This window comes from Mongoliimonas terrestris (assembly GCF_001927285.1).
GTDB lineage: Bacteria > Pseudomonadota > Alphaproteobacteria > Rhizobiales > Pleomorphomonadaceae > Chthonobacter > Chthonobacter terrestris.
On the sequence record NZ_MSIG01000021.1, the window covers coordinates 1 to 47,780 of the forward strand.

39 protein-coding genes and 1 other RNA gene are annotated in these 47,780 nt (G+C 68.9%); 19 read left to right on the forward strand and 21 right to left on the reverse strand.

Features of this window, described 5'->3' with window-relative positions; translation table 11 throughout:
- Positions 1-800: 800 nt before the first annotated feature.
- From rsmA to BUQ68_RS20305, 6 genes are all read right to left on the reverse strand, one after another.
- Positions 801-1,676 (reverse strand): 16S rRNA (adenine(1518)-N(6)/adenine(1519)-N(6))-dimethyltransferase RsmA, encoded by an 876-nt coding sequence (rsmA, locus tag BUQ68_RS20280; RefSeq protein ID WP_075217852.1) that lies wholly within the window; start codon positions 1,674-1,676, stop codon positions 801-803.
- Positions 1,673-2,755, reverse strand: coding sequence for a 4-hydroxythreonine-4-phosphate dehydrogenase PdxA (gene pdxA / locus BUQ68_RS20285; protein ID WP_075217853.1), 1,083 nt, complete (start codon positions 2,753-2,755; stop codon positions 1,673-1,675). The genes rsmA and pdxA overlap by 4 nt, the downstream gene beginning before the upstream one ends.
- Positions 2,756-2,773: 18 nt before the next feature.
- Positions 2,774-3,733 carry a SurA N-terminal domain-containing protein gene (locus tag BUQ68_RS20290; protein WP_175577869.1) on the reverse strand — a complete coding sequence of 320 codons (960 nt, stop codon included), beginning with the start codon at positions 3,731-3,733 and terminating at the stop codon, positions 2,774-2,776.
- 166 nt (positions 3,734-3,899) lie between these two features.
- Positions 3,900-6,275: an LPS-assembly protein LptD gene (locus BUQ68_RS20295; protein WP_175577870.1), complete on the reverse strand. Its 2,376-nt coding sequence runs from the start codon at positions 6,273-6,275 to the stop codon at positions 3,900-3,902.
- 1 nt (position 6,276) lies between these two features.
- A complete protein-coding gene (lptG, locus tag BUQ68_RS20300; protein WP_075217855.1) occupies positions 6,277-7,362 on the reverse strand; it encodes an LPS export ABC transporter permease LptG in 1,086 nt (361 codons plus the stop codon).
- Positions 7,359-8,540 (reverse strand): LptF/LptG family permease, encoded by a 1,182-nt coding sequence (locus tag BUQ68_RS20305; RefSeq protein WP_075217856.1) that lies wholly within the window; start codon positions 8,538-8,540, stop codon positions 7,359-7,361. Before BUQ68_RS20305 ends, lptG begins: the two co-directional genes overlap by 4 nt.
- 312 nt (positions 8,541-8,852) lie before the next feature.
- Between BUQ68_RS20305 and BUQ68_RS20310 the strand changes: the two genes are divergently transcribed.
- The 8 genes from BUQ68_RS20310 (at position 8,853) to BUQ68_RS20340 (ending at position 16,514) form a co-directional block, all read left to right on the forward strand.
- A complete protein-coding gene (locus BUQ68_RS20310) occupies positions 8,853-10,349 on the forward strand; it encodes a leucyl aminopeptidase (protein WP_075217857.1) in 1,497 nt (498 codons plus the stop codon).
- Positions 10,350-10,577: 228 nt separating this feature from the next.
- Entirely contained in the window at positions 10,578-10,745 is a 168-nt protein-coding gene (locus BUQ68_RS23910) for a hypothetical protein (protein ID WP_175577871.1), read from the forward strand.
- Between the two features lie 10 nt (positions 10,746-10,755).
- Positions 10,756-11,208: a DNA polymerase III subunit chi gene (locus BUQ68_RS20315; RefSeq protein ID WP_075217858.1), complete on the forward strand. Its 453-nt coding sequence runs from the start codon at positions 10,756-10,758 to the stop codon at positions 11,206-11,208.
- 54 nt (positions 11,209-11,262) lie between these two features.
- Complete coding sequence (locus BUQ68_RS20320) at positions 11,263-11,664, forward strand: rhodanese-like domain-containing protein (RefSeq protein WP_075217859.1); 402 nt, start codon at positions 11,263-11,265, stop codon at positions 11,662-11,664.
- A gap of 7 nt (positions 11,665-11,671) precedes the next feature.
- Positions 11,672-12,319, forward strand: a complete 648-nt coding sequence (locus BUQ68_RS20325) for a glutathione S-transferase family protein (RefSeq protein ID WP_075217860.1) — start codon at positions 11,672-11,674, stop codon at positions 12,317-12,319.
- Positions 12,320-12,980: 661 nt separating this feature from the next.
- On the forward strand, positions 12,981-13,724 hold the full coding sequence (locus BUQ68_RS20330; RefSeq protein WP_075217861.1) for a methyltransferase domain-containing protein: 744 nt from the start codon (positions 12,981-12,983) through the stop codon (positions 13,722-13,724).
- Positions 13,725-14,563: 839 nt separating this feature from the next.
- Positions 14,564-15,634 carry a Ppx/GppA phosphatase family protein gene (locus tag BUQ68_RS20335; RefSeq protein WP_425349559.1) on the forward strand — a complete coding sequence of 357 codons (1,071 nt, stop codon included), beginning with the start codon at positions 14,564-14,566 and terminating at the stop codon, positions 15,632-15,634.
- 196 nt (positions 15,635-15,830) lie between these two features.
- The gene (locus BUQ68_RS20340; RefSeq protein WP_075217886.1) at positions 15,831-16,514 is read left to right on the forward strand and encodes an RlmE family RNA methyltransferase; all 684 of its coding nucleotides are present in this window, start codon (positions 15,831-15,833) and stop codon (positions 16,512-16,514) included.
- Between the two features lie 777 nt (positions 16,515-17,291).
- Here BUQ68_RS20340 and BUQ68_RS20345 read toward each other — a convergent pair.
- The 3 genes from BUQ68_RS20345 to BUQ68_RS20355 all read right to left on the reverse strand — a co-directional run bounded on the left by BUQ68_RS20345 (position 17,292) and on the right by BUQ68_RS20355 (position 20,223).
- Positions 17,292-17,900, reverse strand: a complete 609-nt coding sequence (locus BUQ68_RS20345; RefSeq protein ID WP_075217862.1) for a cytochrome b — start codon at positions 17,898-17,900, stop codon at positions 17,292-17,294.
- A 233-nt stretch (positions 17,901-18,133) separates the two neighbouring features.
- Positions 18,134-18,781: a response regulator gene (locus BUQ68_RS20350; RefSeq protein ID WP_075217863.1), complete on the reverse strand. Its 648-nt coding sequence runs from the start codon at positions 18,779-18,781 to the stop codon at positions 18,134-18,136.
- Positions 18,778-20,223, reverse strand: a complete 1,446-nt coding sequence (locus tag BUQ68_RS20355; protein ID WP_083656762.1) for a sensor histidine kinase — start codon at positions 20,221-20,223, stop codon at positions 18,778-18,780. Before BUQ68_RS20355 ends, BUQ68_RS20350 begins: the two co-directional genes overlap by 4 nt.
- Before the next feature lie 218 nt (positions 20,224-20,441).
- Between BUQ68_RS20355 and proS the strand changes: the two genes are divergently transcribed.
- The 6 genes from proS to hflX all read left to right on the forward strand — a co-directional run bounded on the left by proS (position 20,442) and on the right by hflX (position 26,904).
- Positions 20,442-21,764: a proline--tRNA ligase gene (proS, locus tag BUQ68_RS20360; protein ID WP_075217864.1), complete on the forward strand. Its 1,323-nt coding sequence runs from the start codon at positions 20,442-20,444 to the stop codon at positions 21,762-21,764.
- A gap of 103 nt (positions 21,765-21,867) precedes the next feature.
- Positions 21,868-23,136, forward strand: a complete 1,269-nt coding sequence (locus BUQ68_RS20365; RefSeq protein ID WP_075217865.1) for a lipoprotein-releasing ABC transporter permease subunit — start codon at positions 21,868-21,870, stop codon at positions 23,134-23,136.
- A complete protein-coding gene (locus BUQ68_RS20370) occupies positions 23,133-23,855 on the forward strand; it encodes an ABC transporter ATP-binding protein (protein ID WP_075217866.1) in 723 nt (240 codons plus the stop codon). Before BUQ68_RS20365 ends, BUQ68_RS20370 begins: the two co-directional genes overlap by 4 nt.
- Before the next feature lie 63 nt (positions 23,856-23,918).
- Positions 23,919-24,803: a D-amino-acid transaminase gene (locus BUQ68_RS20375; protein ID WP_075217867.1), complete on the forward strand. Its 885-nt coding sequence runs from the start codon at positions 23,919-23,921 to the stop codon at positions 24,801-24,803.
- Between the two features lie 172 nt (positions 24,804-24,975).
- A complete protein-coding gene (gene hfq / locus BUQ68_RS20380) occupies positions 24,976-25,221 on the forward strand; it encodes an RNA chaperone Hfq (RefSeq protein ID WP_075217868.1) in 246 nt (81 codons plus the stop codon).
- 291 nt (positions 25,222-25,512) lie between these two features.
- On the forward strand, positions 25,513-26,904 hold the full coding sequence (gene hflX, locus BUQ68_RS20385; RefSeq protein ID WP_425349560.1) for a GTPase HflX: 1,392 nt from the start codon (positions 25,513-25,515) through the stop codon (positions 26,902-26,904).
- Positions 26,905-26,991: 87 nt separating this feature from the next.
- Here the strand turns inward: hflX and BUQ68_RS20390 are convergent, their stop codons facing one another.
- The 3 genes from BUQ68_RS20390 to BUQ68_RS20400 form a co-directional block, all read right to left on the reverse strand.
- Positions 26,992-29,433, reverse strand: a complete 2,442-nt coding sequence (locus BUQ68_RS20390; RefSeq protein ID WP_075217869.1) for an ATP-dependent helicase — start codon at positions 29,431-29,433, stop codon at positions 26,992-26,994.
- A 63-nt stretch (positions 29,434-29,496) separates the two neighbouring features.
- A complete protein-coding gene (locus BUQ68_RS20395; protein ID WP_075217870.1) occupies positions 29,497-31,122 on the reverse strand; it encodes a chloride channel protein in 1,626 nt (541 codons plus the stop codon).
- Between the two features lie 260 nt (positions 31,123-31,382).
- Positions 31,383-32,297, reverse strand: coding sequence for a TraB/GumN family protein (locus tag BUQ68_RS20400; RefSeq protein ID WP_075217871.1), 915 nt, complete (start codon positions 32,295-32,297; stop codon positions 31,383-31,385).
- Positions 32,298-32,506: 209 nt separating this feature from the next.
- Here BUQ68_RS20400 and BUQ68_RS20405 point away from each other — a divergent pair, with 209 nt between their 5' ends.
- Together BUQ68_RS20405 and BUQ68_RS20410 are read left to right on the forward strand one after the other, a co-directional pair.
- Positions 32,507-33,910 carry an FAD-binding oxidoreductase gene (locus tag BUQ68_RS20405; RefSeq protein ID WP_075217872.1) on the forward strand — a complete coding sequence of 468 codons (1,404 nt, stop codon included), beginning with the start codon at positions 32,507-32,509 and terminating at the stop codon, positions 33,908-33,910.
- Positions 33,911-34,097: 187 nt separating this feature from the next.
- The gene (locus BUQ68_RS20410) at positions 34,098-37,802 is read left to right on the forward strand and encodes an AsmA family protein (RefSeq protein ID WP_075217873.1); all 3,705 of its coding nucleotides are present in this window, start codon (positions 34,098-34,100) and stop codon (positions 37,800-37,802) included.
- A gap of 227 nt (positions 37,803-38,029) precedes the next feature.
- Here BUQ68_RS20410 and BUQ68_RS20415 read toward each other — a convergent pair whose 3' ends face one another.
- The 9 genes from BUQ68_RS20415 to BUQ68_RS20455 form a co-directional block, all read right to left on the reverse strand.
- Positions 38,030-39,565 carry a Do family serine endopeptidase gene (locus BUQ68_RS20415; protein WP_075217874.1) on the reverse strand — a complete coding sequence of 512 codons (1,536 nt, stop codon included), beginning with the start codon at positions 39,563-39,565 and terminating at the stop codon, positions 38,030-38,032.
- A 255-nt stretch (positions 39,566-39,820) separates the two neighbouring features.
- Positions 39,821-40,006 (reverse strand): DUF2065 domain-containing protein, encoded by a 186-nt coding sequence (locus tag BUQ68_RS20420; protein WP_075217875.1) that lies wholly within the window; start codon positions 40,004-40,006, stop codon positions 39,821-39,823.
- A 10-nt stretch (positions 40,007-40,016) separates the two neighbouring features.
- Complete coding sequence (gene hflC / locus BUQ68_RS20425; RefSeq protein ID WP_075217876.1) at positions 40,017-41,054, reverse strand: protease modulator HflC; 1,038 nt, start codon at positions 41,052-41,054, stop codon at positions 40,017-40,019.
- Complete coding sequence (hflK, locus tag BUQ68_RS20430) at positions 41,054-42,184, reverse strand: FtsH protease activity modulator HflK (RefSeq protein ID WP_075217877.1); 1,131 nt, start codon at positions 42,182-42,184, stop codon at positions 41,054-41,056. The genes hflC and hflK overlap by 1 nt, the downstream gene beginning before the upstream one ends.
- Before the next feature lie 248 nt (positions 42,185-42,432).
- Complete coding sequence (locus BUQ68_RS20435; RefSeq protein ID WP_075217878.1) at positions 42,433-42,960, reverse strand: dihydrofolate reductase; 528 nt, start codon at positions 42,958-42,960, stop codon at positions 42,433-42,435.
- Positions 42,957-43,442 (reverse strand): GNAT family N-acetyltransferase, encoded by a 486-nt coding sequence (locus BUQ68_RS20440; RefSeq protein ID WP_075217879.1) that lies wholly within the window; start codon positions 43,440-43,442, stop codon positions 42,957-42,959. Before BUQ68_RS20440 ends, BUQ68_RS20435 begins: the two co-directional genes overlap by 4 nt.
- Positions 43,443-43,471: 29 nt before the next feature.
- On the reverse strand, positions 43,472-43,876 hold the full coding sequence (locus BUQ68_RS20445) for a hypothetical protein (RefSeq protein ID WP_075217880.1): 405 nt from the start codon (positions 43,874-43,876) through the stop codon (positions 43,472-43,474).
- A gap of 55 nt (positions 43,877-43,931) precedes the next feature.
- Positions 43,932-44,726 (reverse strand): thymidylate synthase, encoded by a 795-nt coding sequence (locus BUQ68_RS20450; protein ID WP_075217881.1) that lies wholly within the window; start codon positions 44,724-44,726, stop codon positions 43,932-43,934.
- 113 nt (positions 44,727-44,839) lie between these two features.
- Positions 44,840-45,295: a lysozyme inhibitor LprI family protein gene (locus tag BUQ68_RS20455; RefSeq protein ID WP_075217882.1), complete on the reverse strand. Its 456-nt coding sequence runs from the start codon at positions 45,293-45,295 to the stop codon at positions 44,840-44,842.
- A gap of 150 nt (positions 45,296-45,445) precedes the next feature.
- Between BUQ68_RS20455 and BUQ68_RS20460 the strand changes: the two genes are divergently transcribed.
- From BUQ68_RS20460 to BUQ68_RS20470, 3 genes are all read left to right on the forward strand, one after another.
- A complete protein-coding gene (locus BUQ68_RS20460) occupies positions 45,446-45,976 on the forward strand; it encodes a GNAT family N-acetyltransferase (protein WP_075217883.1) in 531 nt (176 codons plus the stop codon).
- A gap of 16 nt (positions 45,977-45,992) precedes the next feature.
- Positions 45,993-46,384: a transfer-messenger RNA gene (ssrA, locus tag BUQ68_RS20465) on the forward strand.
- Positions 46,385-46,745: 361 nt separating this feature from the next.
- Complete coding sequence (locus tag BUQ68_RS20470; RefSeq protein ID WP_075217889.1) at positions 46,746-47,330, forward strand: SspB family protein; 585 nt, start codon at positions 46,746-46,748, stop codon at positions 47,328-47,330.
- The last annotated feature ends 450 nt before the right edge of the window (positions 47,331-47,780 follow it).

Here is a 47,780-nt window from a genome sequence, read left to right on the forward strand (position 1 = left end):
GGTCCGGCAGAACCGGACCATGACGAGGATGAAGAAGTCCGCACCCGAAGAAGCCGGCAGTCACCCCGGCGAACGCCCGGGCCCAACCGTCCGGCGCATCATCCGCCCCGGCGAACCCGCCCACTCCGTCGGTTGGATCCCGACGTGCGTCGGGATGACGGTTGCGGGTGAGAAGACGGCGGCAGGACACGCGAACCACCGGCCACCCGCCACCCCCGCCCCGATCGTCATGGTCCGCGCAGGCGGACCACCCACGCATTTCGCGCGCGCACCGGGGGAAAGCGTGGCTGGTCCGGCAGAACCGGACCATGACGAGGAAGGAGAAGTCCGCACCCGAAGAAGCCGGCCGTCAACCCGGCGAAGGCTGGGGCCCAATCGTCCGGCGCATCATCCGCCCCGGCGTACCGGCCCACTCCGTCGGTTGGATCCCGACGTGCGTCGGGATGACGGGTGCGGGTGAGAAGACGGCGGCAGGACACGCGAACCACCGGCCACCCGCCACCCCCGCCCCGATCGTCATGGTCCGCGAAGGCGTACCACCCACGCATTTCGCGCGCGCACCAGGGAAATGCGTGGCTGGTCCGGCAGAACCGGACCATGACGATGAAAAGAGAGTTAGCACTCCGGCCGAACCCGCCCCCGGCGTCGCTCCCTCGCCCCTTCACCCCCACCCTCGATCGTCATGGTCCGCGCAGGCGGACCACCCATGCATTTTCGACTGACACCACGAAAAGGCATCCACGGGCCGGCAGAACCGGACCATGTCGGTGTTTGCGGCGATTTTCGGGGACGCCCCCCCATCACCCCCGCCCCATCACCCCATCCCACGCATTGGCGAGCGCCACGAACCCCGCCACGGGCACCGTTTCGGCCCGTTGCGTCGGGTCCAGCCCAGCCGCCTCGCAGAGCACCTGCGGATCCGCACCCAAGCTCTTCAAGCTTTGGCGGAGCATCTTCCGGCGCTGGCCGAAGGCCGCGAGCGTGACTGCTTCCAGGGCGCCCTGGCGACAGGGCAGGGGCGTCGGGCGGGGTTCGAAGTGCACCACTGTGGAGGTCACCTTCGGCGGCGGCACGAAGGCCTTCGGGGAGATGTCGAACATCTGGGTCGCCCGGGTGCGCCAGCCGGTCAGCACGCCGAGGCGCCCATAGGCATCGTCGCCTGCGTGGGCGGTGATGCGGTCCGCCACCTCTTTCTGGAACATCAGTGCCATGGAGGCCCAGCGCGGCGGCCAGGGCTCGCCGGAGAGCCAGCCGATCAGGAGCGGCGTCGCGATATTGTAGGGCAGGTTGGCGACAATGCGCAGCGGCCGGCCGGCTCCGCCCGCGCCATCCCCGGCGCCCAGCGCAACGGTGTCGAGCGTCAACGCGTCGCCCTCGATCACCGTCAGCCGGCCCGGATAGGCGGCCTCGATCTCGGCGAGCGCCGCCATGGCGCGGCGGTCGCGCTCGATCGCCACCACGTGCGCGGCGCCGTTGGCGAGCAGCGCCCGGGTCAGCCCGCCCGGGCCGGGGCCGATCTCCACCACCGTGTGGCCGTCGAGGGTTCCCGCCGAGCGGGCGATCCGGGAGGTCAGGTTGAGGTCGAGCAGGAAGTTCTGCCCCAGGCTCTTCATCGCCTGCAGGCCGTGCCGCTCGATCACGTCGCGAAGCGGCGGCAGGTCGTCGATCTGGGTCATGACGAGCGCGCCACCGGTCCCGGAGCAACACCCCCGCCGGCCTCCTTCGCCCGCGCCACCATGCGGCCGGCAAGCTGGATCGCCGCGATCAGGCTGTCCGGCAGGGCCACGTCCTTGCCGGCGATGTCGAGCGCCGTGCCGTGGTCGGGCGAGGTGCGCACGAAGGGCAGGCCCAGTGTCACGTTCACTGTCTCGTCGAACGCGATGGTCTTCACCGGGATCAAGGCCTGGTCGTGGTACATGGCCAGCACCACGTCATAGGCCTTGCGGGCGCGGGCATGGAACAGCGTGTCGGCCGGGTGCGGGCCGGTGGCGCGGATGCCGTCCGCCACGAGCCGGGCCACGGCCGGCGCGATCACGTCCCGGTCCTCCAGCCCCATGGTGCCGTCCTCGCCCGCGTGCGGGTTGAGCCCGGCGAGCGCGAGGCGCGGCGCATCGATCCCGAACCGGCGTTGAAGGTCCCGCGCCACGATCCGCCCGACGGTGACGATCCGCTCCGTCGTCAGCGCCCCCGGCACCGCGCTGAGCGGGATGTGCACCGTCACCGGCACGGTGGAAAGGTCGGGGCCGGCGAGCATCATCACCGGTTCGGCCGGCTCGCCCGGATAGTGGCGGGCGGCAAGGGCGCCGAGGAATTCCGTGTGGCCCGGATGGTCGAAGCCGGCCGCGTAAAGCGTCGCCTTCTGGATCGGCGCGGTCACGAGGCCGGCCGCGCGCCCCTCCGCCACGTGGCGGACGGCCGTCTCGATCGCCTCCACCACGGCCGGCGCGTCGGCCGGGTCGGGCCGGCCGGGCCGGTCGCCCATGCGGGCGGCGAGCGGCACCACGGGCAGCGCGGTCCGGAAGCAGGCGGTGGCGCCTTCCGGCGTGGTCGTCTCCACCCGCACGCCGATGCGCGCGCGGGCGAGCCGGGAGAACACGAAGTCCGGGTCGGCGAGGAGGTAGAAGGGCGGCAGCCCGGCGTCGTTACGGCGCTCGAAGGCCCGCGCCACGATCTCCGCGCCGATGCCGGCCGGCTCCCCGACGCTGATGGCGAGGGGGAGGGCGGGCCGGCCCGGTGCGGGACTGGAAGGATCCATGGACGGCGGCGATCCGGCTCAGCGGTAGATGATGTTGGACCGCTGGCGCAGTTCGCGGAGCATGCTCTCCGACACCGTCTTGCCCTGGGCGCTCATCTGTTCCGCGTCGAGGCTCGCCGACATGGCGCTCTCGCCGGTGACGGTGATCTTGTCGCACACGGCCAGCATCTCGACGCCCTGGTCGGTGACTTCCGGGCGGGTGAGCTGGCCCTTGCGGGTCTCCTTCACCTGCTCGCGCATCTGGGCCGGCACTTCGCTGGCGAGACGGCGGCCGATGTTGAGCACCGCCACCTCCTTCATCGCCCGCGCGGCCGGCAGGCCCTGCTCGCAGCCGTCGAAGCGGCCGCGCAGCGCCTCGGCCTCGCGGCGGCGGCGCTGGATGTCGCTGTCGGTGCGCTTGGCCGGCAGGGTGAACACCACCCGCTGCAGCACGTAGTCCTCCGCTGTCACCGTGTCGGCCGACTGCTCCTGGCGGCGCATCTGGGCGACGAGGTCGGTCTGCTCCTGGCGCACGTTCTGCTGCACGCGGGCGCGGATGATGCGGCCCCAGGCCATCTGGGCGCGGATTCGCTCGCGCAGCGACTTGATGTTGATGCCCGACTGGCCGAGCGCCTGGGCGAACTGCGACGGCGTCAGCTTGGAGCGCGCCGCGATCTCGGCGATCGCCTCGTTGACCTGCTCGTCCTTGATCGTCACGCCGCGCCGCTTGGCCTCGTTCAGCCGCAGCGAGTCGTCGATCAGCTCTTCCACGGCCGCCTTCTGCGCGGCGCCCGGCGACAGCCGGTTGGCGAGCTGCAGCAGCTTGGCGCGGCTGGAGATGTCCATGGAGGTGATGGCGTTGTCGTTGACGATCACCTTGATGGACGACTGGGCGAGGGCCGGCCCGGCGGGCGGCACCGCCACGGCGAGAAAGCCCGCCATAACGGCAGCGGCGAGGCCCTTCAGGAGGCGCGAGGTCGGAAGAGGAAGTCTCAGCATGGATGGCATCCGTCTCGAAGAGCCGTCGTCCGGCACATCGTCGTCGCGTGATCGGTGGTCGAAGCCGAACTAGTCTCGTCCGGGACGGACCTGTCAAGCCGGACAAGCGGTTATCGGGCACCCGTGGCGGTTTGAAGGCGCACCCCGCGGGATCGGGGCGGCCAGCCTACTGCATCACGTCGAACGAGCCGTTGATGTCGCCGAGGGTGCGGAAGCCGAGCCGCAGGTAGATGGTCCGGTCGGTCGCCTCGCCGGTGGTTCGGGTCTTGTCCTCCGAATAGGCGAGCGAGAAGGAGAAGGCCTCGTCGTCGTAGCCGACGCCGAAGGCGTGGCGGACGAAGTTGTCGTTGCCGATGTCGAACCGCGTCGCGCCGAACAGCCGCCAGTGGGTGTCGAGCCGCAGGCTCGCCGCCGCCTGAAGCTCCGACCGGTCCTCGTCGATGCCGAGCTCCGGCTGCTCGCGGAGGAACGCATAGGTCACCGCCGTCGTCAGCGGCCCGGCGAGCCCCACCACCTGGGCGGTCACCCGGTTCGGGTCGAAAGTCTCCTCGTCGAAACGGGTGCTGGCGCCGAAGAGGAGGCCGCGGCTCGTGTTGATGTTGAGCGAGGCCACATAGTCCGAGGCGTCCGACTCCAGCCCGCTGTCGGCGCCGGTGTCGTAGGCCGTGTCGGTCTGGAACGAGTTGGTGCCGGCGAGGTGGATCGACTGGCCGACCGTGCCGGTCAGCGAGAAGCCGTTGTTGAACTGCGTGGAGTAGCGGAAGCCCACGTTGAGACGGGTGCCGCCCTCGGCGCGGTCGTAGCCGGAGAACTTGTCGTAGTCGAACAGCGAGGTGGCGTCGAACACGAGGCTTTGCGCGTCCTCGTTCGGAATGTCGCCCGTCTCCGTCTCGTTCGGGCGCACGATCAACTGCGCCGTCGGCTCGATCACCGTGGAGCCGATCGCCGACTGGAACAGGATCGGGTAGCTGTACTCCAGCCCCACCGCCGGCATCGCCCGCACCGCCACGTCCCCGTCGCCGAGGCCGAGCGCGCTGCCGTCCTCCGGCGCGGTGAAGAACACGTCGCCGCGCACATAGGCGAACGGCGTGAACACCTGGCCGAGGCCGTCCACCAGCCGGCGTCGCCAGAGCGCGTCGACGGAGGCGCGGGTGAAGGTGCCCGCGGCCCCGCGCAGGCGCGTGTCCGGACCGGTCTCGAACTCGAAGATGTCGTCCTTGGCCCGCGTCAGGCTCGTTACGTTGCTGCGCACGGAGAACTCGCCGCCCGCCACCGGCTCGTCCGCGTAGATCTCGTGGTCGATCACCGGGTGCACGACCGGCTGCTTGGCCTGCAGCGACACGTCCTGCTCCGGGGCGCCCGCCTCGTTGCTGTCTTCCTGCTGGACGAAGAAGCCGTAGGCGTGCGCCTCGAACCGGTTCCGCCCGTCGACGCCCTCCAGGAACACGTCGTTGACCGCCACGTCGTCGTCCGCTTCCGGACGGTCGTAGTCGTCGAAGAAGGAGCGGTCCGTGGCGACCGCCAGGTCCCAGCCCCATGTCCACCGATCGTTGATGGTGAATTTTCCGGTCGAGGAGAAGGAGCCCCGGTAGAGCCGGTTGCCGGAGGTCTCCTCGAACGCGGTCGGGTCGCCCTGGCGCAGGCCCGCGACGCGGATCGAATAGGCGCCGTTCACCACCCGGTGGCGGAACTCCGCGTCGAGCAGCACGCCCTGGTTGGAGTAGAAGCCCGGCGAGAAGGTGACGTCCATGTTGGGCGCCAGCGCATAGAAGTAGGGCGCCACCACGCCGACGCCGCGGTCGCCGTCATAGCTCGGGCGCGGCGCCAGGAAGCCGGACTTGCGGCGCACGGTCGGGTCCGGCGCCGTGAAGGCCGGCACGTAGGCGATCGGCACGCCGAGGAATTCGAACGTGGTCTGGCGGAAGGTGATCGTCCGCTCGCCCTGGCGGTGGATGATGCGCTTGGCCTTGATCTGCCACACCGGCTTGCGCCCGGGCACGCCGTCGCAGTCCACGCACGGCAGGTAGATGCCGTTCTCAAGCTCCGTCACGTCGCCTTCGGTGCGGCGGGCGCGGTCGGCGTTGAAGGCGGTGTTCTGGGCGGTCACGATCTGCAGCGCGTCGATCACGCCTTCCCGGAGGTCGTCGGTGAGGTCCAGCGCCTCGGCCCGCACCACGGTGCCGGCGGCGTCGGTCAGCTCCACCCCGCCGGAGGCGCGGACCCGCTCGGTGCGGCTCTCCACGTCCACCCGGTCGGCCACCAGGGTATAGTCGCCGTAGTAGATGACCACGTTGCCGACGGCGGCGATCGTCTCGTCGTCGATGTCGTAGATGAGGGTGTCGGATTCCACCAGCATCCGGCCCTGCTCCTCGCCCGCCGGGACGGCGAGGCCGGAGAGGGACGGCGCGGCCGGCGCTTCCTGGGCGCGGACAGGGGCGGGCACCGGCGCCGCCATCAGGAGCACGAGCGCAGCCGGCGCCACGCCGGACAAGGTCCGGGCAAGCGTCGAGGCCGACAATCTCGTACGGACGCGATTCTGCAACTCAGCCATCCTCCCGGTGCAGCAGGACTGTCGACCCCATGAGGCTTGCCACCACTGCCGGAGCCCAGGCCGCCAGGGCTGCCGGAACCAGCCCTTCGCTGCCTAAATCGCGAGCGATTTCAGTGACGACATAAAGCACGAAGCCTGCGCTCACGCCACCGAGAATCATTCGCCCCACGCCACCCGACCGGGACAGGCCCAGCGACACCGTCGCGGCGATGAGAACCATCGAGGCGAGCAGCAGCGGTCTCGCCAGGAGGACATGAAATTGCAAATTAAATCTATATGGAGGTAATCCGGCAGCCGCCGCCTGGTCGATTGTTTCCGGCAGCCGCCAGAAGGAAACCGCCTCCGGGGCGGAAAGCCGGTCCCGGACCTGGTCCGCGGTCAGCGACGTCGGCAGGCGGAGTTCCGGCAGATTTTCCGGCTGGCCGGAAATATCTGTGGAAATGACCGCCGAGAGCAGCCACTCGTCGCCCTGCAGTTCACCCACCACCGCCTCCACGCGGCGCGTCAGCCGGCCCTCGGTGTCGAACAGCCAGAAGGTCGGCTCCAGGATCATCCGCCCCGCGTCGCCGATGCCGCCGACCCGCATCACCGCCTCGCCCTCCGCCGTGCGCTGGCGCAGCCACGTGTCGCTCGCCGTGTCGGCCAGGAAGGAGGCCACCGAGCCGAAGCCGGTCGCGATCCGGTCCGACTGCACCTTCATGGCGGTCGCCATCGGGTTGTAGACGACCGTCGCGAAGAGGCCGATGCCGAACGCCACCACCAGACCGGGGAAGGCGAACTGCCACACAGAAAGGCCCGCCGCCCGCGAGACGATCAACTCGGAGCGCCGCGACAGGCTGAGGAAGGCCCCGATGGCGCCGAGGAGCACCGCGAACGGCAGGATCTGCTCGGTCACGAGCGGGATGCGCAGCGCCGAAACCGCGAGCGCCCCCGGCAGGGTGAAGTTCTCGTTGTCGCTGTTGGAGCGGATCACCTCCAGCACGTCGATCAGGAAGGCCAGGAAGCCGGCCCCGAGGAAGAGGCCGAGAATCCACTTCAGGAAGAGCCGCCCGTAGTAGCGCTGGAGCGTTGTGATCATCCGCCGCTCCCCGCCTTCACGGTGCGGTCTGCGAGCACCCGCGCGCGTTCGGTCATCCGGTCCAGCGGGTCCGCGATGAAGGCCGGCAGCGCCGGCTGGCGCCCGGTCAGGATGGCGAATCCGAGCACGGCGAGGAGCCCCAACGGCACGGCCCACACCAGCGGGATGAAGGCCGCGTTGGAGGCCGCGAAGCCCGCCACCAGGAAGCCGGCGATCCGCACCAGCGTCGCCGTGAGCAGCGCGCCCGTGACGGCCGCCGCCCGGCCGCCGCGCGTCGTCCGCGGCAGGCCGAGAAAGAGCAGCACCGCCAGCACCATCACCACCGGATAGAGCCCGACGGTCAGCCGGTTGTGGATCTCCGCCTGGAACTGGTCCTCCCGCCGCGCCCGGAACGGGTCGTCCCTCGGCGTCGCCAGAAGCTGCAGGATGGTGCGCTCGTTCACCTGATAGGGCCGGTCGTTGCCCTCCGGCTGCAACTCGGACAGGTCGAACCCGTAGGAGCCGAACGCCACGAAGGTGGACGACTGGTCCGCCCGGCGGGTGCGCTCGATGGTGCCGTTCTCCATGACGACGAGGCTGCGGCCGAGCGCCTCCACCACCCGGCCGCGCTCGGCCGTGTAGGTGAACAGGAACTCCGGGTCGCGGCTGTCGTAGATGAAGAGCCCCTCCAGCGATCCGTCGCCGGCCCGGTTGCGGATGTGGAAGGTGAAGTTCTCGTCGATCTCCACGAAGCGGCCCGGCTGCAGCACGTTGGCCACCACGTCGGCGCGGATCTGGTTGGTCATGTCGCGCAGCGTCTGGAGCGACTGCGGCCCGGCGAACAGCGAGATGAAGGCGACCCAGATCCCGACGATCAGCCCGAGGCCCACGAACGGCCACGCCACCTGCCGGTGCGATCCGCCGGCGGCCGTCAGGGCGACGAGCTCGCTGTCGGAATGCATGCTGGAAAGCACCACCACCATGGCGATGACGAGCGCGAACGGCGCCACGACGGTCGTCAGGAAAGGCACCGCCAGGAAGGTCATGCCCAGATAGGTGACGATCGCCTGTCCCTTGGCGGTGACGAGATCGAACCGGCGAAGCGCCTGCGTAACCCAGACGATGCCCGTGAGGGTGGTCAGGACGGCCAAAAAGACCAGACCCGTCCGCAGGAACATATGCGTCGCCAGTTTATGCATCAGATAGACTGCATCCGTCGGGCGGCAGACCGCCGGGCCGCCGGGCGGGATCGCCGAGGCAGCCCTGCTCTTGTCTCTTGTCCGCCTTTGCCGGCGCAAGAGGGTTCTTGCCGTCGCCGACGAGACGCGCCACCTTGTGGCCCCACCGACACGCCGCTCCCTCCTTGAGGAAGCGGAGGGCAATGTATTTTTCGACGATCCCGAGGATCGGCCCGAGGACCGGCGCCGTATCAGGGTCTCCGACCAGACAAGAACCAGGACGGGCTCCGCCGCACGGCACATGCCCGCCACAGAAAGGCTGACGTCCCACCCATGGCATCGCAACCCACCTTCTCCTTCGCCAAGCCCGCCGTTCCGGAAACCGGCGTGGCCGTCCTCTTCGTGGACGGGGACAACAGCTTCGGGCCGATCGGCCGGCAGATGCTCGAGACGTCCGGCGGCACGCTCGGCCGCGCCCTCACGGCGGCGGCCTTCAAGGGCAAGGCGCAGTCCATGCTCGACGTGGTGGCGCCTGCCGGCCTTGCCGCCGACCGGGTGCTGGTGGTCGGCCTCGGCGGTCTCGACGCCTTCGACGCCGCCGCCGCCCTGAAGCTCGGCGGCGTCCTCATGGGCAAGGTCAAGGAGATGAAGGCCGCGGCCGTCACCGTGGTGCTGGAGCGCCCGGACGGTGCCGCCTTCGAACCGGCGCTCGCCGCCGAGATCGCCCTCGGCATGCGCCTCCGCTCCTACGACTGGGACAAGCACAAGACCAAGAAGAAGGACGACCCGGCCCCCGCCGCCGCCGTCACCTTCGCCATCGAGGAGAGCGGCAAGGCCAAGAAGCTCTGGGCCGGCCTCTCCGAAGTGGCGGCGGGCGTGGAGCTTGCCCGCGACCTCGTCAACGAGGCGCCGAACATCCTCGGCCCGGTGGAGTTCGCCGACGCCGCCAAGGCCCTGGAGGCCCAGGGGCTCGAGGTGGAGATCCTCACCGACAAGGACATGAAGAAGCTCGGCATGGGCGCTCTCCTCGGCGTCGCCCAGGGCTCCGAGCGGCCGGCGCGCCTCGCCATCATGAAGTGGAACGGCGGCAAGGCGAAGGACAAGCCGCTCGTCTTCGTCGGCAAGGGCGTGGTGTTCGACACCGGCGGCATCTCCATCAAGCCGGCGTCCGGCATGGAGGACATGAAGGGCGACATGGGCGGCGCCGCCGCCGTCATCGGCCTGATGCGCGCCCTCGGCGGCCGCAAGGCGGCGGTCAACGCCATCGGCATCCTCGGCCTCGTGGAGAACATGCCGGACGGCGCCGCCCAGCGGCCCGGCGACATCGTCACCTCCATGTCCGGCCAGACCATCGAGATCATCAACACCGACGCGGAAGGCCGCCTCGTCCTCGCCGATGCGCTCTGGTACGCCCAGGAGCGGTTCAAGCCGGTCTTCATGATCGACCTCGCCACCCTCACCGGCGCCTGCATGGTCGCCCTCGGCACCCAGCACGCGGGCCTCTTCTCCAACGACGACGCCTTGTCGGAGAAGCTCGCCAGCGCCGGCCTCGCCTCCGGCGAGAAGGTCTGGCGCCTGCCGCTCGGCCCCGAGTACGACAAGATGATCGACAGCCGCTTCGCCGACATGAAGAACACCGGCGGCCGCTACGGCGGGGCCATCACCGCCGCCCAGTTCCTGAAGCGCTTCGTCAACGACACCCCCTGGGCCCACCTCGACGTCGCCGGCACCGCCATGGCCTCCGCCGACACCGAGATCAACCGCTCCTGGGGCTCCGGCTTCGGCGTCCGCCTCCTCGACCGCCTCGTCCGCGACCACTACGAGGGCTGAGGGCAGACATCGAGGGGCTCTGCCTCGTCCTCCTCTGCAACCGCCAAATCCCTCCCCCTTGCGGGGAGGGTCCGGCCGAAGGCCGGGGGAGGGGTCCACACCACCATCCCACCACCGCCCGACGAACACATACAAATATCCGAAAATTTAACGCACCTCTGGCTCAATCCGGCGGACAGCGGCGGGGCAGGGCAGGCCTCGTCGTCATGGCAAGCGGGGGCTGCCGGCATGCGTCTCGTCCTGAAGATCCTCTTCATCGCGGTGGTGAGCTGGTTCATCGCCATCACCCTCGGCCGCGCCTTCACCGGCCGCCCGCCGACCCTCCTCTCCGCCGTCACCGGCGCCATCGCGGTCGCGGCCGTCATCGTCTTCCTGGACAGCCAGTTCGGGTGGTAGAACGCCCGCCATGACCGAGGTCCTCTTCTATCACCTGGACAGCCGCCCCCTGGAGGCGGTGCTGCCGCCGCTGCTCCAGAAGACCCTGGAGCGCGGCTGGACCGCCGTGGTGCAGGCGGGGTCCGCCGAGCGGGTCGAGGCGCTCGACACCCACCTGTGGACCTTCGCCGACGAGAGCTTCCTGCCGCACGGCACCGGGGCCGACGGCTACGCTCCCGAGCACCCGATCTTCCTCACCACCGACGACGCCAACCCGAACGGCGCCGCCGTCCGTTTCCTCGTCGACCGGGCGCCGCCGCCCACCGACGCGAGCGTCTATGAACGTCTCGTGCTCGTCTTCGACGGCAACGATCCGGACGCGCTCGCCGAGGCGCGCGTGGCGTGGAAGGCGCTGAAGGAAGCGGGCCATGCTGTCACATACTGGCAGCAGACGGCTCGTGGCGGCTGGGAGCGCAAGGCCTGAGACAACAGGAGCGCGACAAGGGGCTACAAGCACGCGACAAGGGAGGCTACATCCATGCCCCAGACCATACAGAAGGGCTACAAAGCACTACTGTCGGAGGCTGAATCGGCCATCGACCGGCTGACGCCCGAAGAGGCGATCGCCCTTCACGGGCGGGACGACGTGGTCTTCGTCGACGTGCGGGATATCCGCGAACTCGAACGAGACGGGCGGATTCCGGGCGCCGTCCACGCGCCCCGGGGCATGCTGGAATTCTGGGTCGATCCGGAATCTCCCTATCATCGCAAGGTCTTCGCCGAAGACAAACGGTTCGTGCTGTTCTGCGCAGCCGGCTGGCGCTCGGCGCTCGCGACCAAGACCCTGCAGGACATGGGCCTCAAGCCCGTCGCCGATGTGATCGGCGGCTTCGGTGCCTGGCGCGACGCCCACGGCCCTGTCGATCCGCCCAAGGAGTGATGTCTTCATGAAGATCGTGATCGCAAACAAGAACTATTCCACCTGGTCGCTCCGCGCCTGGCTCGTCCTGGAAGCGAGCGGACTGCCCTACGAGGAAGTCCTCATCGATCTCGATGCGCCGGATACCGCCGACAGGATCGCCGAATACTCGTCGGCCGGGCGCGTCCCGGTGCTGATCGACGGTGACCTGACGATCTGGGACTCGCTCGCCATCGCCGAATACCTTGCCGAAAAGGCGCCCGCCGCCGGCCTCTGGCCGTCTGATCCGAGCGCCCGGGCGGTCGCCCGCGCCATCACGGCGGAAATGCACGCCGGCTTCCAGGGCCTGCGCTCCCACTACCCCATGAACATCCGCCGCGCCCCCGCCGAGCGCGAGCCAACCCCTTCTGCCGCAAAGGATATTTCCCGCGTGCGGGAAATCTGGCGCACCACCCGCGCCCGCTTCGGCGGCACCGGCGACTTCCTCTTCGGCCCCTTCACCATAGCGGATGCCTTCTACGCCCCCGTGGTCAGCCGATTCGAAACCTACCGAATCCCGGTCGGCGAAATGGAAAGCGCCTATATGGACGCCGTCATGGCCTATCCCCCGATGAAGGCCTGGGCCGACGCCGGCCGCGCCGAGACCTGGGTGGTGCCCTCCGACGAAGTCGACTGATCCGCCGCGATCCATCCGATTCCCGTTCCGCGTCAAGGGGATGGCCCGTTCCGCCGTCAGCGCTTCCGGATGCCCTTGCAGTAACTCGGCCGGTTCGATCCATCGCCAACCCCCGGCAGTGTTCTGCACCTGTCGAAGATCGTCGAGGGGCGGGAGCGCTCGATCGGGACGGTCTCCGGACTTTCCACGCCGCTTTCGGGAATCGGTAGAGAATTAAGCGGTCTGGCGTCGCTTGGACGGTAAACCGGAACGTCCGCGCCCGAAGGCGGCGTGCGCAGTGGCAAAGTATCCGCAACAGCCGGACCCTCGGGGAACATACCAATGCACAGCACTGCCGCCAGCAGGCGAACCCTCTGGTGACGGGCTTTATATTCAGAGGTCATATAAAACCAACCTTTCATGATTGAGCCGGATAACGGAAGTCGGCGTGATTTCATCGGGTTTGACTATCAGTCCAGTGGCGAATTCTATTAGTGATTCTTCCAGTTCAGCCTTGCATTGACAGAGAATTTGCGGGAAAGATGCGACATATTCGACGGCATGGCGCGAACCTCACCGTTCTCACCAGCTGGCGAAACAACAAGAGAGACCTGGGCATCGTATCCAGGTCCTGGAAGGGAACGCCGATACCGGTCAAAGCGATCGGGGCGGAGGTCAACACATGAGTTCGGTGAACGCTCAGCGGCGAAATCTCGGGTCGCGTCTCCTGCGTCTCTTCGGCATCGTCGGACCTCTCTCGGTCTTTTCCGGGGCGAGAATCCAGGCGAACAGCCTCCAGGGCGGCGCTCTCAACACCGGCGCGCTCAACACGGGCGTCGTCGCACCGCGACTGGCGACAGGCCTCAAGGGCTTCGCTCCAGGGGAAACCTGCCGGGCCGAGACGCTGTTCCGCCGCCAGATGCGCCAGCACGGTCAGGTCCGCCGGGTTCTGGAGATCGGACACCGCGGCCATTCCCACGGCGGCTGGCTTGAGGATGGCGCCCGGCACGACCAGCGCGACATCGTGGTGGACGGCATGGCCATCGACGTGGTCTCCACCCTCGGCGATATTCCGAACGGCAGCTACGACGCGGTCTTCTCGGTCGACACGGTCGAGTACGTCAAGTCTCCCTGGCGCGTCGCCGAAGAGATCCAACGCATCTTAAAGCCCGGCGGGCTGACGTTTCACACCACGGTCTTCACCACACGCTATCAGCCGCGCCCGGAAGACTTCTTCCGGTTCACGCCGGACGGCCTCAAGTCTCTCTTCGAGGACATGGAGTGCCTGACCGCGGAGTTCGACGCGACCGAGCGTCGCCGCGACGACCGCCGCCGCCCCAGTCGGGACGCCGGCGACATCTTCGGCGGCTCCCGCGAAGGCTGGCGGGTCCACTTCTGCGGCCGCAAGCCCGTCCTGCCGCGCTGAAGCCCCAAGGCCCCGCGGGCGCGTCGGTGTTCAGGCGCGTCCTCGTGAGCCCCGAGTCCGGTCCTGATACGGCCGCACCCCGCTGCGGTCGACGCTTTTGCTTCTCTTTCCCCACCGAGATCAGCGCCTCTTGGCGTCCCCGGCCCACCGCCGGGCAACGCGCGGGCTCCCTTCGCCGACTCTGACCATTCGACCTCCCGTGTTTTGCTTTCCAGCCGCATGGCTGATACCTTCGTTCCGAACAGGACAGATGCGGACGGCGCTTGAGCCCCACAAAGGTTCGCGCAGCCCGCAGGAGACACACAGTGAACGACGCGGGCGAATCGAACGGCCGCGCAGAGTCCGCGATCCCGGGTGTCTCGGCTGGCGACCAGCCGAGCGGCCCCTCGGATGCCTTGTCCAAGCGGGCGGCGCGTCGGCGCCGCAAGCGCCGGAAGGCGTCCGCGACGGCCGAAGCGGATCGCAAGGACAGACCCTCTGCGCCTCAACAGCCGGAACGCGGACAGCGATCCGACGGGCCGAAGGCGGCTGCCGCCGATCCTGGCGCGGCCAAGGCCGCACACCGGCCGAAGCGCCGCAAACGCGCGGCAAGCGGATCGAAAAAACCCGATGCCGCCCTTCGCGGGTTGCGCCAGCACGCCCAGCCCGGCGAGCGCACCACCGACAGTCATGGCCGGGACCAGGACCGGCGGCGCTCCCAGCCTGGGCGCGACCGCCGCTCGGACGGCGACGCACGCCCGGACCGGCCCCCGACCGATCGGTTCGGCGCGGCCGACCGGATGGCGGGTGCGGATCGGTCGTCGCCCCGTGGCGGCCCCGGTGAGCGATCCACGGTCCGCGTGCCGGACGAAGGCCGGGCCGAAGGGCGACGCGGGTCGCGCGGCTCCCCGGTCTATGCGGCTCTCGACCTTGGCACCAACAATTGCCGCCTCCTGATCGCGGAACCGCAGGAGCGCGGCTTCCGCGTGGTGGACGCCTTTTCCCGTATCGTGCGGCTCGGCGAAGGGATCGGCCGGTCGGGCCGCCTGTCCGACGCCGCCATGGACCGGGCGGTGGATGCTCTGGCTGTCTGCCGGGAAAAGATGGGCGATTTCAATGTCCGCCGCATGCGCCTGATCGCCACCGAAGCGTGCCGGGCGGCCGAGAACGGGCCGATCTTCCTGGAGCGGGTGCGCCAGGAGACCGGCCTGCGGCTGGAGATCGTCAACCGCGAGACCGAAGCCCGCCTTGCGGTTGCCGGATGCGCCACACTGGTCGACCCGCGGGCGGAAGGCGTGCTCCTCTTCGACATCGGCGGTGGATCGTCGGAACTCGTGTGGCTGGACCTTCGCCGGCGCGGCGACGCCAAAGGGTTCGCGCTGACGCGCTTCATCAAGGCCTGGGCCTCGCTACCGGTCGGCGTCGTCACGCTCTCCGAGCGCCACGGCGGTGTCACGGTGAACGGCGACGTGTTCGAGGAGATGGTCCGGGAGGTCGCGGACATGATCGACGCCTTCCCGGATGCGGCCGAGATCGTCCCCATGATCGCAGCCGGACGCGTGCACCTGCTCGGCACCTCCGGCACGGTGACCACGCTCGCCGGAATGCACCTCGGCCTGAAGCGCTACGATCGCCGGCGGGTCGACGGGGTATGGCTCTCGGCCACCGACATCGACCAGATGATCGGGCAGCTGATGACCATGGAGTTCTCCGACCGGGTGGCCAACCCGTGCATCGGCGCGGACCGGGCCGACCTGGTGCTGGCCGGCTGCGCCATCCTGGAGGCGATTCGCCGGCGCTGGCCGTGCGAGCGGCTGCGCGTCGCCGATCGCGGTCTACGCGAAGGCATCCTGGTGGAACTCATGGCCCGCGACGGCGTCTGGCGCCGTCGGGCGCCTGCGGCAGTCACCGGCCTGCCTGCCAATCCCTGATCAGAAGACGAGAACGCCCGTGGCGGACAAGACCAAGACGACCGGCAGCAAGGGCTCCGGGACCCCTCCGTCCGGAGCGAAGCCGTCTGGGGCGAAGGCCGCCGGGGCGAAACCTGCGGGAGCAAAGACCGCGGGCGGCAAGGCCGAAAAGCCCGAGAAGGCCGGCAAGGGCCGCGCCGAATCCGGCGGCCTCAAGGTGCGGGTGAAGAGCGCCCGGGGCCGGACCGCCTCGTCCACCCGCTGGCTGGAGCGCCAGCTCAACGACCCCTACGTGGTGAAGGCCCGCAAGGAGGGCTGGCGCTCGCGCGCGGCCTTCAAGCTGATCGAGATCGACGAGAAATACGGCCTCATCAAGCGTGGGATGCGGGTGGTGGATCTTGGCGCCGCGCCGGGCGGCTGGTGTCAGGTGGCGGCGAAGAAGACCGGTTCGACGCCGACCAATCCGCTCGTCGTCGGGATCGACTATCTGGAGGTCGACAGCATCCCGGGCGTGGTCCTCCTCACCAAGGATTTCCTCGACGACGACGCGCCGGACCAACTGATGGCGGCCCTTGGCGGGCACGCGCCGGATCTGGTCCTTTCCGACATGGCGGCGCCGACCACCGGCCACCACAAGACGGACCATCTGCGCACCACCCACCTTTGCGAGGTGGCGGCCGCCTTCGCCGTGGATGTGCTGAAGCCGGGCGGCGCCTTCCTGGCAAAGGTGTTTCGCGGCGGGACCGAGACCGACCTGTTGACCATGCTGAAGCAGAATTTCGCGGTGGTCAGCCACATCAAGCCGCCGGCCAGCCGGCAGGAAAGCGTGGAGATGTATGTCTGTGCGCGTGGCTTCAAGGGGCGGGCGGCCACCGGCGACATTGCAACGGACGACGCCTGACCGGCAAGGCCGGGAAGGGACGGGGAGAGCGCAGGCCGCTGTCGTGGACCGTACCCGTTCACCCTGCGGCCGAGCGTCGATATGGCCACTTAAGAGACATGCCTATGTGTTAATCGGAAATGTCGATAATACATAAATCGATTAAGAAAAAACAAAAGAGCGGAGCCGAAGCCCCGCTCTGTTCTAGTTCCGCGTGTCGACCCCTTACGACTTTGACCGAATAGACCTCCCGACCGATCAAAGAAGAGGCAGCGATTTCCGCGCCAACGGGGTTTTTCCTCCCAAGACTCAGACCGCGATTTGATGGGAACACTTTGACTATAGTCAACAGACGGTCTCGTTTGTTGAGACGTTACATCCGCTGTCCGGTGTCTCCTTGTTTTTATGAGGGCACCATACACCCCGTTCTTTTAGTTGTCATCTCCCTGGGCACTGTCCGCTCAAAAAATTTGCCGCGCCTTTGGTCGTATTGCGCACGATCCGTTTCGCCGATCGATCTTTATGCGGAATGCATATCCATGCGCCGTGGTTCTGCCGGACGGAGCAAAGGGCGGTTGGACTGGAAACTCTCGAACGGTTGACGGTTCGACAACGGTCACCCGGCGCGCGACGTCGGACGGCCCCGACCTTCGCGCGCCAGATATGACTCCGGCCCCGGTCCCGCATCCTCTCCAAACCGGAGCAGGCCGCGGCGGCGGCGCAACCGGTCTCCAGCCGGCCCTAAGGAACGCCGCCCGAATGGATCGGGCGGCTTTTCTCACCTGCGGCGGCCGGGCCTCAGCGCATTGCCTTGATGCGCGTACCCGAGGAGCCATCCGCGACGGTGGGTGCCAGCATGGGCGCCATGTTCGCCAGCGTCGAATCGCGAAGGAGGAAGTGGTGCGCCAGCGCGGCGACGGCGTGGCCTCCGATCAGGACGTACAACGTGTCGCCGAAGAACGAATGCAGGTGTTCGATGATCTCGCCGCCCTCCGGGTCAGCCCCGATGAACGCGGGAACGGAAAGGCCGAACCCCAGGTTCACCTTGTCTCCGAGCATTTGAACGGACAGCAGGCCAAGGACGGGCGTGATCAGGAGCGCCGCGTAGAGCAGGGCCGCCATCACGTGTGCCGCCATCATCATCACGGTCGCGGGCATCGGTGTGATCGTCGGGCGTCCGCCGCTGCCCAGACGGTGGGTCAGCCGCGCCAGGGTGGTCAGCAGGATCAGCAGTCCGAGCACATAGTGCAGTTCCTTGGTCATGGTGCGGATTTCCGTGCCCCTCTCGAACAGAACGCGTCCTTCGATCGAGGCAAAAGCTGCCACCAGCAGGAAGAGCGTCGCCCAATGAAACACGATGGAAAGTCTATCGTAGCCAGAGCGCGTGGGTGACCTAAGGTTGGACATGCATGACTCCAGGTTCAGGCAGAAGGGCGATGGATCGATCCGGATAAACCGATGGCGGATCGGCCAGGCGAGGGCCCGTCGGGTCATCGCTCGCCGCAGTCATGAACCTTGGTGGTGGCGTTGGCATCCAATGAAGGTCGGGCCCTTTTTCCGACCAAGGTCGGGTCCACGGGCCGCCGCCGTCCTGGTCGACCGGGCGTTCTGCGAGGATCCGACCGCACCAGCCCGCCGGCTCAGACGCCTCGCTCGCGCGCGATGAGGGCCGCTTCGACGCGGTTGCGCACCTGCAATTTCTGCAGAATGTTCGTCATGTAGAACTTCACGGTCGCTTCTCGCAGGCCGAGGTCGTCGCCCACCTCGCGATTCGACGCCCCGCGCGCCACGAGCCTCAGGATCTGCAGTTCCCGTGCCGTCAGGTCGGACACCGGATCCGGCGTGCCGGCTGTCTTGACCTTCCCCGCCCCGATGGTCGTCAAGACGCGTCCGGCGAACTCGGGCGAGATGTAGCTGCCGCCCGACCGCACCATCCTGACGATCTCCGCCAACGCATCGGCCGTCACGCCCTTCAGCACATAGCCGCAGGCACCCGCCTGCAGGGCGCGCATCAGGTCGTCGTCCTGTTCGGATGCGGTCAACATGACGATCCGCACCGCCGGATAGTCGGTTGCGATCCGGGCGACGGCCGTCAGCCCGTCGCCGGGCATCGAAATGTCGATCAGCGCGACGTGGGGAAGATGGTCGCCGGCTGCGGAGACAGCCGAGTCCGCGTCGCCGCATTCCGCCACCACCTCGACGCCGCCTGCCTCCACGAGGGAATTGGCCACGGCGCCTCGAAAGAGCGGATGGTCATCTGCCACAAGGACGCGGATCGGGTCGTTCATGCGGTCTCCGAAGGTCCGTTGAGATGCAGCCGCATGATCAACCGGGTGCCACGGCCGGGCGCGGTATCCAGGTGGAAGGTTCCGCCGACGCTCTGCACGCGCTGGCGCAGCGCTTCCAGGCCGATCCGCTCCGACCCGTCGATGAGATGGGGATCGAAGCCGGGGCCGCTGTCGCTGACGGTCACGTCCAGGGTGCCGTCGCTCAACGACCATTCCACGCGCTGGCCCGCCCCTCCGGCATGCCGCCAGGCGTTCGAAAGGCCTTCCTGCACGAAGCGATAGAGGCAGATCAGCTGCGGCAGACCGGGGCGGGCGTCGCCGGGGCTGCGATCCAGCGTGACGTGTGTGCCGGTCCTGTCCGCATGCGCCTCGGCGACCCTGCGGATCGCCTCGGCAACGCTCTTGCCTTCAAGATCAGGCAGGATCAGGCCGCGGGAAAGATGCCGGATGTTGGCAAGGGCCTCCTCCAGCGCCGACAGGATCTGGCCGGACTCCTCCGGACCGCCCCGGTCGCGCCAGGCGCTGATCCGCAGATTGGCGAAGGCGAGCGCCTGCGCCGGGCCGTCGTGCAGTTCCGAGCCCAATCGCCGCAGGAATTGTTCGTTCAGCGAGGCGTTGCGCTCGGAAGCTTGCTGGATCCTGGCGCGCAAGGTCTCGTTCACCTTGGACACGTGAGAGATTTCCTGCACCCGCTGCACGAGCTGTTGCTTCTGGCCTTCGATCGTTCGATGGGCCGCCCGAACGATGCCCCAGAGCGCTGCGAAGGTGACGGCGGTGGAAAGCGCGACGACCGACCAGGACGTGAACCACGCGCGGGTCAGGTCGTTCTTCAATTCAGCCGCGTCTTGATAGAACTCCGCGACCGCGATGATCTCGCCGGTCCTGATGGAATGAATCGGATTGTAGACTTCGAGCAAGGGTATCCCGAGCGCCTGTTCAGCCAACGATTCCGTGCCGTCGAGATTGTCGAAGTTCGCGACGAGATCGCCCGCCCAGGCGTCTTGGAGTTCCCAGTTCACTTCAAACTGACGGCCGATCAGCCGCGGATCAGACGCATAGGCGATCGAGCCGTCCTCGCGCCAGATCTTGATGGAGATGATGCCATCGTTGATGCCCGGCTGATCCAGAATGCCATCAAGCCGCGCGCGGGCTGCCGGCGAAAGCGCCTCGCTGTGCTGAAGCTCCTGCGAGAGGGGCGCGATGAAGCTTTCCATGTAGATGGCGGCCGAGATGGCCGAGTTGCGAACCACGGCGCTTTCGATCCGGCTGCCGACGAAGGCCCCGATCACCAGCATCCCGACCAGACTGACCAAGCCACCCACGATCGCGAAGTGACGATCCAGGGGAACGTCGTTCAAGCCGGACCGCACGCGGCGATACCACGCGACCCCGCCGGTCCGCTGCTTTCCGGCCTCGATCGTTTGATCCGATGTCACCGACACAGGTGCCCCCCCCAAGTCACATGTGGCATCTTGCATGTCATGAATGACATTCCAAGCGCCGCGTGACCTTGTGCCTGGCCCGGTCGACCGCGCTCTCCGCCGCGGGGGATCGCGCTTGCTTGCCGATCACGTCGGTCCGCGGCGGCGGGCTTGAGTTTTGCCGGTCGATGCGCTTTGACTGTCGCGGCTCATCAAAGACCCGCCGACACGAGGATTCCATGCGTCTCAGCCGCTACTTCCTGCCGATCCTGAAAGAGACGCCGAAGGAAGCGGAGATCGTCTCTCACCGCCTCATGCTGCGCGCCGGCATGGTCCGCCAGCAGTCGGCGGGCATCTATGCGTGGCTGCCGCTGGGCTTCAAGGTGCTGCAGAAGGTGGAGCAGATCGTGCGCGAGGAGCAGGACCGCTCTGGCGCGGTCGAACTCCTGATGCCGACGATCCAGGCGGCGGACCTCTGGCGCGAGAGCGGGCGCTACGACGCCTATGGCAAGGAGATGCTGCGCATCACTGACCGGCACGAGCGCGAGATGCTGTTCGGTCCCACCAACGAGGAGATGATCACCGACATCTTCCGCTCGTCGGTGCGCTCCTACCGCGACCTGCCGCTCAACCTCTACCACATTCAGTGGAAGTTCCGGGACGAGGTGCGCCCGCGCTTCGGCATCATGCGCGGCCGCGAGTTCCTGATGAAGGACGCCTATTCGTTCGACCTGGATCAGGCCGGCGCGCGCATCGCCTACAACAAGATGTTCGTCGCCTACCTGCGCACCTTCGAGCGCCTGGGCCTCAAGGCGATCCCGATGCGGGCCGACACCGGCCCGATCGGCGGCGACCTCAGCCACGAGTTCATCATCTTGGCGGCAACGGGCGAGAGCGCCGTCTTCTGCGACAAGGCGCTGCTCGACACGCCGGTGCCGGGCGAGGACGTGGACTTCGACGCGGACCTGACGCCGATCGTGGAGAGCTTCACGGACAAGTACGCGGCCACCGAGGAGATGCACGACGCCGCCGCCTTCGGAGCGCTACCGGAGGAGCGTCAGGTTTCGGCGCGCGGCATCGAGGTCGGTCACATCTTCTACTTCGGCACCAAGTATTCCGACGCCATGGGCGCCAAGGTGGCGGGCCCGGACGGGGTGGAGAAGCCGGTGCACATGGGCTCCTACGGGGTCGGCGTGTCGCGCCTCCTCGGCGCCATCATCGAGGCGAGCCACGACGATGCCGGCATCATCTGGCCGGACTCCGTGGCGCCGTTCGGTGCGGCCATCCTCAACCTGAAGCCCGGCGATTTGGCTGTCGACACGGCATGCGAAAGCGCCTATGCGACGCTGAACGCGGCGGGCAAGGATCCGCTCCTGGACGACACCGAGCAGCGCCCCGGCGCCAAGTTCGCCACCGCCGACCTGATCGGCCTGCCTTGGCAGATCGTCATCGGTCCGAAGGGGCTGGCCGACGGGGTGGTTGAGCTGAAGCGGCGGGCGACCGGCGAGAAGCAGACGGTGTCGCTGGAGTCGGCGCTCGCCCGCGTCACAGAAAAGGCCTGATCGGATCGGCCAATCCGGCCAGCGGATCCGGATGGTCAGTTGCGGCGGATCGGGGCGGGCCGCCGGGGGCGGCCCCGGGGCGAGCGGTGATGAGGAGTTCCGGATGAGCGAGGCGAAAGCGGGGCGACCCTTCGCCCCCTTCGAGTGGATGCTGGCCGGGCGCTACCTGCGCTCCCGGCGGCGCGAGGCCTTCATCTCGGTGATCGCCGGCTTCTCGTTCACCGGCATCATGCTGGGCGTCGCCACGCTGATCATCGTCATGGCGGTGATGAACGGCTTCCGCGGCCAGCTTCTGGAAAAGATCCTCGGCATCAACGGCCACATGGTGGTGCAGGCGATCGATTCGCCGCTGACCGACTTCGATCCCGTGGCCGAGCGCATCGCCGGCGTGCCGGGCGTGATCTTCGCCATGCCCTTCGTGGAAGGGCAGGTGCTGGCATCCGGCCCGTCGAGCGCCACCGGCGCCCTGGTGCGCGGCGTGCGGGCCGCCGACCTCGGCAAACTTCGACTTGTGGCAGGCACGATCCGGCAGGGCTCGCTCGACACGTTCGACACCGCCGCCGGCGTCGCCATCGGCCTTCGCATGGCGGAGAACCTCGGCGTCGGTCTCGGCGACCGGGTCACCCTCGTCAGCCCCAAGGGCAACGTGACGGCGCTCGGCACCACGCCGCGGGTGAAGTCTTATCCGGTGACGGCCATCTTCGAGATCGGCATGTCGGAGTACGACAGCACCTTCGTGTTCCTGCCGCTCGCGGAAGCGCAGCGCTTCTTCGCGACGCCCGACCTCGTTACCGCCATCGACGTGTTCGTGGAGGATCCGGATCAGGTCGGCGTCATGCGAGACCGGGTGGTACTGGCGGCCGAGCGGCCGACCCTCGTCACCGACTGGCGCCAACGCAACGTCACCTTCTTCTCCGCCCTCGAAGTGGAGCGGAACGTGATGTTCATGATCCTGACGCTGATCGTGCTCGTCGCCGCCCTCAACATCATCTCCGGCATGACCATGCTGGTGAAGGACAAGGGCCGCGACATCGCCATCCTGCGCACCATGGGGGCGAGCCGGGGGTCGATCCTGCGGGTCTTCCTCATCACCGGCGCGGCCATCGGCGTCGCCGGCACCATCGCGGGCTTCATCCTGGGGCTGATCGTCTGCCTCAACGTGGAGGAGATCCGCCAGTTCGTGTCCTGGCTGACCACCACGGAGCTGTTCTCGCCGGAGCTCTACTATCTCAGCCGCCTGCCGGCCGACATCCAGGTGGACGAGACCGTCACGGTGGTCGGAATGGCGCTGCTCCTCTCCTTCCTGGCCACGGTCTATCCCGCATGGCGCGCCGCGCGCCTCGATCCGGTCGACGCCCTGAGGTACGAATGAGCACCGCCACGCCCTCCGGTTCGGTGATCACCGGCATCGAGGACCCGGTGCTGCGCCTCGCCGCCGTGGACAAGAGCTACCGCGAAGGGGAGGGCACGCTGCCGATCCTGCGCGGCGCCGCCATGGAGCTCTACGCCGGCGAGGTGGTGGCCCTGGTGGCACCGTCCGGGGCCGGCAAGTCCACGCTCCTCCACATCGCGGGGCTTCTGGAGCGGCCGGATTCTGGTGAGGTGGTGCTCGGCGGTAAGGCGTGCGGCAAGATGGACGACAAGGCGCGCACCGCCATGCGGCGGACCGCCATCGGCTTCGTCTACCAGTTCCACCACCTGCTGCCGGAGTTCACCGCGGCTGAGAACCTGGTGGTGCCCATGATGATCGCCGGCCTCGACCGCAAGGACGCTGGCGAGCGGGCCATGCAGCTTCTCGCCTACATGAAGCTCGATCACCGGGCGACGCACCTGCCGTCGGAGCTCTCCGGCGGCGAGCGCCAGCGGGTGGCCATCGCCCGCGCGGTGGCCAACGCCCCGAAGGTGCTGCTTGCGGACGAGCCCACCGGCAACCTGGACCCCAAGACGTCGCACTATGTGTTCGACGCCCTGCAGGCGCTCGTGCAGGCGACCGGCCTCTCGGCCATCATCGCCACCCACAACCACGACCTCGCCGCCCGCATGGACCGGCGCATCACCCTGGAGGACGGCCGGGTGGTGGACGTGACCTGACGTCCGCCCACCGGGACGCCAACCCGTTTCCGCCTGTCCCCGCTACCCTAGGAGCCCTCGGCGATGTTCCGCATGGCCTATGTGAATGGCCGCTACGTTCGGCATGGCGAGGCCGCCGTGCATGTGGAGGATCGCGGCTATCAGCTGGCCGACGGGGTCTACGAGGTGACGGAGGTGCGCGACGGCGCCTTCGTGGACCTCGACCGGCACCTGGACCGGCTCGACCGGTCCCTCGGCGAACTCGCCATTCCGGCGCCGATGGGCCGGTCCGCGCTGGTGGCGGTGCTTGGCGAGGTCGTGCGGCGGAACCGGATCCGCTCGGGCTATGTCTATCTGCAGGTCACCCGGGGCGTCGCGCCCCGCGATCATGCCTTCCCGAAGAAGCCCGTACGGCCGGCCCTGGTGGTGACCGCCCGGCCGGCCGACCGGGCGAAGGCCGACGCGCTGGCCGAGGCCGGCATCCGGACCGTGACGCAGCCGGACATCCGCTGGGGCCGCGTCGACATCAAGACGACCGGGCTGCTGCCGAACGTCCTTGCCAAGCAGGCGGCCCGTGCCGCCGGCGCCACCGAGGCCATCCTGGTGGACCGGGAGGGCTTCGTCACCGAGGGCGCATCCACCAACGTGTGGATCGTCACCGGCGACGGCCGGCTGGTGACCCGGCCGGCGGACCATGGCATCCTCCGCGGCATCACGCGGACCACGCTGATGGACGTGGCGGCCGCCGAGGGGTTGGCGGTGGAGGAACGTCGCTTCACGCTCGAGGAGGCTTTCGCAGCGCGGGAGGTGTTCGTCACCTCGGCCGGCAACGTGGTGATGCCCGTGGTCGCGATCGACGGCCGCCCGATCGCCAATGGCGCCCCCGGATCGGTCGCCTCGCGCCTGCGTCACGTTTTCCACGCTCATGCAGCACGCACTTCGTTGCAGAGCAGCAACAAGTGCACCTGATGCGCGTTTGACGCATGAACATTCTCGCTCGCGTCGATCGTGCGGGGGGTGACTTTCGACGGATTTCGCGGTGGAATACCATCAAGCCGGGATCATTTCCGGATCCTTGGCGCGCATTCGGACCAACGCCGGACCAACCGACTACAAACGCCGAAAAAAAGGCCAACAGACAATGGCGGACCGAGCTCAGAACCTGCAGGACACCTTCCTCAACCACGTGCGCAAGAACAAGACCTCGCTGACCATCTTCCTCGTCAATGGGGTGAAGCTTCAGGGTGTGGTGACCTGGTTCGACAACTTTTGTGTGTTGCTGCGACGCGATGGACACTCGCAGCTCGTCTACAAGCACGCGATCTCCACCATCATGCCGGCCCAACCCGTGCAGCTGTTCGAGCCGGGCGAGGACACCGCGACCTGAGGTCGTCGACAGCGGCCGGCCCGCGGACCAGCGGCGGTCCGCGGCGCCGGACCTGAGACCATGAACAGCCTGAGCGTCGCGGGTGACCTGGCCGGCTCGTGATGAGCCCGTGCCCGGTCCATCAGGCGCCTGCTGCCGGAGGTATGGCCGGAACAAGCCGGCCCTTGCAGCCGGGCCGACCGCACCCGACATGATGGCTTTGCGACCTCTGCCGTCCCGGTGGACCCTTCCGCCGTTTCGACGGTTCGGGCCTCAAGGGGCGTGAAGAAGAACAAACGAACGGGAGGACACGTGGATCATCGCGATCCCCGCGAGGACGACGGGCTCGGAACGCCGAAGCCCCGCACCATCTCGCGTCTGACGGAACGGACGAAGGCTGTGGTCGTCGTCCCCGAGATCGACAACCGGGCCCAGCGCGAGGCCGATCGGGAGAAGGGCCGGACCGCGGCCCGCTCGATGGAAGCCCGCGTCGAGGAGGCGGTGGGCCTAGCGCTCGCCATCGACCTCGACGTGACGGTCGCCATGACCGTGCGGCTCACCACCGTGCGGCCGGCGACCCTGGTGGGCACGGGCAAGCTGGAGGAGATCAAGCTCGCCGTCGCCACCAACGAGGCGGAGCTGGTGATCGTCGACCATGCGCTGACGCCCATCCAGCAGCGCAACCTGGAAAAGGGGCTCGGCGCCAAGGTGCTGGACCGCACGGGCCTGATCCTGGAGATCTTCGGCGCGCGGGCGAACACCCGCGAGGGTCGGCTGCAGGTGGACCTTGCCCATCTCAACTACCAGAAGTCCCGTCTAGTCCGATCCTGGACCCATCTGGAGCGCCAGCGCGGCGGCTTCGGTTTCATGGGCGGCCCGGGCGAGACCCAGATCGAGGCGGACCGCCGTCAGCTGCAGGACAAGATCAGCCGTCTGGAGGAGGAGCTGGAGCAGGTGCGCCGCACCCGCGACCTGCACCGCCGCCAGCGCCAGAAGGCGCCGCATCCGGTGATCGCGCTCGTCGGCTACACCAACGCCGGCAAGTCGACCCTCTTCAATCGGCTGACCAGCGCCGACGTGCTGGCCAAGGACCTCCTGTTCGCTACGCTGGATCCCACACTCCGCAAGATCCGGCTGCCGCACGGCACCGACGCCATCCTCTCCGACACGGTGGGCTTCATCTCCAACCTGCCGACCCATCTGGTGGCCGCCTTCCGGGCGACCCTGGAGGAGGTGGTGGAGGCGACTATCATCCTCCACGTGCGCGACATCTCGCATCCGGACACCGAGGCCCAGGCCGAGGACGTGGCTGAGGTGCTGCGCCAGTTGGACGTGGATCCGGAGGATCCCGCGCGCGTGATCGAGGTCTGGAACAAGATCGACGCGGTGGACGCGGTGCGCCGGGAGAGCCTGATCGAGCAGGCCCACGCGCCGGATGCCGGCGGCCAGGAGCGGTTCGCCGTCTCGGCGATCACCGGGGAAGGGCTGGCGCCATTGATCGCCAGCATCGAAGGCCGCCTGGTCGGCGACCGCCCCACCTTCGACGTGGTGGTGGACAAGGCCGACGGCGCCGGCCTCGCCTGGCTCTACAGCCACGGCGAGGTGCTGGAGCGGGACGACACGCCCGAGGACGGCCTGCACCTGACGGTGCGCATCGCCGAGAAGTGGCAGGACGCCTTCCTGGACCGCTATCGCGTGGGCTGAGAGATATTCGACGCAAGGGATTGTCGGACAACGCAAAAGGGCCGCAACTGCGGCCCTTTTTTCGTCCGGCTCAGGAAAGGGCGGCGCTCAGGCCTTCCGCTCCACGAAGCTGTCGACCACGCGCTTCTGGCCGGCCTTGTCGAAATCCACCGTCAGCTTGTTGCCGTCCACGCCGGAGACGCTGCCGTAGCCGAACTTCACGTGGAAGATGCGCTCGCCGACCTTGTACTTCGGCTCGCCGCCGATCACCGACTTGGCGATCAGTTCGCCCTCGATCACCCGGCCGTTGCCCGCCGTATAGGGCGAGCCCGGCGCCGCGAAGCCGCGCTGGGGGCCGGCGGCGGCGCGGTTCTTCTGGGCGCGCTGCCAGCCGGGCGTCTCGTAGGTGGAGGTGAAGCGCTCCACCTGGTCGAACCGCGACGCCCCATAGGGGTTGGCCCGCCCGCCGCCGCCGCCCATGCCGCCGCGCGCGGTGTAGCTGTTGTAGCCGCCGTAGTTGCTCTGGCTCTCGCTGACGTGGACGTGCGGCTCCGGCAGTTCGTCGAGGAAGCGCGAGGGCAGGCTCGACTGCCAGGAACCATGGATCCGCCGGTTGGCGGCGAACCAGATCAGGCAGTGCTTCTTCGCCCGCGTGATGCCCACATAGGCGAGCCGCCGCTCCTCTTCGAGGCCCGACCGGCCGCCTTCGTCGAGCGCGCGCTGGTGGGGGAAGAGGCCCTCTTCCCAGCCGGGCAGGAAGACGGTGTCGAACTCCAGGCCCTTGGCGGAATGGAGCGTCATGATCGAGACGGCCTCGTCGGCGGCGTTGTTGTCCCGGTCCATGACGAGGGAGATGTGCTCCAGGAAGCCCGCCATGGAGTCGAAATCCTCCATGGAGCGGATCAGCTCCTTCAGGTTCTCCAGCCGCCCCGGCGCTTCCGCCGAGCGGTCGTTCTGCCACATGGCCGTATAGCCGCTCTCCTCCAGGATGAGTTCGGCCAGATCCGTGTGCTTCAGGGCGTCGAGCTGGTTGCGCCAGCGGTCGACGCTCTCGATGAAGTCGCGCAGCGCCAGCCGGACCTTGCCCTTGAACTCCTCGGTGGCGATCAGCTGCCGCACGGCTTCCGACAGCGGCACCCGGTTGGCGCGCGCATAGTCGTGCAGCACCTTCACCGTGGCGTCGCCGAGGCCGCGGCGGGGGGTGTTGATGATGCGCTCGAAGGCGAGGTCGTCCGCCGGCTGGTTGACGAGGCGGAAGTAGGCGAGGGCGTCGCGGATCTCCAGGCGCTCGTAGAAGCGCGGTCCGCCGATCACCCGGTAGGACAGCCCCATGGTGATGAAGCGGTCCTCGAACTCGCGCATCTGGAACGAGGCGCGCACCAGGATGGCGATCTCGTTGAGGTTCACGCCCTTGCGCTGGAAGCGCTCGATCTCGTCGCCGATGGAGCGCGCCTCCTCCTCCGAATCCCAGGCGGAGGCGACGTTCACCTTGGCGTCGTCCGGGTCCTCTTCCGCGTCGGTGAAGAGCGTCTTGCCGAGCCGCGCCTCGTTGTGGGCGATGAGGTGGGAGGCGGCGGCGAGGATGTGGCTGGTGGAGCGGTAGTTGCGCTCCAGCCGGATCACCTTGGCGCCCGGAAAGTCGCGCTCGTAGCGCAGGATGTTGTCCACTTCGGCGCCGCGCCAGCCGTAGATGGACTGGTCGTCGTCGCCGACGCAGCAGATGTTGCGGGCGCCCTGGGCGAGCAGGCGCAGCCAGAGATACTGGACGACGTTGGTGTCCTGGTACTCGTCGACGAGGATGAACTTGTAGCGGCGGTGATACTCGGCGAGCACGTCCGGATGGTCGCGGAGGATGCAGAGCGTCTCCAGCAGCAGATCGCCGAAGTCGCAGGCGTTCAGCACCTTCAGCCGGGCCTGATAGGCGGCGTAGAGCTCGCGGCCCTTGCCGTTCACATAAGCGCGCGCCTCGCCTTCCGGAATGTCGGCCGGGCGTTGGCCCTTGTTCTTCCAGCCGTCGATGGCGGAGGCGAGCTGGCGGGCAGGCCAGCGTTTCTCGTCGATGCCCTCGGCGACGATCAGCTGCTTCATGAGGCGGAGCTGGTCGTCGGTGTCTAGAATGGTGAAGTCGGATCGGAGGCCGGCGAGTTCGGCATGCCGGCGCAGCATCTTCACCCCGATGGAGTGGAAGGTGCCGAGCCAGGGCATGCCCTCCACCGCGCCGCCGACGAAGCGGCCGATGCGCTCCTTCATCTCGCGGGCGGCCTTGTTGGTGAAGGTCACGGCGAGGATTTCCGAGGGATAAGCCCGGCGGGTGGCGAGGATGTGGGCGATGCGGGTGGTGAGCACGCGCGTCTTGCCGGTGCCGGCGCCGGCGAGCACCAGCACAGGCCCGTCGAGCGCCTCCACGGCCTCGCGCTGCTCCGGGTTGAGGCCCTGCAGGTATCCGCCGGCCTGCGGGGCCGCAGCCGCCATGGCCCGGGCGGCGATGCCGCCGGAACGGGGGGGTGTGTCCTGCACGGCGGGCTCGATTTGATTCTGCTTCGGATGCATGGCCGGAACAATAGAGCAACACGGTCGGGGTGGCGAGGCCGCTTCTTGCCATGGACCGTTCGGTCAGGCGTGGCGCTCGGCAAGGTCCGCCGCCATGGCGTCGTTCAGCGACCGGAGCGCGTTGACGTGGGAGGCCCAGCCGACGATCCGGTCCGGGTCGTGGGAATCCGCCACGGCAAGGTCGGCCCGGCCGGAAAAGTCGAACAGCTTCAAGGCGTGGGCGAGGCTGTCCGTGGGGGCGAGCAGGCAGTCGCTGGGGTAGTCCGCGGGCAGGCCGGTGCCGGAGATCTTCGCCGTCATGAAGCTCGCCACCTTGATCGTGCGCATCAGGTGGCGCTGGCCGCCGCTCTGCAGCATCAGGCCGCGCATCTCCAATTGCCAGTGGATGAGCGAGCGGCCGTGCAGGGCCTGGTTGGTGGCGCTCGCCATCGCGACCGTGAGGAGGAGCGCGATGGAGAGCTGGAAGCCGCCGGTGAGTTCGAACACCATCACGGCGGTGGAGACCGGCGCGCCGAGAACCGCCGCCGCGACGGCCGCCATGCCGAGGAGGGCGTAGACCGGCTGCGGCGAGGCGAGCGCCGGCACCACGGCGGCGGCCACCACCCCGAAGGCGCTGCCCGCAAGCGCCCCGAGATAGAGCGACGGAAAGACGATGCCGCCGCCGAAGCGCGACGCAAGGGTGATGGCGGTCGCCAGCATCTTGGCGACCAGGATGAGGAGGAGCGGCAGGAACACGCCCTCGGCCGCGAGCACCCGGTCCATGGCCTCCGCGCCGATGCCGAGCACCTCCGGCAGGAAGACGCCGATGCCGCCGACAAGGACGCCGCCCACCATCGGCCGCGACCAGAGCGGCAGCGGCAATTTGCGGGCCGCCACATCGGTGCCGACCAGCGTCCATTGGAACAGCACCGACACGACGCCCGCCACCACGCCGAGGAGCGCGAAGGCCGGAAACTCCGCGTAGGAGGCGATCGCCGGCGCGTCGATGTCGAAGATGATCGCCTCGCCGAAGAGGATGCGCGCCGGCACCACGGCGGTGGCGGCGGCGATCACGGTCGGCACGAAGGCGCTGAGGCCGTAGTGGCCGAGGATCACCTCGTGGGCGAACAGCACCCCGGCGATCGGCGTGTTGAACGAGCCCGCGATGGCGCTGGCCGCCCCCGCCGCCAGCAGCACCCGGCCGTTGGCAGCCCCGAGCCCGGTCCAGCGGCCGAGCGAGGTGGCGATCACCGCGCCCAGGTGGACGATCGGCCCCTCGCGGCCGGCGCTCGCCCCGGCGCCGAGGGAGACCACCGTGCCGAAGGCGCTGCCGACGCCCGGCCAGAAGGCGAGGACCGGCGCCCCGGAGGCGCGGGCCTCGACCACGTCGGCAAGGCCCGACGTGCGCTGGCCCGGATGGAATCGGTGCAGGTAGAGGCCGACCACCAGCCCGCCGAGGGTCGGCCCCGCGATCACCACCCACCAGGGCGCCGCGGCGGCCGTGTCCAGCATGCGATCGGACGAGGTGCCGAGCCAGAGCCACTGCACCCAGCCGATGCCGAAATGGAACAGGATGGTGGCGCCCGACACCGCCAGCCCCACCAGGAAGGCCAGCACCCAGACGAGCGGCTGCCGGGTGGCGAGGAAGGCGGTGAGATGCACGCCGACGGAGCGCCGGTAGAGATCGGTGGGAGAGGACGCGCGTTTCATGCGGGCGATCGCCGGAACGGAGGGCGCAAGGGAGGGGCCGTGCCCGTGCCTCTACGCGTTCGGAATGCCGAGTTCAATGGGAGGGGTGGGGGGCGGCCGCGGCCGGCCGGGGCTGAGAGGCGTCTTTTGGAGGGGCAATCTGGCGCACGACGCGGATGCACCTGTTGGGCGCCCTTCCGCGATCTCCGCCACCTTCCTTCGTCATGGTCCGCCTCAAGCGGACCATGACGATCGACGACGGTGGGCGGGCCGACTGGACGTTACGGCGCCAGTGGGCCGGCGGGGGTGTTCACGCGCTCGCTCTCGATTCCGGCGTCGGCGAGGAAACGCTGGATGCTGTCCGGGCCGATCAGGTGGGCGGCGCCGACGGCGACGAAGTGACGGCCGGATCCCTCCTGCATGAAGGAGCGGATCGTCTCGGCCATGGCGCGGTTCCGGTCGGTCACCAGCGTGTCGTAGACCTCCGGCCCCATGGCGCGGATCTCGTCGAGCGCGCGGGTCTCCAGCGTCTCGACATCGCCCGCGAGCCAGGCGGCGGCGACCGCGTCGAAATAGTCGGACCGCTCTCCGGCCTCGTCGAGCGAGGCTCTCAGCACCGCAAGTTCGGCCTCCGGCGACAGCCGGGCGAACATGCCGAACTGGCTTGCCGGGGTTTCGAACGCGCGAACCGGCTTGGCAGTGCGCGTGGCGAGGCCGGCGAAGGCGAGGTCCGGGCCGCTGCTCGTATAGCCGGCCGCCTTCAGATCGTGGCGGGCGATGATCACCGAGGCGAGCCAGGGCCGGAGCGGTTCCAGGGTGGGGTAGGGAATGGCGAGCGACTTCGCCACCGTCTTCACCGTCTCCAGATCCTTAGCCGGGATCGACGCCGACAACGGCTGGCCCGGCCGGGTGCCGAGCGCCATCAGGTTGACGCTGGATCCGGAGGAACCGGTGAGGTTCACCTCCAGCCAGAGTTCGTCGCTCTCCAGGAAGGCGTTCAGGGTCGCTTCCGATTCCCACGACGCCTCGGGCTTGAGAACGTGGAAGGTGCCGAACATATAGACGGTGCTGTCGGCATCGCGCGCCACCCAGAGCGCCGGTTCGGCGAACGCCGGCGCCAGCCCGGCGAGGAGGGCCGCGACCGTGGCGGCCAGGCGGGCGAAGGGCCCCGTTCGGCGGGTACGCCTCTCACACAAGGGCTGCCGTCTGTCATCCATGTGATCGGTGCCCTTTCCTTTATGGTGATGACGATACATTGCCGGTCGGGTCTCGTCCGTCAAAGGTTTTGGCGCACGCTCAAGGGTTTGATAGGGTCGCAGGGACCGTCGCAGGGGCGTACGGCGGCTTGCCAGATAGGCCGGAGCGGTCGCCGGCATGCCGGCGCGGATGGTTTAGGAGTGCTGAGATGGCACCTGTATTGCGTCTGGCCCGCAACGAGACGGGCATCGAGGCCGTGCTGTCGCGTCTCGCCGGCCAGTTCGGCGATCGGTTCAGCCGTGCCGCCGCCGTCCGCGAGCAGCACGGGCACACGACGACGCGCATCGAGAACCAGCCGCCGGACGGGGTGGTGTTCGCGACCTCCACCGAGGAGGTGGCCGCGGTGGTGCGGCTTTGCGCCGAGCACGGCGTGCCGGTGATCCCGTTCGGCACAGGCACCTCCCTGGAAGGCCACGTCAACGCCCCGGCGGGCGGTATCTCCATCGACCTCTCGCGCATGGACCGCATCCTGGCGGTGCGGCCGGAGGACCTCGACTGCACGGTGGAGGCGGGCGTCACGCGCAAGCGGCTGAACGAGACCTTGCGCGACACCGGCCTCTTCTTCCCGATCGATCCGGGCGCCGACGCCTCCATCGGCGGCATGGCGGCGACCCGCGCCTCGGGCACGAACGCGGTGCGCTACGGCACCATGAAGGACGCGGTGCTGTCGCTGACGGTGGTGACGCCGTCCGGCGACATCGTCCGCACCGGGTCGCGGGCGCGGAAGTCGTCGGCGGGCTACGACCTGACGCGGCTGATGGTGGGCTCGGAGGGCACGCTCGGCGTGATCACCGAGATCACGCTCCGCCTCCACGGCATCCCGGAGGGGATCGCCGGCGGCGTTTGCCCCTTCCCGAGCATCGAGGCGGCCTGCGAGACGGTGATCGCCACCATCCAGGCCGGCATCCCGGTCGCCCGCATCGAGCTCCTGGACGCCCTCCAGGTGAAGGCGGTCAACGCCTACTCCAAGCTTGACCTCGCCGAGACGCCGACACTCTTCATCGAATTCCACGGCACTAAGGCCGGCGTCGCCGAACAGGCGGAGATCTTCGAGGCGATCGCGGCCGATTTCGGCGGCGGCCCAGCGGTGTTCGCCACCAAGGCGGAGGAGCGGACCCGGCTCTGGCAGGCCCGGCACGACGCCTACTGGGCCTCCGTCGCCCTGATGCCCGGCTGGAAAGGCACCTCCACGGACGTCTGCGTGCCGATCTCGCAGCTGGCCGCCTGCGTGACCGCCACCCAGGACGATATCGCCGAGACAGGACTGATCGCCCCGATCGTCGGCCATGTGGGCGACGGCAACTTCCATGTGCTGGTGCTCGCGGATCCGGCCGACGACATCATGAACGCCAAGGCGGATGCCTTCATCGGCCGCCTCAACGAGCGGGCGATCGCCATGGGCGGCACCTGCACGGGCGAACACGGCGTCGGCCAGGGCAAGATGGCCTACCTGCCCGGCGAGCACGGCGGGGCGCTGGACCTGATGCGCGCCATCAAACGGGCGCTTGACCCGGGCAACATCATGAACCCGGGAAAGATCGTGGCGCTCTGACGCGGGGACCACGCCAGAGTGGCGCGGCCCTTGCGTACGACGCCTGGATGGTGGACCACACCCGCAGCCGCCGAGCACAGGTTCGGCCGGCTTCGGACCGCGCTTCTCAAGACCCGGCGTTCGCCAAGAGGGCGCCCGAACGGACAACGGAGACAGGACCCTGAACTCGCTCTACTTCAGTGTCGGTTTGGCCATCATCCTGGCGCTCGTCGCGGCGCTGGTGGGGCCGTTGTTCGTGGATTGGACCGCCTATCGCGCCGCCTTCGAGACCCAGGCGACGGAAATCCTCGGCCATCCGGTGAAGGTCACCGGCACCGCCGACGCCTCCCTCCTGCCGGTGCCGACCCTCGCCTTCACCGACGTCATCATCGGCCCGCCGGACAGCCCGATGATGACCGTCGCCCGCTTCGACCTGGAGGTGGAGCTCTTCCCGCTCCTTTCCGGTGAGGTGCGCGTCACCCAGATGCGCCTGGACCGCCCGGATCTCACCGTGCGGGTCTCCGGCGACGGCGCCTTCGAGTGGATCGCCGGCAACGCCCGCACGGTGACGGACCCGCACAAGGTGGTGCTCGACCGGGTCGACATCGTCGACGGCAGCATCACGGTCGCCGACCGCCGGCACGCCGCGCCGCTGCAGATCACCGACGTCAACGCGGTGCTGGACGGCCGCTCGCTGATCGGCCCCTACAAGCTCGACGGCTCCGCCGTGGTGGGCGAGGACCGGGTGATGGTGCGCCTCTCCACCGGCGAGGTGGACCCCACCGGCTCGGTGGTGGTGAAAGCCTCGCTGATGCCCATCGACCGGCCGGTGTCCATCTCCCTCGACGGCCGCACCCGCGTGGAGGCGGACGAACCCCGGTTCGACGGCACCTTGCGCGTGGAGCGCGTGGTGGAGAAGGCCGATCAGGCCGAGGTGGCGACGCCCTGGTCGGTGACCGCCACCGTGGAGGCCGACGCGTCGCGCACGCTCGCCCGGCAGCTTGAATTCCATTACGGGCCGGAGGACCGGCCGTTCACCATCAACGGGTCCGCCTCGCTCGACTATGCCTATGAGCCGGTGTTCGAGGCGGTGCTCTCCGCCCGCCAGATCGACCTCGATCGTACGCTCGGGGAAGGTCCGGACAAGCCGGTCTCTTTCGACGGCGTGCTCGACGCGCTGACCAAGGCCCTCGTCGACCTGCCGGCGCCGCCGGTGGCGACGCGCATCGGCTTCGACATTCCGGGCATCGTGGTCGGCGGCAGCATCGTCCAGTCGGTCCGCCTCGACGTCGCCAGCATGGCCGACGGCTGGGACGTGGAGACCCTGGAGGCGGTGATGCCCGGTCGGACGACCCTCAAGGCTCGCGGACCCCTGGTGACGCGGCCCGCGCCGGCCTTCACCGGCGACATGGTGATCGCCTCCGAGCAGCCCGCGACCCTGGTGGCGTGGTGGCATCCCGGCCGCCCGCCCACCACGCTGCAGCCCTTTTCCGCCAACGCCACCGTGGCGGCCTCCGCCGACGGTCTTCGGCTCGACGCCCTGGAGGCGACGATCGGCGAGGCGAAGCTTACCGGCGGCTTCGCTTTCGCGCCCGCCCGGTCCGGCCGCAAGCCCGGCGTGGTGCTGTCGCTTTCGGCGGACCGTCTCGATGTGGAACAGGTGCGTGCCGTTGCGGCACTCGCCACGGGCGATGATGGCACAACGCCGATGGCGGGCGCCGACCTCGACCTCCAGCTGAAGGCCGACGCCCTGGTGGCGGGCGAGGCGGTGGCCGAGGGCGTCGAGGTGCGCGCGGCGCTGTCCGACGGCACTCTCGCCATCGACCGGTTCGCCGTCGCCAACCTCGCCGGCGCGCGGCTTTCGGCGGCCGGCACCGTCCGCACCCTGGCGACAACGCCGGACGGCTCCGTGCAGGCGCTCATTTCGGCGGAGAACCTTGACGGCGTTGCCGCCCTCGTCCGGGCGCTCGCGCCCGGATCGGAGCTGGCCGACGCGCTCGTCGTCGCCGCGCCGGTGCTCGCTCCTGCCGCCGTGGAGGCGACCGTGGAGGCGCGCGCCGGGGCGGACGCCACCGACCTCACCGTGCGCCTTGCCGGCACTGCCGGCGGTTCCGTGGTCGACGGCGCGCTGGTCTTCACCGGCCGGGTGGACCGCTGGACCGACGGGACCGTGACGCTGGATGCCTCCGCCGAGGGCCCGAACGGGGCGCGGCTGATGCGCCAGCTCGGCTTCGACGTGCCCGACCGGGGCTCGGCCGGCGCCGGCCAGGTGACGGTGTCGGCGCGGGGTACACCCGCATCGGGCCTGACCATCGCCGGGTCTGGCACGCTCGGCGACACCGCCGCGTCTGTGGACGGCACGCTCCGCCTTCCCGCCGCCGCGCCGGCCGCCGCCGACCTCGCCGTGACGCTGAAGAGCGACGATGTCGGGCCGATCCTCGCCCTCGGCGGCAACCTGATGGCCGACCTCCTCGGCTCCATGCCCATCGACGCCGCGGCATCGGTGGCCGTGGAGGGGCCGAAGGTCACGGTCTCAGATCTCACCGGCACGCTCGACGGCGAGGCGATCCGCGCCGATCTCGTGGCCGACTTTGCCGGCGACCTGCCGCGCCTCACCGGAACCCTCGCGCTCCGGACGGTGTCGCTCACCGGCCTCGGCGAGTTGGCGCTCGGATCCGGCACGCTCGCCATGCCTTTCGACACGTCCCGAAACCCGTGGCCGGAAGCGCCCTTCGGGCCGGGCGCGCTCGACGGTATCGATACCGACCTCGCGGTCACGGCCGACCAGCTCCTGCTGAGCGACACGTTCGCGGCCGATGCGGCGCGCTTCGACCTCCGCAACACGGCGCGCGGGCTCGCCTTCGACGGCCTGGAGGCGCGGCTCGCCGGCGGCGCGCTGACCGGCAGTGCCCTCGTCAAGCAGGATCTGGAGGGGCAAGCGGTCGTCGATGCCACCTTCAAGCTCGACGGCGCGCCGGCCGAGGCCTTCGCGTGGCGACGCGGGGACCGTCCGGTGGTGACCGGCGTCCTCGGTGTGGACCTCGACCTGCAGGCCGCCGGCCGCACGGTCACCGGGCTCGTCGCCTCGCTGTCCGGCGGCGGCGCTTTCCGGGTGGAGGACGGCGTCATCCGCACCATGAACCCGAACGCCTTCTCGGCCGTGATCCGGGCGGCGGACGCCGGCCTCGACCTCACCGACGAGAAGATCCGCGAGGTGTTCACCGCCAACATTGACGCGGGCGATCTGCCGTTCGAGCGAATCGAGGGCGCTTTCACCTTGTCGTCCGGTACGCTCCGGGCGCCGAACCTCGTGGCCTCGACGCCGACGGCGACCACCAGCGGCTCCGCCACGCTGGACCTTTCGCGCTGGACGCTGCAAAGCGACTGGCAGCTTGCCATCGACCCGGGCGCCGAGAGCGTGGCGGGCGCGGTGCCGCAAGTGGCGATCCTCTTCCGCGGCCCGATCGACGATCCCGCCCGGTCGGTGGACGTGACCGCCTTCACGGCCTTCCTGACGCTCCGCGCCTTCGAGGCGGAGGTGGAGCGGGTGGAGACCATGCAGGCCGACATTCAGGAGCGCGAGTTCCTGCGCCGGACCCTCCAGCGGAGCGAGGACGCGGCCGTCCGACGCCGCCGCGCCGCCGAGGAGGAGGCACGCCGCGCCGCCGAAGCCGCGGCCGCCGAAGCGGAGGCGGCAGCCGAGGCCGCGCGGCGGGCCGCGGAAGAGGCTCTCAGTCCGCCGCCGCCGCCGGACCAGCGCTCGGACCTGCAGGACGCCGGCGGGACGAACTTCACCGATGAGATCACCCGCAAGCTGGACGCGCTGCGCGGTTCGACCCTGCCGCCTTTGCCCCAGACCACCGTCGGCCCGCCGCCGGGCGCCGGCGCTCCGCTCAACCTCACCACGCCCTGAGGCGTTTGCGAAGAGACCCACGGGGCTTGATCGCCCCGCGTTCGGCCGTTTCGCCCGACCCTCTCTCCGCATCCATCCGTCCGGGTCTGCCCGACCTGCCCGCTCGGGTCTTGGCCGGCGCGATAAGGTATTTCCGTCCGGCTCGAACGAAAGCGGCCGGTCCCTTGAGGAACCGGCCGCGCCGTCTTGTCATGTGGTCGGCCGCGGCTGTGTCAGCCGCTGTCCGGTCACTCGATCCGCACCGCCACGAAGCGCAGCTCACCCGCCGGATTGGCGAGGAGGAAGAGCGCGGACTTGCGGCCCATGTCCTTCAGCTTCTTCACTGCGGAGGCCACGTCGGCGGGTGCGTTCACCCGCTCCTGCGCCACCTCCACGATGGTGTCGCCGGCCGTGATCCGCTTCTCGGCGGCCGGGGAGTTGTCGTCCACCCCCGTGACCACCACGCCGTTGACGTCCGGGGCGATCTGGAACTGGCCGCGGTTGGCTTCGTCGAGCGGCGCCAGCGCAAGGCCGAGCACCTTCTCGGCGGGCTTCGGCGCTTCCGGAGCGGCCGGCTCGTCGTTCGGCGTCTCGGCCGCAGCCACCGTCTCACCCTCTTCCAGCCGACCGAGCGTGACCTTCACGGTCACCTCCTGGCCGTCGCGGATCAGCGTGACGTCCACCTCGCGGCCGATCGGCGTGTTGGCGACGAGGCGCGGCAGTTCGCGCATCTCGCGGATCGGCTGGCCGTTGAACGAGACGATCACGTCGCCCGCCTTGATGTCGGCCGAAGCGGCGGGGCCGCCCTCGGTCACGCCGGCCACCAGCGCGCCGCGGCTCGCCCCGATGCCGAGGCTCTCGGCGAGGTCGTCGGTCACCTGCTGGATGTTGACGCCGAGCCAGCCGCGGCGGGTTTCGCCGAACTCGCGCAGCTGCTCGATCACGCTCACCGCCGTCTCCGACGGGATGGCGAAGCCGATGCCGATGGAGCCGCCCGACGGCGAGATGATGGCCGTGTTGATGCCGATCACGTTGCCGTACATGTCGAACAGCGGGCCGCCCGAGTTGCCGCGGTTGATGGCGGCATCGGTCTGGATGAAGTTGTCGTAGGGCCCGGAGTTGATGTCGCGGTTGCGCGCCGACACGATGCCGACGGTCACGGTGCCGCCGAGGCCGAACGGGTTGCCGATGGCCATCACCCAATCGCCGACGCGGATGCCCACGCTGTCGCCGAAGTTTACGGCCTTCAGCGGCTTCTCCGGCTTGACGCGGAGAACGGCAAGGTCGGTCTTCAGGTCGCGGCCGATCAGTTCGGCCGTCAGCTTGGTGCCGTCGGAAAAGTTGGCGACGATCTCGTCAGCGTCCTCGATGACGTGGTTGTTCGTCACGATGATGCCGGACGGGTCGATCACGAAGCCCGATCCGAGCGACTGGACCCGGCGCGGCTGGCCACCGCCGCCACCACCCGGACCGCCGTTCGGGCCGCGCTGATCGAAGAACTCGTCGAAGAAATCCTGGAAGGGCGAGCCTTCCGGCACCTGCGGCAGCGGCACGGAGCGCTGGTTGGCGACCGTCTGCGAGGTGGAGATGTTGACCACGGCATCGAGAAGGTTCTCGGCGAGGTCGGCCACCGAATCCGGGCCGTTGGCGGTCCGCTGCGGTTGCGCCTGGGCGAAGGCCGGCACGGCCGGGGCCATGGTGGCGGTCGCCGCGACGGCCATCACGGCCAGGGCGCCCGTCAGGCGGAACCGCCAGTTCGACTGCTTTGCATTCACGATGGCCATAGGCCCTACACCTCCGCTCCCGCGCGGCCAGCCGACGTTCGATCGCCCGCTCGACCTGTCGCGCCACAAGGCGATCCGCCGGGACCGCATCGGCCGGCAAGCCCGCTCATGGGATTTTTGCACCATCCGGCGACCCCGCGCGAGGCGCCCTCGACGTTATCCCTCACCCGATATGAGGCTGGAGACAAAAGTGTGGCAGATCGCGCACTCGTGAAGGGGCCGCTCCGCGAAAACAGGGAGGGAGGCCTGGAGCCGTCAGCCCCGCACCAGCCACACGACTAGGACGCCCACCATCATGGCGGTGAGGCCCACCCGACGAACGGTCGCATCCGGCATGTCGAGGACCTGCCGGATGCTGCGTTTCATCACCGCCGGAGCGGCGGCATAAAGGACGCCCTCGATCACCGCGACCAGCCCGAGGGCGACCAGGAAGTCGTGCATCAGGCCTCCATCAGGGCGACGCCGCCACAGGCGCCGCCGGGACGACCGGCGTGACGGGCGCCGGCAGGGGAGCCGCCTCCGCCGTGGAGGTCGTCGGTACCGCCGGCGCGGGCGTCACCGACGAGGTCGGACCGGGCAGCGGCGCCACGGTCAGGCCCTCGGTCGTGGCCGAGCCGTTGATGCCATTAAAGAAGCGGAAGAATTCCGACGTCGGCGACAGCACCATGGTGGTGCCTGTGTTCTGACCCATGGCTGAATTGTAGGCCTGCATCGAGCGGTAGAACTCGAAGAAGGACGGGTCCAGCGTATAGGCCTCGGCAAAGATCCGGCTCCGCTCCGCGTCGCCTTCACCGCGCAGGATCTCGGCGTCGCGCGCTGCCTCGGCAACCAGCACCGTCGCCTGACGATCGGCTTCGGCGCGGATGCGGAGCGCTTCCTGCGTACCCTGGGCGCGCAGTTCGGCCGCTTCCGCCAGACGCTCGGCCCGCATGCGCTCGAAAGTCTGCTGGCTGACCTCAGGGACGAGGTCGGTGCGGCGGATGCGCACGTCGACGATGTTCATGCCGAGGCCCTCGGCCTCGCCGCGAACCAGGTCGCGCAGTTCCACCATCATCTCGGCCCGCTCGGACGAGAGGGCGGCGTCGAACGAGCGCAGACCATAGACGCGGCGGAGGGCCGCGTCCAGGCGGGTGCGCAGGCGCTCGGCCGCGAGGCTGAGATTGCCCGACACCGATTCGCGGAACCGCTGCGGATCGGTGATGCGGAAGGTGGAGAACACGTCCACCACATAGCGGCGACCGTCGTTGACCTGCACGACCTTGTCGCTGAGCTCGATCGCCAGCAGGCGCTTCTCGATGATCTGCACCGTATCGACCACGTTCGTCGGCACCTTGAAGTAGATGCCCGGTTCGTTGATCACACGCTGGATTTCACCGAACCGCAGCTGGATGGCCTGCTCGCGCTCGGAGACGATGAAGGTGGAGGAATAGACGATCAGGATGGCGATCGCCGCCACGATGAGGCTGACCGGAAAAGCGATGGCGCGCATCACTGCGTCTCCCCCTGCTGGGTGCGGCGCTGGAGCTCGGGAAGCGGCAGGTAGGGCACGACCCCGTTGCCACCGCCGCCGGCCCCGTTGCCGCCGGCGTTCTGGTCCATGATGACCTTGTTGGAGTTGGCCAGGACCGACTCCATGGTCTCCAGGTAGAGGCGCTTGCGGGTGATCTCGGGCGCCTTGGCGTATTCCTCGTAGACGTCGCGGAAGCGCTGGCTTTCACCGGTCGCCTCGGCGACCACGCGGTCGCGATAGCCGAGGGCGGCTTCGCGGACCTGGGACGCCTCGCCTCGGGCATCGCCGAGCCGCTTGTTGGAGTAGGCCTGGGCGTCCTGCTTGAACTTGTCCTGGTCCTGCTGGGCGCGCTGGACCTCCTCGAAGGCGTCGATCACCTCGCGGGGCGGGTCGGCCCGCTCCAGGTTGATCGCCGTCACCGTGATGCCGGCGTCATAGCTGTCGAGGGTGCCCTGGATGAGGGCGCGCACCGCCTGCTGGGCCGCGTCGCGGCCGCGGGTGCGGAACTCGTCGGCGCGGGTGCGGCCGACGTATTCGCGCATGGCCGATTCGGAGACCACGCGGACGACGTTCTGCTGGTCCGCCACGTTGAAGAGGAACTTCACCGGGTCGGAGATGCGCCAGAGGACGGAGAACTCCACGTCGACCAGATTCTGATCGCCCGACAGCATGATCGAGCTGTCGTTGGCCGAGCGGGCGACGGAGATCCCGATATTCTCCTGGTTCTCCTTCAGCACGGCCGGCAGTTCGACCGATTCGACAGGCCAGAAGTGGAAGTGGATGCCCGGATCGTTGAGCTCCGGCTTCACCTGGCCGAAGCGGAGCTCGACGCCCACTTCGTCCGGCTGGACCACGTAGATGCTCTCGTAGAGCCAAAGGCCCACGACGGCGGCCAGCACCAGCGGCACCGCGAGGCGCGAACCGCCGCCGCCACCGCCCGATCCGCCGCCGCCCGGGAGAACGCGCTTCAGGCGGTCCTGGCTGCGCCGGAGCAGTTCCTCGAGATCGGGTGGCGATCCGCCACCGCCGCCGCCGCGGGGCGGCTGACCCCATGGGCCGTTGCCGCCGCCTTTCCATCCGCCGCCGCCGCTCTGGTTGCTCCAAGGCATAGGGTCGTCTTCCTCTCGGTCTCGTACCGTCTCTTGGGGTCTGGCGGCTTATACGGGTTCCAACCGGACCCCGCAATTCGCTCCTACCCAGCCGCGATTGCTGTGGAGGTGGGATCCCCATACGGCCAAGTCAACGTGAGCGTCGCGGTTTTCGGTTTCGCCGAACCGCAAATCGTTCCATTTGGTCAACGGGACGCACCCCCCGGGCACCTGACGTTGGCAAGCGGGCAAGGCGGATGCGCGTGCCTTCAGGGCCGGATGCGCTGGTAGGTGACCCAGCGGGCGTCGGCGCTGTCCTTTTCGGTGCGCGGCATCGGCGTCTCGTCGACGACCGCCCAGACGGCCGGGTCGATTTCGGGGAAATACGTGTCGCCCTCGACGGTTAGATCCGCGTGGGTGACCACGAGCCGGTCGGCGATGCCGATCGTTTCCGCGTAGATCTGCCCGCCGCCGCCGATGATGACCTCGTCCGCGCCGGTCTCCGCCGCGATCGTTCGGGCGGCGGCGATGGCGGTGGCGAGGTCCGGGTAGAGGGTGGTGCCGGTGGGGGCCTCGGTGAGGCTGCGGCTGACGATGAGGTTCGGGCGACCCGGCAGCGGCTTGCCGATCGCCTCCAGGGTGCGGCGGCCCATCACCACAGGCTTGCCCGTGGTCACGCGGCGGAAGTGCTTGAGATCCGACGACAAATGCCAGGGCATGCCGCCTTCACGGCCGATGACGCCGTTGGCCGCGATGGCGACGACGAGGGTGAGCGGGATGGTGGCGGGGTCCGTCATGGGGCCGCCGCCGCCAACTGGACGAGGGCGTCGCCGGAGACCCGGCAGGGCTTCCAGCCGCTCATGAGTTCGGCGCCCTGGGAGACGTAGAAGTCGATGGAGGGCTGGTTCCAGTCGAGCACCTCCCACTCGAACCGGCCGAGGCCCTCGTCGACGCAGCGCCTGGCGAGGTGGGCGAGGAGCGCCTTGCCGAGACCGTGGCCCCTGTATTCGGGCTCCACATAGAGATCCTCCAGGAAGAGACCGTGCCGACCGACGAAGGTGGAGAAGGTATAGTACCAGAGCGCGAAGCCGGCGGGAGCCCCGTTCCAGAAGACGATCTCGCAGAACACCTTGGGAGAGGGCCCGAACAACGCCTGCCGGATATCGTTCTCGGTGGCTTTCACATGGTCGAGCAGCCTCTCGTACGCGGCAAGGGCGCGGATGAAGGCGAGGACCTGCGGGGTGTCGTCGGCGGTGGCGGCGCGGATCTGGAGGGTCATGGCACTCCGGGGGAAGGACGGCCGGGCGGTCAGACCGCCAGGCGGATGATGATGCTCTCGGGATGGTAGATGCCGTTGACGACGGCGGCGCCGACCTTGATGGCGGCGATCTTGGCGGCGGAGACCGTGTCGGCGAGACCGCGAAGGACGTCGTCCTTGGCGGGGACGACTTGGACGTCGCCGAATTCGACCCGCGTCGCCTTGCCTTCGGGGCTCGCAAGAACGGCCGCCACGGCCTTGTAATAGCTCGCTCTTTCGTCCGCGTGGGGCGGCGGGGCGAGCCAGAAGCGCCAGCTGTCGGTCTCCTCCTTGTAGACCCAGAGCGCCGCCTGGGGCGTCAGACCGGCTTGGTCGAGGAGGCGGACGAGGTCCTGCCCGCCGGCGACGTTGGCCGGCTGGCGGGCGGAGCGGGAGGTGGCGCGGCGCGAGGTCATGGGCGGCAGAGGTCGGACGTTTCCGCGCCGCCGTCAAGGCACCAGGAGACCGGTTTCAGACGGCGACTTCGGCCTTGATGGCCGGGTGCGGATCGTACCCCTCGATGGTGACATGCTCGTAGCGGAAGCCATCGACGCTCGTGAGCGCGGGGTCCAGGACGAGCCGGGGGAGGGGCCTAAGCTCCCGGGACAATTGCAGTTTCGCCTGATCCAGGTGGTTGGTGTAGAGGTGCGCGTCGCCAAGCGTATGGATGAAATCGCCCGGCTCCAGCCCGGTTGCTCTCGCCATGACGGCGGTGAGGAGGGCGTAGCTGGCGATGTTGAAGGGAACCCCTAGGAAGACGTCGGCGGATCGTTGGTAAAGTTGGCATGAAAGCTTTCCGCCGGCCACGTAGAACTGGAAGAGGACATGGCAGGGCGGCAGGGCCATCAGGGGCACGTCGGCGGGGTTCCAGGCGGTGACCATCAGCCGGCGGGAATTCGGATTCCGGCGGATTTCCGCCTCCACCCAGGCGATCTGGTCGATGGTGCTGCCGTCGCGGGCGGGCCAGGACCGCCACTGGTGGCCGTAGACCGGACCGAGGTCACCGTGCGCGTCGGCCCACTCGTCCCAGATCGAAACGCCGTTGTCGTTCAGATACTTGACGTTGGTGTCGCCGGCCAGGAACCAGGCCAGTTCGTGGATGATGGACTTCAGGTGCAGCCGCTTGGTGGTGACCAGCGGGAAGCCCTCGGCGAGGTCGAACCGCATCTGGTGGCCGAACACCGAGAGGGTGCCAGTGCCGGTCCGGTCGCCCTTGGGGTGACCCTCGTGGAGGATGCGACGAAGAAGGTCGTGGTACTGATGCATGGGTCCGCCCGGCTGCAATCGCGGCACAAGTTGAAGCCGACTGTAGGGCTTTGTAGCGGGATGTAGCCGGATTGTCGTCGGCAGCACGGACCTCGCCTGTGGATAGCGTCGGCCTACATGTCCGACGGGTTGAACTGCTCCTCGATGGCAGCGGCCCGCGCGGCGGTCTCGACGTAGAGGCAGTCGGTGTAGAGCTGATTCTCGCCGGTTCCGCCCAGCATCTGGGCCGCCTGGAGCAGGCAGTTGGCGTCGCGGAACGGGATCCAGGCGCGCTGGGCGGCCTTCAGCCGGGCCAGCGTCTCGGCGTTGGCGTCGTCCTCGTAAGGGTCGCCGGTCCTCGTTGACAGGCCGGCGACCGCGGCCTTGTAGGCTACGTTCAGCGCGTTGTCGGCTACAGTGAGCGCCGCGTCCGAACAGCCGGTCATGACCACGGTTTGTACGGCCTCCGCCATGCACGATTCGTAGGTCGCCGCCGCGTCGGCAAGGTCCGACCGCACGTCCGCATGGGCGGGGAGAAGAGCGGCGGGAGCGAGGAGGACCAGGACGGCGAGGGCGGCGCGGCGGGACATGGTAGGGCCTCTATATAAGGATGTCGGAATGGGTGTCGGACAGGCGACCGGTCGTCGGTGACGATGCCGGCGGGAGTCTTGTGTTTCGATGAAGGCGCATGGGTCGCCGCGGCCGGTCCGGCACGCCGGGACAGGCCAGGGGAGGTGGGGATGGCGAAGGCGTTCGGCGCGGTGCCGGTGATCGAGACGGCCCGGCTTCGGCTGCGGGCCCACACGGTGGCGGACTTCGACGCGATGGCACGGCTCTGGACCGATCCGGACGTGGTGCGCCACATCGGCGGCCGGCCGTCGACGGACGAAGAGGTGTGGGGGCGGCTCCTGCGCTACGCCGGCCTCTGGCGCCTGCTCGGCTTCGGCTATTGGGCGATCGAGGAGCGGCTGACCGGCGCCTTCGTCGGCGAGGTGGGGCTGGCGGACTTCCGGCGCACCATCGAGCCGCCGCTGCACGGGGTGCCGGAGATCGGCTGGGTGCTGGCGCCGCCGGCGCACGGCCGGGGCTTCGCCACCGAGGCGGTGCGGGCGGTGCTCGCCTGGCGCGACCGGACGCTCGGACCCGGCCGAACCGTCTGCCTGATCGCGCCGGAGAACGCGCCGTCGCTGAAGGTGGCGGAGAAGACCGGCTTCCGGCCGTTCGCCGAGACCACCTACCACGGCCAGCCGTCGCGCCTCTTCGAGCGCTGACCGGCCGGCGTCATCCGCCCTTCACAAGGCTCCTGGCTCGGCCTATATGTGTGGGTGCCGGGGCAACCCGGCTATGGCGATAAACAGGCTGCGTAATAAACCTTTCGGACCCGGGGGCGGTACCCGGCGCCTCCACCCGAGACCACGGGGCGAATGCCTCACCGGATTGCAGGATCCGGCCGAAGACCGTGGTTTCCGGCGGGGGCGAAATAGGATCGACGAGGGTGTAAAGGTGGTTCTTTCGCTCGGCATTGTACCGCCGTTATCGGGCTAAACCTATAGTTGCGAATGACAACTATGCTCCGGTGGCCGTCGCCGCGTAATGCGGTGCAGGTACTGGGAATCAAGCCCTGAGGGGTAGCACTCTTAGGCGGGGTTCGGAGGCACCTGGCAACAGAAGCCTCCACTTCTCTTTCTCCGCATAGCGCCTTAGCATCGCCTCCCGCCTGTCGCGCGTCCCTGTGCATTGGGCGAGCGGGTCCGGGCGCGCTGTCGTTGGCGCGCGCCTTGTCCCTGAGGGCCTCTGCGACTTGACGGCGCGGCGCGGGCTTGCCGGCGCGGCCGTGCTTCAGTTTTTTGACCGTCCGTGGTTTTTCACCGCGTGACCGTAGGCTAGACTTGCCCGTCGCGGGCGACTCAAGACTTTCGTCGAACGGTCTTCGGGCCGGCGCGTTCACGATGAAGCGCCGGGCCGGGGAATGCCGGGCCGGGAAATACCGGGCCGGCGACGGCGAGGTCAGGACTTGGACAGCCTGCCGTGCGAGGAATGATGGTACAGGATCTCATCCGCTACGACGTGCTGGCGCAGGAAGCCCTTCGGGGCGTGGTGCGCAAGGTTCTGACCGAGGTGGCCCGTGCCGGGCTGCCCGGCGACCATCATTTCTACATCGCCTTCGACACCAACGCCCCCGGCGTGCGCATTTCCACGCGCCTGCGCGAGCGCTACCCGGAGGAGATGACCATCGTCCTCCAGCACCAGTTCTGGGATTTGCAGGTGACCGAGCACGCCTTCGAGGTGGGCCTCAGCTTTGCCGGGGTTCCCGAGCGGCTGCTCGTGCCCTTCACGGCGCTCAAGGGCTTCTTCGACCCGTCGGTGGAATTCGGCCTGCAGTTCAATGCGATGCAGGAGGAACCGGACGAGGCGGAGAACGACGAGGGCGCGGACGACGGCGTGACGCCCATCTCCAAGGGCCCCGCCGCCGTGATCCCCGCCGCCACCGCCCGCGCCGCCACCGACCCGACCGCACCGGCCTCCGGCGAGGCTCCGAGCGAGGAGGAGAAGGGCGGGGATAAGACGGGTGGGGACAAGGGCGCCGCGGTGGTGTCGCTGGACGCCTTCCGGAAGAAGCCGTGAGGGGGTAGGGGGTTAATCCTTCCTCTCAGGGGAAGGATCTTTGAGCCGCTTGCACCCGCATCCACATCCGTCATCCCGACGGACGTCGGGATCCAGCCGACGGAGCGGGCGAGTGGACCGGGGCGGATGATGCGCCGGACGATTGGGCCCCGGCGTTCGCCGGGGTGACGATCGGCTTCTGCGGGTGCGGGTTTCTCGATTCTCCTTTTGGGCCGGACGGTTGGGCGCCGGCGCTCGCCGGGGTGGCGGGCGTCGTTTGCGGGTGCGGGTTTCTCCTTCCTCGTCATGTCCGGTTCAGCCGGACCAGCCACGCCTTGCGGCGGTCGGAATGCGTGGGTGGTCCGCCTGCGCGGACCATGACGATCGGGGCGGCGGGGGAGGGGCGGGGGCCGGTGGTTCGCGTGTCCTGCCGCCGTTGCCACCCGCAACCGTCATCCCGACGGACGTCGG

Coding starts and splice junctions, on each gene's coding strand:
- rsmA (WP_075217852.1), bottom strand. CDS start 1,676: ATGACCCAGATCGACGACCTGCCGCCGCTTCGCGACGTGATCGAGCGG.
- pdxA (WP_075217853.1), bottom strand. CDS start 2,755: ATGGATCCTTCCAGTCCCGCACCGGGCCGGCCCGCCCTCCCCCTCGCC.
- BUQ68_RS20290 (WP_175577869.1), bottom strand. CDS start 3,733: ATGCTGAGACTTCCTCTTCCGACCTCGCGCCTCCTGAAGGGCCTCGCC.
- lptG (WP_075217855.1), bottom strand. CDS start 7,362: ATGATCACAACGCTCCAGCGCTACTACGGGCGGCTCTTCCTGAAGTGG.
- BUQ68_RS20305 (WP_075217856.1), bottom strand. CDS start 8,540: ATGCATAAACTGGCGACGCATATGTTCCTGCGGACGGGTCTGGTCTTT.
- BUQ68_RS20310 (WP_075217857.1), top strand. CDS start 8,853: ATGGCATCGCAACCCACCTTCTCCTTCGCCAAGCCCGCCGTTCCGGAA.
- BUQ68_RS23910 (WP_175577871.1), top strand. CDS start 10,578: ATGCGTCTCGTCCTGAAGATCCTCTTCATCGCGGTGGTGAGCTGGTTC.
- BUQ68_RS20315 (WP_075217858.1), top strand. CDS start 10,756: ATGACCGAGGTCCTCTTCTATCACCTGGACAGCCGCCCCCTGGAGGCG.
- BUQ68_RS20320 (WP_075217859.1), top strand. CDS start 11,263: ATGCCCCAGACCATACAGAAGGGCTACAAAGCACTACTGTCGGAGGCT.
- BUQ68_RS20325 (WP_075217860.1), top strand. CDS start 11,672: ATGAAGATCGTGATCGCAAACAAGAACTATTCCACCTGGTCGCTCCGC.
- BUQ68_RS20330 (WP_075217861.1), top strand. CDS start 12,981: ATGAGTTCGGTGAACGCTCAGCGGCGAAATCTCGGGTCGCGTCTCCTG.
- BUQ68_RS20345 (WP_075217862.1), bottom strand. CDS start 17,900: ATGTCCAACCTTAGGTCACCCACGCGCTCTGGCTACGATAGACTTTCC.
- BUQ68_RS20350 (WP_075217863.1), bottom strand. CDS start 18,781: ATGAACGACCCGATCCGCGTCCTTGTGGCAGATGACCATCCGCTCTTT.
- proS (WP_075217864.1), top strand. CDS start 20,442: ATGCGTCTCAGCCGCTACTTCCTGCCGATCCTGAAAGAGACGCCGAAG.
- BUQ68_RS20365 (WP_075217865.1), top strand. CDS start 21,868: ATGAGCGAGGCGAAAGCGGGGCGACCCTTCGCCCCCTTCGAGTGGATG.
- BUQ68_RS20370 (WP_075217866.1), top strand. CDS start 23,133: ATGAGCACCGCCACGCCCTCCGGTTCGGTGATCACCGGCATCGAGGAC.
- BUQ68_RS20375 (WP_075217867.1), top strand. CDS start 23,919: ATGTTCCGCATGGCCTATGTGAATGGCCGCTACGTTCGGCATGGCGAG.
- hfq (WP_075217868.1), top strand. CDS start 24,976: ATGGCGGACCGAGCTCAGAACCTGCAGGACACCTTCCTCAACCACGTG.
- BUQ68_RS20390 (WP_075217869.1), bottom strand. CDS start 29,433: ATGCATCCGAAGCAGAATCAAATCGAGCCCGCCGTGCAGGACACACCC.
- BUQ68_RS20395 (WP_075217870.1), bottom strand. CDS start 31,122: ATGAAACGCGCGTCCTCTCCCACCGATCTCTACCGGCGCTCCGTCGGC.
- BUQ68_RS20405 (WP_075217872.1), top strand. CDS start 32,507: ATGGCACCTGTATTGCGTCTGGCCCGCAACGAGACGGGCATCGAGGCC.
- BUQ68_RS20415 (WP_075217874.1), bottom strand. CDS start 39,565: ATGGCCATCGTGAATGCAAAGCAGTCGAACTGGCGGTTCCGCCTGACG.
- BUQ68_RS20420 (WP_075217875.1), bottom strand. CDS start 40,006: ATGCACGACTTCCTGGTCGCCCTCGGGCTGGTCGCGGTGATCGAGGGC.
- hflC (WP_075217876.1), bottom strand. CDS start 41,054: ATGCGCGCCATCGCTTTTCCGGTCAGCCTCATCGTGGCGGCGATCGCC.
- hflK (WP_075217877.1), bottom strand. CDS start 42,184: ATGCCTTGGAGCAACCAGAGCGGCGGCGGCGGATGGAAAGGCGGCGGC.
- BUQ68_RS20435 (WP_075217878.1), bottom strand. CDS start 42,960: ATGACGGACCCCGCCACCATCCCGCTCACCCTCGTCGTCGCCATCGCG.
- BUQ68_RS20440 (WP_075217879.1), bottom strand. CDS start 43,442: ATGACCCTCCAGATCCGCGCCGCCACCGCCGACGACACCCCGCAGGTC.
- BUQ68_RS20445 (WP_075217880.1), bottom strand. CDS start 43,876: ATGACCTCGCGCCGCGCCACCTCCCGCTCCGCCCGCCAGCCGGCCAAC.
- BUQ68_RS20450 (WP_075217881.1), bottom strand. CDS start 44,726: ATGCATCAGTACCACGACCTTCTTCGTCGCATCCTCCACGAGGGTCAC.
- BUQ68_RS20455 (WP_075217882.1), bottom strand. CDS start 45,295: ATGTCCCGCCGCGCCGCCCTCGCCGTCCTGGTCCTCCTCGCTCCCGCC.
- BUQ68_RS20460 (WP_075217883.1), top strand. CDS start 45,446: ATGGCGAAGGCGTTCGGCGCGGTGCCGGTGATCGAGACGGCCCGGCTT.
- BUQ68_RS20470 (WP_075217889.1), top strand. CDS start 46,746: ATGGTACAGGATCTCATCCGCTACGACGTGCTGGCGCAGGAAGCCCTT.